Origin of the sequence: Pseudomonas fluorescens, from assembly GCF_003732425.1 — a bacterium.
GTDB lineage: Bacteria > Pseudomonadota > Gammaproteobacteria > Pseudomonadales > Pseudomonadaceae > Aquipseudomonas > Aquipseudomonas fluorescens_BE.
Genome location: NZ_MOBX01000003.1, coordinates 805,688 through 863,358, shown reverse-complemented (window position 1 = coordinate 863,358; position 57,671 = coordinate 805,688). Strand labels below are relative to the sequence as shown.

At 59.5% G+C, this 57,671-nt stretch carries 44 protein-coding genes and 2 riboswitches (2 of these 46 running past the window's edge); of the genes, 22 read left to right on the top strand and 22 right to left on the bottom strand.

The genetic code is table 11. The features are described from left to right. Positions 1 to 443: the 5' portion of a carbon-nitrogen hydrolase family protein gene (locus tag BK670_RS06705; RefSeq protein ID WP_123449127.1), read on the bottom strand. 319 nt of this gene lie to the left of the window's left edge; only the first 443 of its 762 coding nucleotides appear in the window; its start codon is at positions 441 to 443; the stop codon falls past the left edge of the window. A 615-nt stretch (positions 444 to 1,058) separates the two neighbouring features. On the opposite strand from BK670_RS06705, the gene BK670_RS06700 reads away from it, so the two are divergent. After that, positions 1,059 to 2,129, top strand: a complete 1,071-nt coding sequence (locus BK670_RS06700) for a 3-deoxy-7-phosphoheptulonate synthase (protein ID WP_123449126.1) — start codon at positions 1,059 to 1,061, stop codon at positions 2,127 to 2,129. A 49-nt stretch (positions 2,130 to 2,178) separates the two neighbouring features. On the opposite strand, the gene BK670_RS06695 is transcribed toward BK670_RS06700, so the two are convergent. Further along, on the bottom strand, positions 2,179 to 3,258 hold the full coding sequence (locus BK670_RS06695; RefSeq protein WP_123449125.1) for a hypothetical protein: 1,080 nt from the start codon (positions 3,256 to 3,258) through the stop codon (positions 2,179 to 2,181). A 333-nt stretch (positions 3,259 to 3,591) separates the two neighbouring features. Here BK670_RS06695 and BK670_RS06690 point away from each other — a divergent pair, with 333 nt between their 5' ends. From BK670_RS06690 to BK670_RS06645, 10 genes are all read left to right on the top strand, one after another. Further along, positions 3,592 to 4,461, top strand: coding sequence for an esterase/lipase family protein (locus tag BK670_RS06690; protein ID WP_123449124.1), 870 nt, complete (start codon positions 3,592 to 3,594; stop codon positions 4,459 to 4,461). A 96-nt stretch (positions 4,462 to 4,557) separates the two neighbouring features. Next, positions 4,558 to 4,839, top strand: coding sequence for a peptidylprolyl isomerase (locus BK670_RS06685; RefSeq protein WP_007912303.1), 282 nt, complete (start codon positions 4,558 to 4,560; stop codon positions 4,837 to 4,839). A 133-nt stretch (positions 4,840 to 4,972) separates the two neighbouring features. Further along, a complete protein-coding gene (locus BK670_RS06680; RefSeq protein ID WP_123449123.1) occupies positions 4,973 to 6,838 on the top strand; it encodes an extracellular solute-binding protein in 1,866 nt (621 codons plus the stop codon). Then, positions 6,838 to 7,899 carry a microcin C ABC transporter permease YejB gene (locus tag BK670_RS06675; RefSeq protein WP_123449122.1) on the top strand — a complete coding sequence of 354 codons (1,062 nt, stop codon included), beginning with the start codon at positions 6,838 to 6,840 and terminating at the stop codon, positions 7,897 to 7,899. The genes BK670_RS06680 and BK670_RS06675 overlap by 1 nt, the downstream gene beginning before the upstream one ends. Continuing rightward, a complete protein-coding gene (locus BK670_RS06670) occupies positions 7,899 to 8,921 on the top strand; it encodes an ABC transporter permease (protein WP_123449121.1) in 1,023 nt (340 codons plus the stop codon). The genes BK670_RS06675 and BK670_RS06670 overlap by 1 nt, the downstream gene beginning before the upstream one ends. A 9-nt stretch (positions 8,922 to 8,930) precedes the next feature. Next, complete coding sequence (locus tag BK670_RS06665; protein ID WP_123449120.1) at positions 8,931 to 10,505, top strand: ABC transporter ATP-binding protein; 1,575 nt, start codon at positions 8,931 to 8,933, stop codon at positions 10,503 to 10,505. A 167-nt stretch (positions 10,506 to 10,672) separates the two neighbouring features. Next, positions 10,673 to 12,079 (top strand): sigma-54 interaction domain-containing protein, encoded by a 1,407-nt coding sequence (locus BK670_RS06660; RefSeq protein WP_123449119.1) that lies wholly within the window; start codon positions 10,673 to 10,675, stop codon positions 12,077 to 12,079. 294 nt (positions 12,080 to 12,373) lie between these two features. Beyond that, positions 12,374 to 13,765 (top strand): GntP family permease, encoded by a 1,392-nt coding sequence (locus BK670_RS06655; RefSeq protein ID WP_123449118.1) that lies wholly within the window; start codon positions 12,374 to 12,376, stop codon positions 13,763 to 13,765. A 7-nt stretch (positions 13,766 to 13,772) separates the two neighbouring features. Continuing rightward, the gene (gene hbdH / locus BK670_RS06650) at positions 13,773 to 14,546 is read left to right on the top strand and encodes a 3-hydroxybutyrate dehydrogenase (RefSeq protein ID WP_123449117.1); all 774 of its coding nucleotides are present in this window, start codon (positions 13,773 to 13,775) and stop codon (positions 14,544 to 14,546) included. Between the two features lie 158 nt (positions 14,547 to 14,704). After that, on the top strand, positions 14,705 to 16,660 hold the full coding sequence (locus tag BK670_RS06645; RefSeq protein ID WP_123449116.1) for an acetoacetate--CoA ligase: 1,956 nt from the start codon (positions 14,705 to 14,707) through the stop codon (positions 16,658 to 16,660). Between the two features lie 48 nt (positions 16,661 to 16,708). Here BK670_RS06645 and BK670_RS06640 read toward each other — a convergent pair whose 3' ends face one another. Beyond that, positions 16,709 to 20,476 (bottom strand): hypothetical protein, encoded by a 3,768-nt coding sequence (locus BK670_RS06640; RefSeq protein ID WP_148047005.1) that lies wholly within the window; start codon positions 20,474 to 20,476, stop codon positions 16,709 to 16,711. A gap of 136 nt (positions 20,477 to 20,612) precedes the next feature. Next, positions 20,613 to 21,722 (bottom strand): PilT/PilU family type 4a pilus ATPase, encoded by a 1,110-nt coding sequence (locus tag BK670_RS06635; RefSeq protein WP_123449114.1) that lies wholly within the window; start codon positions 21,720 to 21,722, stop codon positions 20,613 to 20,615. A 113-nt stretch (positions 21,723 to 21,835) separates the two neighbouring features. On the opposite strand from BK670_RS06635, the gene BK670_RS06630 reads away from it, so the two are divergent. After that, complete coding sequence (locus BK670_RS06630) at positions 21,836 to 24,373, top strand: PAS domain-containing hybrid sensor histidine kinase/response regulator (RefSeq protein ID WP_123449113.1); 2,538 nt, start codon at positions 21,836 to 21,838, stop codon at positions 24,371 to 24,373. 51 nt (positions 24,374 to 24,424) lie between these two features. Further along, on the top strand, positions 24,425 to 24,700 hold the full coding sequence (locus BK670_RS06625) for a peptidylprolyl isomerase (protein ID WP_007912322.1): 276 nt from the start codon (positions 24,425 to 24,427) through the stop codon (positions 24,698 to 24,700). A 130-nt stretch (positions 24,701 to 24,830) separates the two neighbouring features. Here the strand turns inward: BK670_RS06625 and BK670_RS06620 are convergent, their stop codons facing one another. The 8 genes from BK670_RS06620 to BK670_RS06585 all read right to left on the bottom strand — a co-directional run bounded on the left by BK670_RS06620 (position 24,831) and on the right by BK670_RS06585 (position 31,486). After that, positions 24,831 to 25,766 carry a sugar kinase gene (locus BK670_RS06620; RefSeq protein ID WP_123449112.1) on the bottom strand — a complete coding sequence of 312 codons (936 nt, stop codon included), beginning with the start codon at positions 25,764 to 25,766 and terminating at the stop codon, positions 24,831 to 24,833. A 129-nt stretch (positions 25,767 to 25,895) separates the two neighbouring features. Next, positions 25,896 to 27,110, bottom strand: coding sequence for an amino acid deaminase (locus BK670_RS06615; protein ID WP_123449111.1), 1,215 nt, complete (start codon positions 27,108 to 27,110; stop codon positions 25,896 to 25,898). Positions 27,111 to 27,149: 39 nt separating this feature from the next. Next, positions 27,150 to 27,914, bottom strand: a complete 765-nt coding sequence (locus tag BK670_RS06610) for an IclR family transcriptional regulator (RefSeq protein ID WP_123449110.1) — start codon at positions 27,912 to 27,914, stop codon at positions 27,150 to 27,152. Between the two features lie 129 nt (positions 27,915 to 28,043). Further along, positions 28,044 to 28,433 carry a RidA family protein gene (locus BK670_RS06605; protein WP_007912330.1) on the bottom strand — a complete coding sequence of 130 codons (390 nt, stop codon included), beginning with the start codon at positions 28,431 to 28,433 and terminating at the stop codon, positions 28,044 to 28,046. A gap of 30 nt (positions 28,434 to 28,463) precedes the next feature. After that, a complete protein-coding gene (locus BK670_RS06600; protein ID WP_123449109.1) occupies positions 28,464 to 29,255 on the bottom strand; it encodes an amino acid ABC transporter ATP-binding protein in 792 nt (263 codons plus the stop codon). Continuing rightward, the gene (locus BK670_RS06595) at positions 29,252 to 29,914 is read right to left on the bottom strand and encodes an amino acid ABC transporter permease (protein ID WP_123449108.1); all 663 of its coding nucleotides are present in this window, start codon (positions 29,912 to 29,914) and stop codon (positions 29,252 to 29,254) included. Before BK670_RS06595 ends, BK670_RS06600 begins: the two co-directional genes overlap by 4 nt. 9 nt (positions 29,915 to 29,923) lie before the next feature. Beyond that, positions 29,924 to 30,586, bottom strand: coding sequence for an amino acid ABC transporter permease (locus tag BK670_RS06590; RefSeq protein WP_003225455.1), 663 nt, complete (start codon positions 30,584 to 30,586; stop codon positions 29,924 to 29,926). Positions 30,587 to 30,637: 51 nt separating this feature from the next. Then, entirely contained in the window at positions 30,638 to 31,486 is an 849-nt protein-coding gene (locus BK670_RS06585) for a transporter substrate-binding domain-containing protein (RefSeq protein ID WP_123449107.1), read from the bottom strand. 337 nt (positions 31,487 to 31,823) lie between these two features. Between BK670_RS06585 and BK670_RS06580 the strand changes: the two genes are divergently transcribed. Next, positions 31,824 to 32,255 (top strand): thioredoxin family protein, encoded by a 432-nt coding sequence (locus BK670_RS06580; protein WP_123449106.1) that lies wholly within the window; start codon positions 31,824 to 31,826, stop codon positions 32,253 to 32,255. Positions 32,256 to 32,421: 166 nt separating this feature from the next. On the opposite strand, the gene BK670_RS06575 is transcribed toward BK670_RS06580, so the two are convergent. After that, the gene (locus BK670_RS06575) at positions 32,422 to 33,981 is read right to left on the bottom strand and encodes a TerC family protein (protein ID WP_123449105.1); all 1,560 of its coding nucleotides are present in this window, start codon (positions 33,979 to 33,981) and stop codon (positions 32,422 to 32,424) included. A gap of 181 nt (positions 33,982 to 34,162) precedes the next feature. On the opposite strand from BK670_RS06575, the gene BK670_RS29585 reads away from it, so the two are divergent. Then, on the top strand, positions 34,163 to 34,381 hold the full coding sequence (locus tag BK670_RS29585; protein ID WP_185036730.1) for a hypothetical protein: 219 nt from the start codon (positions 34,163 to 34,165) through the stop codon (positions 34,379 to 34,381). Here BK670_RS29585 and BK670_RS06565 read toward each other — a convergent pair. The 5 genes from BK670_RS06565 to cobW all read right to left on the bottom strand — a co-directional run bounded on the left by BK670_RS06565 (position 34,361) and on the right by cobW (position 42,993). Beyond that, a complete protein-coding gene (locus BK670_RS06565) occupies positions 34,361 to 36,007 on the bottom strand; it encodes a phospholipase D-like domain-containing protein (RefSeq protein WP_123449104.1) in 1,647 nt (548 codons plus the stop codon). The two genes, BK670_RS29585 and BK670_RS06565, sit on opposite strands and share 21 nt — an antisense overlap. A gap of 173 nt (positions 36,008 to 36,180) precedes the next feature. Beyond that, entirely contained in the window at positions 36,181 to 36,864 is a 684-nt protein-coding gene (locus BK670_RS06560) for a vWA domain-containing protein (protein ID WP_185036738.1), read from the bottom strand. Further along, positions 36,846 to 37,847, bottom strand: a complete 1,002-nt coding sequence (locus BK670_RS06555) for a magnesium chelatase ATPase subunit I (protein ID WP_123449103.1) — start codon at positions 37,845 to 37,847, stop codon at positions 36,846 to 36,848. The genes BK670_RS06560 and BK670_RS06555 overlap by 19 nt, the downstream gene beginning before the upstream one ends. 223 nt (positions 37,848 to 38,070) lie before the next feature. After that, on the bottom strand, positions 38,071 to 41,919 hold the full coding sequence (gene cobN / locus BK670_RS06550) for a cobaltochelatase subunit CobN (RefSeq protein ID WP_123449102.1): 3,849 nt from the start codon (positions 41,917 to 41,919) through the stop codon (positions 38,071 to 38,073). 3 nt (positions 41,920 to 41,922) lie between these two features. Continuing rightward, positions 41,923 to 42,993: a cobalamin biosynthesis protein CobW gene (cobW, locus tag BK670_RS06545; RefSeq protein ID WP_103485159.1), complete on the bottom strand. Its 1,071-nt coding sequence runs from the start codon at positions 42,991 to 42,993 to the stop codon at positions 41,923 to 41,925. Positions 42,994 to 43,092: 99 nt separating this feature from the next. Next, positions 43,093 to 43,304, bottom strand: a riboswitch (cobalamin riboswitch). Positions 43,305 to 44,252: 948 nt separating this feature from the next. Next, positions 44,253 to 44,474, top strand: a riboswitch (cobalamin riboswitch). A 123-nt stretch (positions 44,475 to 44,597) separates the two neighbouring features. Here cobW and BK670_RS06540 point away from each other — a divergent pair. The 4 genes from BK670_RS06540 (at position 44,598) to cobM (ending at position 46,743) form a co-directional block, all read left to right on the top strand. Continuing rightward, positions 44,598 to 44,795, top strand: coding sequence for a CbtB domain-containing protein (locus BK670_RS06540; RefSeq protein ID WP_123449101.1), 198 nt, complete (start codon positions 44,598 to 44,600; stop codon positions 44,793 to 44,795). 11 nt (positions 44,796 to 44,806) lie between these two features. After that, the gene (locus BK670_RS06535) at positions 44,807 to 45,505 is read left to right on the top strand and encodes a CbtA family protein (RefSeq protein WP_123449100.1); all 699 of its coding nucleotides are present in this window, start codon (positions 44,807 to 44,809) and stop codon (positions 45,503 to 45,505) included. Then, positions 45,502 to 45,915: a cobalamin biosynthesis protein gene (locus tag BK670_RS06530; protein WP_123449099.1), complete on the top strand. Its 414-nt coding sequence runs from the start codon at positions 45,502 to 45,504 to the stop codon at positions 45,913 to 45,915. Before BK670_RS06535 ends, BK670_RS06530 begins: the two co-directional genes overlap by 4 nt. An 81-nt stretch (positions 45,916 to 45,996) precedes the next feature. Further along, positions 45,997 to 46,743: a precorrin-4 C(11)-methyltransferase gene (gene cobM / locus BK670_RS06525; protein WP_123449098.1), complete on the top strand. Its 747-nt coding sequence runs from the start codon at positions 45,997 to 45,999 to the stop codon at positions 46,741 to 46,743. A gap of 165 nt (positions 46,744 to 46,908) precedes the next feature. Here cobM and nfuA read toward each other — a convergent pair whose 3' ends face one another. The 3 genes from nfuA to BK670_RS06510 form a co-directional block, all read right to left on the bottom strand. Then, the gene (gene nfuA, locus BK670_RS06520; protein WP_123449097.1) at positions 46,909 to 47,493 is read right to left on the bottom strand and encodes a Fe-S biogenesis protein NfuA; all 585 of its coding nucleotides are present in this window, start codon (positions 47,491 to 47,493) and stop codon (positions 46,909 to 46,911) included. Between the two features lie 57 nt (positions 47,494 to 47,550). After that, positions 47,551 to 48,573 carry an acyltransferase family protein gene (locus BK670_RS06515; protein WP_123449096.1) on the bottom strand — a complete coding sequence of 341 codons (1,023 nt, stop codon included), beginning with the start codon at positions 48,571 to 48,573 and terminating at the stop codon, positions 47,551 to 47,553. Between the two features lie 179 nt (positions 48,574 to 48,752). Then, a complete protein-coding gene (locus tag BK670_RS06510; RefSeq protein ID WP_123449095.1) occupies positions 48,753 to 51,059 on the bottom strand; it encodes a fatty acid cis/trans isomerase in 2,307 nt (768 codons plus the stop codon). A 154-nt stretch (positions 51,060 to 51,213) separates the two neighbouring features. Between BK670_RS06510 and metH the strand changes: the two genes are divergently transcribed. Then, positions 51,214 to 54,924, top strand: coding sequence for a methionine synthase (gene metH / locus BK670_RS06505; protein WP_123449094.1), 3,711 nt, complete (start codon positions 51,214 to 51,216; stop codon positions 54,922 to 54,924). 178 nt (positions 54,925 to 55,102) lie between these two features. Beyond that, positions 55,103 to 55,321, top strand: a complete 219-nt coding sequence (locus tag BK670_RS06500; RefSeq protein ID WP_123449093.1) for a DUF2970 domain-containing protein — start codon at positions 55,103 to 55,105, stop codon at positions 55,319 to 55,321. 5 nt (positions 55,322 to 55,326) lie between these two features. Here the strand turns inward: BK670_RS06500 and BK670_RS06495 are convergent, their stop codons facing one another. Next, positions 55,327 to 56,400, bottom strand: a complete 1,074-nt coding sequence (locus BK670_RS06495; protein ID WP_123449092.1) for an ABC transporter substrate-binding protein — start codon at positions 56,398 to 56,400, stop codon at positions 55,327 to 55,329. A 525-nt stretch (positions 56,401 to 56,925) separates the two neighbouring features. On the opposite strand from BK670_RS06495, the gene BK670_RS06490 reads away from it, so the two are divergent. Then, on the top strand, positions 56,926 to 57,671 hold the 5' end (the start) of the coding sequence (locus tag BK670_RS06490; protein ID WP_123449091.1) for a nitrite/sulfite reductase. It continues 913 nt past the right edge of the window; the window shows 746 of its 1,659 coding nt (coding positions 1-746); it begins with the start codon at positions 56,926 to 56,928; the stop codon falls past the right edge of the window.

The window sequence follows — 57,671 nt, the reverse complement described above, 5'->3', positions numbered from 1 at the left end:
AAATCGGCGCACACCGCCAACGCAACCACTTCGCCGCCGATGGTCAGGGTCGGTCCGCCGAGGCCGGGTGTAAACACAAGGTCCTCACCCGAGTGCAAATGCTGCTTGCTGTACACGCCGAGCGAACCATCAGCGCCCAGGACAAGGGCGCCGATCAACACCGAGGCCCGGTCCTCCAGCCAGATCGGCATGCCGACAACCGCAGTCACGCCGAGCTCTCGGGCCAAATCCCTTAACGGTTGCAAGACTGCATCGTGCGGTTCGATCGCCAACGCTGCCGCCACCTCTCCTTCGTAGCCAGTCAGCGACAACTCGGGAAAAACCAGCAATTCGACGCCCTGCTCCGCGGCCTTCTCGATGAAGCGACCATGTCGGACGATATTTCCGCAAAGATCACCGGCAATGGAGAGACTCTGGGCAGCAGCAATGGTCAGTGTCGACACGGATCATCCTTGGTCATCAAGTGAAGCGCAGAGTGTCACCACTCTTGCGCAACGCAAGCAATAGTCTTTTTGTTGATTGCGCGATAGCATTTTCTGATTGCTGAGGCGTAGCGGCCTCTAGTAAGCTCGGCCCATTCATCGGAGACAGACCATGTTCAACGCCCTCTCACAGCTTCTTACCGCCAGCGCCCCGCGCTCGGTAGCGGCTGCCCGGGTGAATGATGTTTGCGCTCCGGTCAGCTTTTATTTTGGGTATTGGTTTAGCCACTGGCGCGCCTGATACCCAAACGGCGCCCATAACAACGGGTCGCCTACCAGAGAATTCTCAACCCCCGGTCGGCCTCCCGACCGGGGGTTTTGTTTTTTTAGCCCCAAAATTTTCAGCAACACACCAGACACTTTGAGGAGTCACGAAATGAACTACGCCACTTATTACCGTCACGACAGCTTCAGCGCCTGGCGATTTACCAGCCTCCGCTCGGGACAGCCTGCCGCCTCCGATCGGTCACCTACAGGTGGCAAGCACACCCTCATGGCCAGCACGGCCAACTGTCGAACACCCCAGTAGGGCCGAGCGAGCGGGAAGCACCCGCCGCCAGCCCAGGAAGACCGAATATGAACTCGTCCGTTTCTGCTTTGCCATTGCCCACCCTCGGTTGCGCCAACGAAGCGCTGACCCTGCGTCTGCCCAGCGCCTTGCAACTCAAACAGCAGTTGCCTTTGAACAATGCCTCGAGCCAGCAAGTTGCCGCCCATCGCCAAGCGGTTCGCGCGATCCTCAACGGTGATGATCAGCGTCTGCTGGTAATTGTCGGACCCTGCTCTATCCACGACCCCCAGTCTGCGCTTGAATATGCCGGCAAGCTGTCACGACTGGCTGAACAGGTCAGCGACGAAATGCTCCTGGTGATGCGAGCCTACGTCGAGAAGCCGCGCACCACCGTTGGCTGGAAAGGCCTCGCCTACGATCCGCACCTGGATGGCAGTGATGACATGGCCGCTGGCCTGACACTGTCTCGCGTGTTGATGCTGGAAATGATCCGCCTCGGTCTGCCGGTGGCGACTGAGCTGTTGCAACCCCTGGCGGCTGGCTACCTCGACGACTTGCTTAGTTGGGTTGCCATCGGCGCACGCACCACCGAATCCCAGATCCATCGCGAAATGGCCAGTGGCTTAAGCATGCCCGTAGGCTTCAAGAACGGAACCGACGGCGGTGCAGCCGTTGCTGTAGATGCCATGCGTTCGGCAGCCCATCCTCATCGGCATTTCGGAGTGGACAGCCAGGGTCATCCGGCCATCATTCAGACACCCGGCAACCCTGATACTCATCTGGTATTGCGTGGCGGCCATCAAGGTCCCAATCATGATCGCGAGAGCATCGCCAGCATTCACGCCGACCTGAATCGGCTGAAGGTCCCGAACCGGATCATGGTCGATTGCAGCCACGCTAATAGCGGTAAGGATCCGCTGCGTCAGCCTGGCGTTTTCAAAGATGTACTTGAGCAACGTTTGCGGGGCGATCGCTCTCTGATCGGCATGATGCTGGAGTCTCACCTGTTCGAAGGCTGTCAGCCACTGAGTGCGTCGCTGCGTTACGGTGTATCGATCACCGATGGCTGTCTAGGCTTTGATGCAACGCAGCAGTTGCTGCTTGATGCAGCTGAGCGCCTTGGCGCCCGCCACTGAAACTGACGGCGCCACCCTCCGGTAAAAACCGGAGGGTGGCCCGCTTCAGCTAGGCCTCCAGTCGCACATGCGTCACCGCAGACTCCTGACTGATATCGTCCAAGCGCTCAACCGTGTAGGCAACGCGCACAATCGACCCGTGATGCTCGCGCCAGAAGCGATGTGGCACGATAAAAATCAGCGGTTTGCCGGCGGTTTCCCGCGTGATTTCACGGTCATCGCGGTGATTGAACAACTCGCCGTCACACTTGAGATACACCAGTTCGCCTTCCTGCGTCCGGGCATTGCTGATCACAACGGTGACGCCATCAATGTAATCCTGGGCCAATAACACGCCATCTTCAGCTTCAAGCACATCCGGCGCGTCCAGTTGACCATGACTGACAGCGGCGATGAGAATTCTCGCGGGATCGGATTCGAGTACCGCGCCTCCCTCTCGCTCGACTCGATAGCGGACCGTTACCTCGCCTCCAAGTTGCGCTGCGATGTACTCACACGGGATCCAGAATGACAGGGTATCGGCGACAGCGAAGGCTTCGACCTTCAATCGATCACTGAATGATAGTGGTGAAGTGCTGCCAGACCACATCATCGAAATCTGGTCACCTGGGGCCATGCGGGCATAAGGCTGGAGTGTGATGAGTGCACCTTCCGTTACCCGCGCAGGATCCAGTGTCCCGCCGACTGCGTCCACGACATGTGGAGCCAGCAAGTGTGGCGGTGTATCGCCCACAGACAATTGCACCCGCGCAGACGATGCTGGCTCGGTCAGGCCGGCGCTGAAAAGTGTCCAGTAGACCTCAAGTGAACCGCCATCCAGTGCGGCGATATGCAGCCCCTTGATCACGAAAATGATGTCTTTGCCAACCTGGGCCTCACTGACATAGCGCACCATTTCGTGCTGATAGGCGAAGCCCTCTATATCGAGCCCCTCCCAGTGCAAAAGCAACTGATCACCAGACGCCATGCCTGGATAAGGGTTAATACGAGCGACGACTTTGCCCAGGGAAGGATCAAGCACCCGCCCTTCCAGTGATTCGAGCGTCGCTGCTGGCAACAACACTTTGGCGGCAAGAGGGCTGACGGTGGGGCGCATCCGGTAGCGAAACTCGATTTCATGCGTGTTCATTCTTGGCTCCATGCCTTGGACTAACGCAGCCTTCATTGACGACGTCGACAACCCACATTCAAAGCGATTGTTCATGCTTTTGATATCAGCCCAATACGCCGCATCCACGAGGTAAAAGCTACGAGCCCGGTAGGCAATCGACGCTAGATCAACTTCAACCAGCCGCCAGACCGCTAGATCTTCCGATTCGGACTTCGCAAGTATCCGAAAATTCGTACAGCCGATAGTCCAGATTCAACGGCAAATCGAAGCCCTCTCTTACTTCTTAAACGAGTTGTGTGTTTTAGAGTGGCCCACAGATTTCCCGACGAACTTCTGAGAAAAGGTAAGAACATGCAACGGAATGCTTCAACTCGTTATCCCATCCTTCTGGTTCACGGCCTGTTCGGATTTGAACGCATCGGCCATTTCGAGCTGTTCCACGACGTTAAAGACGCCCTGAAAACGGCCGGCAACCGTGTGTTTGTTCCACACCTCTCAGCGACCCACGACAATGAAGTCAGGGGTGAGCAACTGTTGAAGCAAATCGACAGTGTCCTGCGTGGCACACGTGCCAGGAAAGTCAATCTCATCGGTCACAGCCAGGGCGCTTTGGCTGCACGATACGCTGCGGCGCTTGCGCCAGATACCATCGCCTCGGTGACTTCGGTCAGCGGCCCGAACCATGGTTCGGAGCTGGCTGATTTCCTGCGCAAGGCGCTGGTGCCGGGCCGACTGCCGGAAATCGTCGCGCAAAACGTGGCGACACTGTTTGCCGATTTTCTTTCACTGCTCAGCGGCAACATCACGTTTCCGCAAAATGCACTGGCGGCGCTCAATGGACTGACAACCGAGGGGGTCGGCATTTTCAATGACAAGTTCCCCCAAGGCCTGCCCGACACCTGGGGCGGGCACGGCGCCGCCCAGGTCAATGGCGTGCACTATTACTCGTGGAGCGGGGTTCTGCCGACAAGCAACCTGCCGGGCCTCGACCCGGTACGAGGTGCTTGCCAGGCCCTGTCACAATATTTCATGACCGAAGGAGAACAGAATGACGGCTTCGTCGGGCGTTTCAGCTCCCATCTTGGGCAAGTGATCCGTTCCGATTATCCGCTGGATCACCTGAGCAGTCTGCGCCGCAGTGCCGGTACGGCCATCCGCGAATTCGATCCGATTGATCTTTACGTTGAACATGCCGCGCGACTACGAGCGGCGAATCTTTGACCGGCCCACAGCCGTGCAAACGGAACTTTGCCGAGAATTCGCCCACTGAATCCGGTAGGCTCCACACTTTACTGAAATAGATTGGAGAGTTTCCCCATGGCTAAAGCCACTGCCCGCCACATCCTGGTTTCCAGCGAAGACAAGTGCAACGAACTCAAGGCCCAGATCGAAGGCGGCGCTGATTTCGCCGAAGTCGCCAAGGCCAACTCCACCTGCCCGTCCAGCCGTCAGGGCGGCGACCTGGGGTCGTTCGGTCCCGGTCAGATGGTCAAGGAATTCGACACCGTCGTCTTCAGCGCGCCAATCAACGTCGTGCAAGGCCCGGTGAAAACCCAGTTCGGTTATCACCTGCTGGAAGTCACCAGCCGTCAGGACTGATCCATCGCCTGATTGCTCACCAACGGCCCGCCTTATGGCGGGCCGTTGTGTTTCAGTTACATATACGGCTGGCGACTGACGCGCCTCTCGCGTACAACTTGCGCTTATCGATTTCCCGGTTCCAAGGCTGACAATGCGACTGGTTTTCCCCACATTGATGCTCACCGCCCTCGCCCTGCTGACGGGTGCCGGCGCGAACGCTGCACCGCAACACGCGTTGACCGTTTATGGCGAACCCGCCAAGTACCCTGCCGGTTTCAGCCACTTCGACTACACCAACCTGCAAGCGCCCAAGGGCGGGACGATGCGCCGCTCGGCCATCGAGATCGGCCATTTCGACCATGTCCTTCCTTATATAGACAAAGGCATCGGCGTCACTCAGATCGATGGTTTGCTTTACTCACCGCTGGCCCAGCGCTCGCTGGATGAGCCTTACACCGTCTACGGTCTGGTCGCACAAAAGATGGAGCGCTCGGACGATGGCCTGTCACTGCGGTTCTTCATCAACCCCAAAGCACGCTTCGCCGATGGCCAAGCAATCACTGCCGAAGACGTGCGTTACACCTACGATTTATTGATGACCCAGGGCAGCTTGCGTTATCGCACCCAGTTCGCCGACGTCAAAGGCGTCGAAGTCGAAGCTCCACTGACCGTACGCTTCGACTTCAAAAGCAATGAAAACCGCACCCTGCCACTGGATATCGCGACTCTTCCGGTGTTTCCCGAACACTGGTGGAAGAGCCGCGATTTCGCCGGCGGTGGCGGTTACGAGCCGCCATTGGGCAGCGGTCCCTATCGCGTCGGCAAAGTCGATTCGGGGCGCAGTATCACGTTTGAACGCAACGCCGACTGGTGGGGCAAGGATTTGCCGGTCAGTCGCGGCTTGTACAATTTCGATCATTTCAGCATCGAATACTTCGGTGATACCGATGTCGCCCGCCAAGTGCTGCGCGGTGGCGCTTATGACTACAACCGAGAGTTTTCGGCCACTGGCTACTCGATCGGCTATGACAGTCCCGCGCTGAGCGATGGACGCCTGCAAAAAGCCCACTTGGCCACCGAGGCGCCACAGTCAGCCCAGGGTTTTGTGTTCAACCTGCAGAAACCCATGTTCGCCGATCGCCGCGTACGCCAGGCACTGGCGATGCTCTGGGACTTCGAGTGGAGCAACCGGCAGATGATGCGCGGTATGTATATCCGCCAGCAGAGCTACTTCTCCAACACGCAACTGGCAGCAAGCGAACTGCCCGATGCGCAGGAGCTGAAAATCCTCGAACCGTTGCGTGGCCAGGTTCCGGACGAGGTTTTCAGCAAAGTCTTCGAAGCCCCGAAAACCGACGGCAGTGGGCTGATCCGTGACAAGCAGTTGCAAGCCCTCGAACTACTTGAGCAGGCCGGCTGGAAACCCGATGGCGATCGACTGGTGAATGCCGAGGGTGAGCCGCTGAGTTTTACGTTCCTCGTCAGTCAAAACGGCATGGATCGCTTGCTGCTGCCCTACAAGCGCACGCTGAAACAGATCGGCATCGAACTCAATATCCGGCGCATCGACTCCTCGCAATACGTCAATCGCCTGATGAGCCGCGACTACGACATGATCGTCACCGGTTACCCCGTCACCACGGCCCCCGGTGGAGAGTTGCTCAACTATTTCGGGTCCGCCGCAGCCAACGATCCGGGGGCCAACAACTATATGGTGTTGAAAAACCCGGCGGTCGACACCTTGATCAACGGTCTGATCCGCGCTTCGACGCAACCCGACATGTTGCACTACGCCCACGCGCTCGATCGGGTGCTGCAATGGAACTACTACTGGATTCCCAACTACTACCCGCCCGGTTCCTCGACGGTCTGGTGGAATCGTTTTGGTATTCCGTCGGTGCAGGCGAGCAATGACGAAGCCATCGAGAGCTGGTGGGAGATCAGCAGCACACCACTGACCAACCAGCAAATGACCGCGGAAAAAATTTCCCGTGGCAGACCCGGAGGGCCGCACTGATGTGGGGTTACATACTGCGGCGCCTGCTGCTGATCATCCCGACACTGGTGATCATTTTGCTGGTCAATTTCGTCATCATCCAGGCCGCGCCTGGTGGCCCGGTAGAACAGGCCATTGCCCACCTGCAAGGGATCGGCGGCGCCGGTGTCGGCGGCGGTGCCAGCGAAACCATGGGCGGTACTTCCCGCGCCAGTCGCGGTCTCGACCCGCAATTGATCAAGGACATCGAAAAGCAGTACGGCTTCGATAAACCGGCCCATGAACGCCTGTGGCTGATGCTGAAGAACTATGCGCAACTGGATTTCGGCAAAAGCTTCTTCCGTGGCGCCACGGTCACCGACCTGATCCTGGAAAAAATGCCGGTGACCATTTCCCTCGGGCTGTGGGCGACACTGATCACCTATCTGGTGTCGATCCCGCTGGGCATCCGCAAAGCCGTGCATCACGGCAGTCATTTCGACATCTGGAGCAGTACGGCAATCATCATCGGCTACGCGATGCCGGCGTTTCTGTTTGCAATGTTCCTGATCGTGGTGTTTGCCGGCGGCACGTCGCTGAATTGGTTTCCGGTGCGTGGTCTGGTATCGGACAACTTTGAATCGCTGTCGACCCTAGGCAAGATTGCCGATTACTTCTGGCATTTGGTCCTGCCGGTGACTGCGCTGGTGATCGGTGGTTTCGCCACGCTGACCATCCTGACCAAAAACTCGTTTCTCAATGAAATCACCCGCCAGTATGTGGTGACCGCGCGCGCCAAAGGCCTGAGCGAACGTCGCGTGCTGTACGGCCATGTGTTCCGCAACGCGATGCTGCTGGTGGTGTCCGGCATCCCGCAGGCGTTCATCAGTGTGTTCTTCGCCGGTTCCTTGCTGATCGAAGTGATCTTCTCCCTCGACGGCCTCGGTCGCATGAGCTACGAAGCGGCTGTCTCGCGGGATTACCCGGTGGTGTTTGGTTCTCTGTTCATCTTCACCCTGTTTGGCCTGCTGATAAAACTGATCGGCGACCTGTGCTACACCCTCGTCGATCCGCGCATCGACTTCGCCGCGAGGAACGCCTGATGCTCAAGCTCTCGCCTTTAGGTCGTCGCCGTTTCGAGCGTTTCAAGAAAAACCGCCGTGGCTGGTGGTCGCTATGGCTGTTTATCGGGCTGTTTGTGCTCACCCTGGGCGGCGAGCTGATCGCCAACGACAAACCTTTGGTGGTCAGCTTTCAGGGCCAGTGGTACTTCCCGGTATTCAAGCGCTACACCGAACAGGAATTTGGCGGGCAACTGCCGTTCCAGGCGGATTACCGCAGTGATTATGTGCAAAACCTGATCCGCAAGGACGGCGGCTGGCTGCTGTTCCCGCCGATTCCGTTCAGCGACGACACGCCCAATTACGACCTCACCAAACCGGCGCCGAGTCCGCCCACGGCAGTCAACTGGCTGGGCACCGACGATCAGTCCAGGGATGTGCTGGCACGGGTGATTTTCGGCGCGCGGGTATCGATCCTGTTCGCGCTGATGCTGACCTTCGTCAGCGCCCTGATCGGCATCGCCGCAGGTGCCCTGCAAGGCTACTACGGTGGTTGGGTCGATCTGCTCGGGCAACGTCTGCTCGAGGTGTGGTCGGGATTACCCGTGCTGTACCTGCTGATCATCCTCTCCGGTTTTGTCGAGCCGAACTTCTGGTGGCTGCTGGGAATCATGGCGCTGTTTTCCTGGCTGGCACTGGTGGACGTGGTGCGCGCCGAGTTCTTGCGGGGGCGCAACCTGGAATACGTCAAAGCTGCGCGCGCGCTGGGTCTGAGCGATCGCAAGGTAATCTTTCGGCACATCCTGCCGAACGCCATGAATGCAACGCTCAGCTACTTGCCGTTCATTCTGACCGGGGCAATTTCCACCCTCACTGCGCTGGATTTCCTCGGCTTCGGCATGCCCGCCGGAAGTGCTTCGCTGGGCGAATTGATCGGTCAGGGCAAACAGAATCTGCAAGCACCGTGGCTCGGGTTGACGGCGTTTTTCACGTTGGCGCTGATCCTTTCTCTACTGGTGTTCATCGGCGAGGCATTACGTGATGCCTTCGACCCACGATCTTGAAGCGTGCCCATGACTGACAACCTGATTGAAATCCGTAACCTCAACGTCGCGTTCAATGGCCAGAACGTGGTGCGCGACCTGTGCCTGGACATTCGCCCCGGCGAGTGCCTGGCGCTGGTAGGCGAGTCGGGCTCGGGCAAATCGGTGACCGCCCATTCGATCCTGCAATTGCTGCCCGAAAGCGAGGCGCAAACCACAGGCAGCATTCGCTATCGCGGACAGGAGCTGATCGGCGCCGATCCCAAGGTCTTGCGCGAATTGCGTGGCAACCGCATCGCGATGATCTTCCAGGAGCCGATGACCTCGCTCAACCCGCTGCACACCATCGAAAAACAGATCGGCGAAACCTTGCTCCTGCACCGTGGCCTCGGCGGCAAAGCGGCGCAGGCGCGGATCCTCGAATTGCTCGGACTGGTGGGCATCCAGAAGCCCAAGGAACGCCTCAAGGCTTACCCGCATCAGCTCTCCGGCGGACAACGACAACGGGTAATGATCGCCATGGCGCTGGCCTGCGAACCGGAGCTGTTGATCGCTGACGAGCCGACCACAGCGCTCGATGTGACCGTGCAGCGCAAGATCCTGCTGCTGCTCAAATCCCTGCAACAACGCCTGGGCATGTCGCTGCTGCTGATCAGCCATGACCTCAATCTGGTGCGCAGCATTGCCCAGCGTGTGTGCGTGATGAAGGCCGGGGAAATCGTCGAACAGGCGCCCTGCGAAACCCTGTTTACCGAGCCGAAGCATCCCTACAGCTGCGTGCTGCTCAACGCCGAGCCCGAAGGCGAAGCCCTGCCCCGGGATGAGCGCGAAAACGTGCTGGAGGTCGATGATCTAAAGGTTGAGTTTGTCGTCGGTGGCGGGCTGTTTCAGCGCAAGCAATACCTGCGGGCGGTGGACGGCATCAGTCTGAGTATCCAGCGCGGCAAGACGTTGGGGATCGTCGGCGAGTCGGGCTCGGGCAAATCGACGCTGGGTCAGGCGATCCTGCGTCTGCTCGACTCCGAAGGCAGTATCCGCTTCCAGGGCGAAGCACTCGACGGTCTTAATCAGAAGCAAATGCGCCCGTGGCGCCGCCAGATGCAGGTGGTATTTCAGGATCCGTTCGGCAGCCTCAGCCCGCGCATGTCAGTCGCGCAGATCATCAGCGAAGGTCTGGAGGTGCACTGCGAGTCGACGGCTGACGAGTGCGATGAGCAAGTGATCCGCGTGCTGAAAGAGGTCGGCCTCGATCCGCAAAGCCGCCATCGCTATCCCCACGAATTCTCCGGTGGCCAACGCCAGCGCATCGCAATCGCGCGGGCGCTGATACTGAAACCGGCGCTGATTCTGCTCGACGAGCCGACGTCGGCGCTGGATCGCACGGTGCAGAAACAAGTGGTCGCCCTGCTCCGCCAGCTTCAGGAAAAACACGGTCTGACTTATCTGTTCATCAGCCATGACCTGGCGGTGGTACGCGCCCTGGCCCACGACATGATCGTGATCAAGGACGGCAAAGTGGTCGAGCGTGGCGCCAGTCATGATGTGTTTGAGGCGCCGCAGCATCCGTACACCAAAGAGCTGTTGGCGGCGGCGCATCCGGGGTAGGCATAATCTGTGTCCGGCCTGAAACCGAGTCGCGGCTTTCGCGAGCAGGCTCGCTCCCACAAGGTTCAGGTCGTTTACAACAGTTGTGACAACCCAATCTACTGTGGGAGCGCGCCTGCTCGCGAAAGGGCCAGCATCAGCAACACACAATCAGGATCAGCCGTCAGATGAACACCACCGAAAGCCTCAAGGACTACCAACGGGTTCGCACCCTGGCGATCCGTTCGCTGTTCGAGATCATTGAACAATCCAGCGAAGGCACGGTGATTGTTGATCGCGATGCCAACATCGTCTGGATGAACGAGCGTTACGCCCGACGTTTCGGTCTTGAATCGGCAGCAGGCGCAATCGGCAAGCCGTGTGAGAGCGTGATCCCCGGTAGTCTGTTGCGCGAGGTGGTGCGTACCGGGCGGCCCATTCTTCTCGATATGCAGGACACCCCTAAAGAGCCTCTGGTGGTGATGCGTCTGCCGATTCACGATGACGCCGGTACGGTAATCGGCGCGATCGGTTTTGCCCTGTTCGACGAGTTGCGCACCCTGTCGCCGATGCTCAAGCGTTACTTGAGCATGCAGGAAGAACTGGCCTCGACCCGCTCTCTGCTGCGCGCCCGGCAGACCAAATACAACTTCGCCCATTTCATCGGCACCAGCGCTGCCAGCCTTGAAGTCAAACGCCGCGCCCGGCGCAGTGCCAGTGCCGAGTCGCCGGTGTTGCTGCTCGGCGAAACCGGCACCGGTAAAGAGTTGCTGGCCCAGGCGATTCACAGTGCCTCGCCACGGGCGCACAAAGCATTCGTCAGCATCAACAGCGCGGCAATTCCCGAGGCATTGCTGGAGGCGGAATTCTTTGGCACCGCGCCGGGCGCATTCACCGGCGCCGACCGCAAGGGCCGCACCGGCAAGTTGCAGATCGCTCAGGGCGGCACGTTGTTTCTCGACGAAATCGGCGACATGCCGCTGCCCTTGCAGAGCAAACTGCTGCGCGTGTTGCAGGAAAAGGAGTTCGAACCGGTCGGCTCTAACGAGGTGATTCAGAGCGATGTCCGCGTGATTGCTGCCACCTCGACCGATTTGCAGGCAGCGATCAAACGCGGTGAGTTCCGCGCCGATTTGTACTATCGCCTGAATGTGTTGCCGATTCAGGTGCCGCCGCTACGTGAACGTCTCGATGATTTACCGGCGCTCAGTGAAGCGATTCTGGAAGAACTGCGCAGCCAACACGAACTGCACCGGGATGCGCTGGCGTTGCTCGGCCAGCATGCCTGGCCGGGGAACATTCGCGAACTGCGTAATGTGCTGGAACGGGCGGCGTTGCTCAGTGATGACTTGATGCTGACCGAGCAGGATATGCGTGCGGCGATTGGCACGTTGACGCCGGTTGAGCGTGTGGCGGTGCCGACGATGGAGGCGCTGGCGGATGAGACGTTCGCTCAGGCCCGGGAGCGGTTTGATCGGCAATTGATTCAGTCTGTGCTTGCGCAGTGTGCGGGGAAAGTGCCGGAGGCGGCTGCGCGACTGGGGCTGGGGCGGTCGACGCTGTACAAGAAAATGGTGGCGCTGGGGATTGCCTGAATCTCTAAATAGAGACAACGATCTCTTTCTGTAGATGGTTTTTTAAGATCAAAAGATCGCAGCCTTCGGCAGCTCCTACATGGAGATTTTCGTGTCCGCACTGTAGGAGCTGCCGAAGGCTGCGATCTTTTCGGCTTAACTCCGTCTCTAAAACGAGACAAAACACCTGAAAACTTTCCACCACATTCAATAATATCCTTATATTTCAATACCTTAGATACCTGGCACAGATCTCGCTATAGCCTCTCCCACACCGTTCCACCCACAAAAATAACAATTCTGGAGAGACACACCATGAGTGTGATCATTGCCTTGGCAGCCCTGGCGCTGCTGATGCTGGCCGCCTACCGTGGCTACAGCGTTATCCTCTTCGCCCCGATTGCCGCCCTCGGCGCTGTCCTGCTCACCGACCCTTCCGCCGTCGCCCCCGCCTTCACCGGGGTGTTCATGGAGAAAATGGTCGGCTTCATCAAACTGTATTTCCCTGTGTTCCTGCTCGGCGCCGTGTTCGGCAAGTTGATCGAACTGTCGGGTTTCTCCCGTTCGATTGTCGCTGCGGCCATTCGCCTGCTCGGCACTAAACAGGCAATGCTGGTGATCGTGCTGGTCTGCGCTCTGCTTACTTACGGCGGCGTGTCGCTGTTCGTCGTGGTCTTTGCGGTTTATCCGTTTGCTGCCGAGATGTTCCGCCAGAGCAATATCCCCAAGCGCCTCATCCCGGCGACCATCGCCCTCGGGGCTTTCTCGTTCACCATGGATGCCCTGCCCGGCACGCCGCAGATCCAGAACATCATCCCCAGCACCTTTTTCAACACCACCGCATGGGCGGCGCCGTGGCTGGGCGTGATCGGCACGATTTTCGTGTTCTGCACCGGCATGCTGTTTCTGCAGCGGCAACGCAACAAGGCCCAACGTGCTGGCGAAGGCTACGGCACTGAATTGCGCAACGAGCCGGAAACCGCTGAGGATCTGAAGCTGCCGAACCCATGGATTGCCCTGTCGCCGTTGCTGGCGGTGGGCATCATGAACCTGCTGTTCACCCAGTGGATTCCGCAGTGGTACGGCAAGACCCACAGCCTCGCGCTGCCGGGCATGGCGGCTCCGGTGACCACCGAGATCGCCAAACTGACGGCGATTTGGGCCGTACAGGCGGCATTGCTGGTGGGCATTCTGATGGTTCTGGCGTTCGGCTTTCAGGCCATTCGCAGCAAGCTTGCCGAAGGCAGCAAAAGCGCGGTAAGCGGTGCGTTGCTGGCGGCGATGAATACCGCTTCCGAGTACGGCTTTGGCGCGGTGATCGCGTCGCTGCCGGGCTTTTTGGTGCTGGCGGACTGGCTCAAGCAGATTCCCAATCCGCTGGTCAACGAAGCCATCACCGTGACCCTGCTTGCCGGTATCACCGGCTCCGCGTCGGGCGGCATGAGTATTGCGCTGGCGGCGATGTCCGAGCAGTTCATCAGTGCTGCCCACGCGGCGAATATTCCGCTGGAAGTGCTGCACCGCGTCGCCGCCATGGCCAGTGGCGGCATGGACACCCTGCCGCACAACGGCGCGGTCATCACCTTGCTCGCGGTGACGGGCCTGACCCACCGCGAAGCCTATAAAGATATTTTCTGTATTACGCTGATCAAGACCCTGGCGGTTTTCGTAGTGATCGGCACTTTCTACGCCACTGGCATTGTGTGAGGTATTCATGACGACTCTTTCCGGCAAGACCGCGCTGGTGACCGGTTCCACCAGCGGCATTGGCCTGGGCATCGCACTGAGCCTGGCCAAGGCTGGTGCGAATCTGATTCTCAACGGGTTCGGCGATGCGTCCCAAGTCATCGCCGAAGTCGCGCAGTTCGGCGGCAAGGTTGGCCATCATCCGGCCGATGTCAGTGATCCGGCGCAAATTGCCGACATGATCAATTACGCCGAGCGCGAGTTCGGCGGTGTCGACATTCTGGTCAACAACGCCGGCATCCAGCACGTCGCCGCCGTCGAGGAATTCCCCGTCGAGCGCTGGGATTCGATCATTGCCATCAACCTGTCTTCGGTGTTTCACAGCACGCGCCTGAGCTTGCCGGGAATGCGCGCCAAAGGCTGGGGGCGGATCATCAATATCGCCTCCGTGCATGGCCAGGTCGGTTCGACCGGCAAAGCGGCGTATGTCGCCGCCAAGCACGGTGTGATCGGCTTGACCAAAGTGGTCGGTCTGGAAACCGCGACCAGCAATGTCACTTGCAACGCGATCTGCCCGGGCTGGGTGTTGACCCCGCTGGTGCAGAAGCAGATCGATGATCGTGCCGCCAAAGGTGTCGATCCGCAGCAGGCGCAGCATGATCTGCTGGCCGAGAAGCAGCCGTCGCTGGAGTTCGTGACCCCGCAGCATTTGGGCGAACTGGTGCTGTTCTTGTGCAGCGAGGCCGGCAGCCAGGTGCGTGGCGCGGCGTGGAATATTGATGGTGGCTGGTTGGCCCAATAGCACAGCCATTCCCTCTCTGTGGGAGCGAGCCTGCTCGCGAAAGCGGTGGGTCAGCCAATGAAGCCGTTGAATGCACGGACGTCTTCGTGAGCAGGCTCGCTCCCACAGGTGCTATGTGTGCGCTCGACCTTGTGCATGAATAAAACAAGAGGCAAACAATGTCCGACATCCTCTGGCAACCCGACGCCAACCGTATCGCCCAATCGCGCATGGACACCTTTCGCCGTGCGGTCAATCAGCGCCATTCACTGCAACTCGACGATTACCCTGCCCTGCATCAGTGGAGCGTCGAGCAGCGTGCGGAGTTCTGGCAGGCGATCGTCGACTTCTTCGATATCCGCTTCCACACACAACCGGATGCGGTGCTGCGCGAAGGCCCGAACATGCCCGACGCCGAGTGGTTTCCCGGTGCCACGCTGAACTTCGCCGAACACCTGCTGCGGCGGCGTGACGATGCCGTGGCGGTGATCAGCGTGGCGGAGAACGGTCAACGCGAGCAGTTGACCTGGGCCGAACTCGCCGAGCACGTCGGCGGATTTCAGGCCAGTTTGCAGGCCGCCGGTGTTGGCCTCGGCGATCGCGTCGCCGCGTGCATGCCTAATACCTGGCAAACCCTGGTGGCAATGCTCGCCACCACCAGTCTCGGCGCAATCTGGTCGTGCTCCTCACCGGACTTCGGCACCCACGGGGTGATCGACCGCTTCGGCCAGATCGAACCCAAGGTGCTGCTCACCTGCGCCGGTTATCGCTATGCCGGCAAACACATCGACCAGACCGACAAAATCAACGGAATACTCGAACAACTACCAACGCTGAGGCAGTTGATCATCGTGCCTTACGCGCAGCCGCAGGCGCGAGTCGAGGCTTACAAAACTCACGCTGAAGTGTCTTTGTGGAAGGACTTTTATCAGGTCGGCGGCGAACCGGACTTTGTACCGGTGCCGTTCCATCATCCGCTGTATGTGCTGTATTCCAGCGGCACCACCGGCGTGCCGAAATGCATCGTCCACAGCACCGGCGGCGTGTTGGTGCAACACGTCAAGGAACACGGGCTGCACTGCGATCTCGGCCCGGGCGATCGACTTTTCTACTACACCACCTGCGGCTGGATGATGTGGAACTGGCTGGTTTCGGCGCTCGCGGTCGGCAGCGCCGTGGTGCTGTATGACGGCTCGCCGTTTCACCCGGACAACCAGCGTTTGCTCGACTTGATCGACGACGAGCGCATCAGCGTGTTCGGCACCAGCCCCAAGTTTCTCGCCACCCTGGAAAGCAGCGGAGCGAAACCCCGTGAAAGTCATGATCTGGGTAGCCTGAAGACGCTGCTGTGTACCGGTTCGGCGCTGTCGCCGCAAAGCTATGACTTCGTCTATCGCGACTTCAAAGCGCAGGTGTGCCTGGCATCGATGTCGGGTGGCACCGATATCGTTTCCTGCTTCGTCAACGCCAATCCGCTGTCCTCCGTGCGACGCGGCGAGATCATGGGCAAGAGCCTGGGCATGGCGGTTGAAGTCTGGAACGACGCCGGTCAGCCGGTGATTGGCGAAAAAGGCGAACTGGTCTGCACCCGGCATTTCCCGGCCATGCCGATCGGCCTGTGGAATGACCCGGACGGAGCAAAACTGCGGCAATCGTATTTCAGCCTGTTTCCCGGGGTATGGGCCCAGGGCGATTACGCCGAGCAACAACCTCACGGCGGGATGCTGATCCATGGCCGCTCCGACGCGGTGCTCAATCCGGGTGGTGTACGCATTGGCACGGCAGAGATTTATCGCCAGGTCGAGAAAGTCGCCGAAGTGCTGGACAGCGTTGCCATCGGTCAGCAGTGGCAGGATGACGTGCGGGTGGTGCTGTTTGTGAAGTTGCGCGAAGGGCTGGCACTGGATGAGGCATTGGAGCAGCGCATCCGTCAGGTGATCCGCGCCAATACCACCCCAAGGCATGTACCGGCGAAGATCGTGGCGGTGACGGACATTCCGCGCACCATCAGCGGCAAGATTGTCGAACTGGCCGTGCGCGAGGTGGTGCACGGAAGGCCGGTGAAAAACACCGACGCGTTGGCCAATCCCGAAGCGCTGGAGCAGTTTCGGGATCGGCCGGAACTGAGCTTTTGAACTCGACGCTGACGCTCTGCCGACAAGCGTTGGCGAAAGCGCGTGGCGTCAGAGAGGCTTGTTCAGCGTTATGACAACCGGTTGAACAATCGCGTTGCCACCACTGGTGTCGAGTGCACTGCGGATGATGGTCATGTTGCCTTCGAATGTAGTTTTGTCCGTAGCCATCTGACTCAGTAAGGAGGTGGCAATTGCCAAAGAGTCCGCATTCTCAAAGGCGTCTGACACTGCGTGATAATTTGCACTCGAATTCGCCACCGGCAAGTTGCCGGACGCAAGATTCAGCAGGGGTGCCACGTCCAGACGCTGTCCGCTGTCGCTTTTATGCTCGGTGTCAGTGGCGTAGCCAACGTCGACAGTCTGCGCACTGCCATGAAACAGTTCATGAATCAGGTCATCTGCCACCACATCATGGTTAAAGCCCAGATTGACGAAGTGTTTGTTGAGGTTTTGCGTATATATCTCGACAAACGCAATACCATTCGCGTCGCTGGAACTGGCGCTTTTCCAACGCTTGTAGTTGTTCACATCAAAAGAGGCGATTGTCTCGTTATGCTTCACTGCATCGAGAAGTGTGTTGCTCATCGAGAAGCCAGCAAAATCAAAGCGAATCAACCGCAGATAATTCACCAGTCGATCAGTGGCCACCTGTGACGTGTCACCGAACAATGCCTTCATCAGTTGATCGCCATCTCGCTTGAATTCACGTCGACTGATGACGTCGATGGCGTTGTCAATCTTCGCCCGGGCCCGGGGCAGACTTTTTTCGATGAAGTTGCGCGTATAGCTCGCCGGTAGTGTCTTGGGTGAGTACGGTAACTGCAGGGGTGTCTTATAGCTGAACCCTGTCAGTGGTTTACCCCAAAGATTGCCACGGCGGTTCAGGGCATACCATTTGTTGCCACTGCGTGCGGCCAGCACCGTAACCACGTTGCCAGCGTTGCCACGTGGCTTCCAGTGCCCCAATCCCAGATGTGCATTCTCTGAAGCACTGATCAGATCGTAGGATTGCCGACGGCCACTGAGTTTGTGCAACTGACTGTTCGCCTTGGCAACAATGTCATGGCTGCTCTTGCTGAAACGCAAAAAGCCCTTGTTCACCAGTTTTCCGCCCGCCTGTATGCCGGAAGGCACGCCATCCAGCGGATTGAAGAGGGACACGGCCGAGGTGAATGCCAACTTGGTAAAGCGCGCGGCTTTGGAAGACGTTGAAACAGCCTTGGCCGAAATGCTCAACACTTTCGAAGCGGCTCCCGCCACCGTTCCCACCAGACCGATGCCATCCATCAAACATCCGTAAATGCCATCCACTATCTTGTCATGTTCACCCGAGGCAATATCCTCGATGCATCTTTTGAAAGGCACCACCAAGTCGATGAAATAAGTCAGCAACCGTTCGCCCTCCTCCCTGGAGAGTTCCAGTGGAGTCGGTACGCGTACTATTTCTCTCAGCTCGTTTCTATTCAGGTAGGGTCGGTTTTTAACCAGGAAGCTGGCGACACGGTTGATATCCGGGTCGTTGAATTTTCTATAGAACCCTGATTTTCGCGTCACAGGCGTTTGCGGCCCATCCAGTACACCAAAATAATCGATGATGGCCTTACTGCTGGTAATCGAAGAGTCCTGCGCTACGGCATGGGTGTAGCGTTTGACATCGAGCGGGAGGCTTTGAGTCTCTGTGATGCTCACTTGAAACGTGATATTCGCGGAGGCACTCATTCTTGAACGTTGTTGCAGTTTTTTCTCTCGCTTGATTAAAGCAGCCAAGGCGTCATTTTTTCGGGTTTCGCCCCGCGATGTAAACAATTCATAGCAGACGTCAGCATTTTTATAAGACGCATACATCACAATGCCAAAACGTCCTGTGGCGGCATCTCTGCTTTGTTGTGTTTCCCGCGCAAGTTCCAGGTTCAGGGGGCCGCCCGTTCGATGCGATCTAAAATAAACGGCGGACTGACGTACCGTGAAAAAGTGAATATCGGCATTTAAAAACACATGCAGATCGGTCTCAGACATCTGCGCCAGAGCCAGTTTTACAGTGGACAACATGGCGCTATTCAAATCATTGAAATGCACGTCCAACTGACGATCCATTTCGACATCGCAGGAGCCAAGTTTCAGTAGGTTCGGATAACGCGTGTAAATGCTGACGCCGGACGGGTTGTAGTTGAGGGCGGGCCTGGGAACACCGTTAGTGACCAAGCGCACAGTGCGTCTGTCCCACTTGCCGGTGAGCAGATCACCTGATTGATACAAGTCGACCATGGACATGACCTGCTGCCCGCCTTTTTCGGACAGTGCTTTTTCGTCCAGGGTGTCGCAGCCCGGCGCGGCGATTTGCAAAGCCTTACGGGCAATCTTCGCTCTGTCGGGTAACGGCGTCGAAAATGCCTTGGCGATTTGCGCGAACGTTTCCGAGTGTTGTTCGAATGCATCAATCGCACGTCGGGTAGCGGCTTCCTCGTCTTGTTCGAGTTGCGCGGTTGTCACTATCTGATTGATCAGCGCCCAATCGACGATCGGGTCGATCATGGCCAGGTCGCGCTTGTGTTGCTGTGACTCACTGATCGGTTCCAGTTCGCCATAAGCCATGACCTGCGCATAGGTCATTACCCGCGTCGCCCCGGTTTTTACAGTCTCGACCAGAATGACGGCACGACAGAAATTGATCCAGCCAATCGAGCCGAGGGTAATCGACGATGGCATTTCCCTGACCAGGAATTCTGGTGCGTTGCGGGCCAGTAACAGGTGAGCCAGCAACGGTTCCAAGCCCGCTTCTACCCATTTTCGGGTTTGCAGAAAAGCGGTCAGTTCGTCACGAACGTCTGACGGGTGACGGTCAACATTGCCCGCCGCATACAGGTCAATTCCGGCAACGTGATTGCGCTGTATGTCATGACCAATCGACGAATCCAGATCAAGCAACATTGCCGTCATCAGCAATTGCGCGAGGATGTCAGCGGGCACCTCGTGCTCCATGTTCACACCGAACCAACCCAACTCTTTCAGATATTTTACGGCGAGCATCCGCGCGACCGGATGATTGACGAATTCGACAACAAGTTGGGCCGCGCTTTCATGCGAGACAGTGGCGCGACCGGTGACATTGTACAAAGCCGTCAGCAGCTTCCTCCCCTGCATCAACTTGGCAGTCGCATTACGAATGTCTGAAAACTGCTCCTCGGACAATGTGACTAACGCCTGATTCTCTGTTTGAAAATGTTCCCAGTAGTTTCCTGGCTCTTCCACTTGAGGATCAAACTTGAACAAGGCGATCAACTCGCGAAGCTTCGCTTTGGTATCGGGCAACCTTATGTCATGAAATCGAAACCATTGATCGAGTGTCATATCGTTATCAGGCCAAATGTAACCCCCGGCCACCTCAGCGACGTTTGAAATCAACGCCAATGTTGCCTGTGTCGGCTCGCTGAGTTGAAAGTGACCTGCCGCTACCAGATCCACCCAACCCCTTGCCGCACGGACTTCCATCTTGCCATCAGCCGTAACGCGTATGAGGCCGTCATGATCGTGCGCGTTTTCCCGGGCCAGCGCACCGATGACCGGGCCGGTACCAAGCAGTCCGTTGAGCAGAACCTGGCCGGGGTTATAGATCTCGTATAAAGACGATCCCGCCTGCAGTTCTATTTCATGCGCGTACCAATTGATCTGTTGATCATCAGTGTATTTATTTAACGCCACTTCCAATTCAGCCAAGACCGATTGCCGTTCAACCGCATCTGCTTCTGTTCTTTGCTTCCACTCGGAAAGAGCAGCCGCCGACGACCAGAATATCTTACCCTTGGTTTTATCATTCATTATTAGAACCTCATCAAGTTAGTTGGCTGATGACTTCAGCTCGATGACGTTCTACGTTTTTCGATATAAGCAATCCATTTAAAAAATATGAGTTGTTATTTCTTGCCGGAGGTTTACAAGAAAAAACAGCCAACGTTCAATCCATGAGCCCCCACCCCTCTGACAGTGAATCATTACTATCACTTGCCTCCCCCGCAAGTTTCATCCGCAACTTCAAATTATTAACCGAATCTGCATTCTTTAAAGCTTCCTGTGCACTTATCGCGCCCTCGGCGACCAATGTAAACAGCGCAGCATCAAAGGTTTGCATGCCCAGTTCAGTGGACTTTTCCATTATCGGTTTCAGTTCCTCGAACTGCCCGCGCCGAACCACGTCAGCGATGGTTGGCGTGCCCAATAACACCTCGACAGCCGCCCTTCGTTGCCCATCGAGCGTGCGCACCAAACGCTGTGAGATAAATGCTTTCAAGTTATTGCCCAGCGTATGCAACAACTGCGGCCGTCGCTCTTCCGGGAACATATTGATAATCCGGTCCAGTGCCTGATTGGCGTTGTGCGCGTGCAACGTCGAGAGCACCAGATGCCCGGTATCGGCGAATGCCAAGGCATGTTCCATGGTTTCGCGGTCGCGGATTTCGCCGATCAGCACCACATCCGGTGCCTGGCGCAGGGTGTTCTTCAGAGCGGCGTGGAAGCTGCGTGTATCAACCCCGACTTCCCGTTGATTGATGATCGAGCGCTGATGGCGATGGATGTACTCGATCGGGTCTTCGATGGTGATGATGTGCCCGGTGCTCTGGCGGTTGCGGTGGTCGATCAGTGCGGCCAGCGACGTCGATTTACCCGAGTCGGTGGCTCCGACAAAGAGGATCAACCCTTGCTTGAGCATGACGGTGTCGAGCAGTACTGCGGGCAATTTCAGATCGGCAAAACGCGGGATGTCGAGTTTGACATTGCGAATGACGATCGATACATCGTTGCGCTGCTTGAAGATATTGACGCGAAAACGCCCGATGCCCGCTCGCGATATCGCCAGGTTCATTTCCAGATCCCGGTCGAACTCCCGCCGTTGCTCGGCGTCCATCAGGGAGGTGGCGATGGCGGCAGTTTCACCGTTCTTGAACGGGCGTTCGCTCAAGGCTGTGAGCACGCCGTCGACACGCGCACTGGGCGCTGCTCCGGTGGAGAGAAACAGATCCGAACCGTTTTTATTGGACAAAATTGACAACAGCGCATCGATTTCCATGGCAAAAAGCACCCGCGAAGCATTCAATGAACAGACGGTGGCCTGCGCCTGGCGCAGACCCGCTGCAACAATGATAGACGTCGCCTCAACGAACCACGCTCAGGATTGATGTAATGAATGCTGTACCGAACACCGACGACGCGCAGGCACTCATCGCCCTTACCGACTGGAGCCGCAGCCCGCTGGGCGCTGCCGGCAACTGGCCGCAGAGCCTGCGCACCGCGGTGGACATCGTGATTCACTCGCCGATGCCGATGCTGTTGTTGTGGGGCCCGCAACTCACGCAGATCTACAACAACGGTTTTGCTCTGCTCGCCGGGCACAAGCATCCGCACGCTTTCGGACAGCCTGCGCACCAGATCTGGCCGGAACTTCGCGACTTTACCGACCCGATTTACAGCGCCGTCCTACAAGGCCAGGTTCGCACCTACAGCGAAAGACGCTTCACCCTGCAACGGGACGGCAAAGAGTCCGACTTCTGGCTGGACCTGACTTACAGTCCGATCCGCGATGAGACCGCGCAGGTCGCCGGGATCCTCGTCACCGCCATCGAAACCAACGAACGCCGCCGCATCGCTCTGGAACTGCAGCGACGCTCCGAGGAAAGCCTCAAGGCTCAACGGGAAACCGAGGAGCGCCTGCAATTGGCCCTGGCCGCGACCGATGCCGTCGGCACCTGGGATTGGGACATCGGCGAAGACCGTTTTATCGCCGATGCGCATTTCGCCCAATTGCATGGCGTCGATCCCAGCCTCGCCGGACGCTTGCCGATCAGCGATTACTTGCAAGGTGTGCACCCGGAAGACCGCGCGATGATTGCGCGCAGCATCAAACACTGCATCACCCACGGCACCGAATACGCTGAGGAATATCGCTTGCAGCAAGGCGATGGCGAGGTGCGCTGGGTATTCGCCCGCGGGCGTTGCTACAAGGATCATCATGGCCGCCCCATGCGATTCCTCGGGGCGGCGCTGGACCTGACCGAACGCAAACACACCGAACAGGCATTGCGCCAGAGCCAGACCGAACTGCAGCTGATCATCAACGCCATGCCGATCCTGATCAGTTATGTCGACTGTGAAGAGCGCTTTCGCCTGAACAATGCGGCCTATCTGGACTGGTACGGCCTCACGCCACAGGAACTCTACGGGCGCACGATTCGCGAAGTCATCGGTGAAGAAGCCTATTTCCTGCGCCTGCCTTACATTGCCGAGGCGCTGGCTGGCAGACCGTGTTCGTTCAGTCTGTACACCCCACACCGCGATGGCAGTAATCGCCATGCGCTGATGAATTACTTGCCGCGTTACGCCGCCGACGGTGCGATCAGTGGTTTCTATATCTTTGTGATCGATGAGACCGAGCGCAAGAAAACCGAAGAAGCACTGCGTAATCTCAACGAAACCCTGGAAGAACGGGTCAGCGCCCGCACTGAACAACTGGCCCAGGCCAACCAGCGTTTGCAGAACGAGATGTTCGAACGCGAGCGCGCCGAAGATGCGCTGCGCCATGCGCAGAAGATGGAGGCAGTCGGTCAGCTCACCGGCGGTATCGCCCACGACTTCAACAACATGCTCACCGGGATCATCGGCAGCCTCGATTTGATGCAGCGCTACATCGCCAACGGCCGGGCCGACGAGATTGGCCGTTTTACCGAAGCCGCCGTGTCATCGGCCAACCGTGCGGCGGCGCTGACCCATCGTTTGCTGGCGTTTTCACGACGCCAATCGCTGGATCGCAAAACCCTCGATGTCAATGAACTGGTGCATTCGCTGGAAGACCTGATCCGCCGCACCAAGGGCGATCCAATCGAACTTACCCTGCGTCTGGCCGAAAATGTCTGGCCGGTCAGCACCGACGTCAGCCAACTGGAAAACGCCCTGCTCAACCTGGTTATCAATGCCCGCGACGCGATGCCCGATGGCGGCGAGCTGCTGATCGAGACGGCCAACATCTATCTCGACGGCAGCGACATCACCACGCTCGAACCGGTCAAGGCCGGCGATTACCTGATGCTGGCGGTCAGCGACAACGGCACCGGCATGACGCCCTCGGTGCGTTCCAAGGCTTTTGATCCGTTCTTCACCACCAAGCCGATCGGCCAGGGCACCGGGCTGGGGCTGTCGATGATTTATGGTTTTGCCCAGCAGTCGGGTGGCCATGTCAGCCTCGACAGCCTGCCGGGCCAGGGCACGTGTGTGCGCTTGTACTTGCCGCGCTTGTTCGGCGTCGAACCGGAACGGCCGGCCATTGTGGCCGTTGAACAACCGTCGGCGACGGCGACCGGTGAAACCGTGATGGTGGTCGAGGATGACCCGGCGGTGCGCATGCTGGTGCTCGATCTGCTCCGGGAGTTGGGTTATCAGGCGCACGAAGCCGAAGATGCCAAGACCGCCCTGCCCCTGCTGGAATCCGGTCTACGGGTCGATCTGCTGGTCACCGACGTCGGCCTGCCGGGCATGAATGGCCGGCAACTGGCGGAAATTGCTCGTCAGCATCGGCCGGGTCTCAAGGTGCTGTTCATGACCGGTTACGCGCAGAAAGCCGCCGAGCGTCAGGGTTTTCTTGAGGACGGCATGGACATGGTCGCCAAACCCTTTGCCATTGAGCTGCTGGCCAGCAAGATCCGCACGATGATCAGCCAAACCCCGTGACTTGAGGCATAATCCGCGCCCCGCCGTCACCCCGTTATCAGGTACCGCACGATGAAAGCCCAAGCCCGCCACATTCTGGTGAAAACCGCCGAAGAGGCCGAACAGCTCAAACAACGCATCGCCAAGGGTGAAGCGTTTGACGTGCTGGCGAAGAAATTTTCGACCTGCCCGTCCGGCAAGCGCGGCGGCGATCTGGGTGAAGTGCGGCCGGGGCAGATGGTCGGGGCGATTGATGCGGTGATTTTCAAAAAACCGCTGCGCACCGTGCATGGGCCGATCAAGAGCAAGTTCGGCTATCACCTGGTGCAGGTGTTTTACCGCGATTAATACTTTTCTCACAGGAGCTGTGTAGGAGCTGTCGAGTGAAACGAGGCTGCGATCTTTTGATCTTGATCTTGATCTTGAAAAACAAGATCAAAAGATCGCAGCCTTCGGCAGCTCCTACAGGGATTGCATTTCAGGTTCTGGGAATCAGTGCTCCTGGCACCTGAATCACCTTGCTGGCCAGCAGGTGCCCGGCCTCGGCAGCCTCCGCCGGACTACCACCCGATAGTCGACTGGCCAGATACGCCGCACTGAACGAATCCCCCGCCGCCGTGGTGTCCACCACCGTTTCAACCGTCTGCGCCGGCACCTCGAATGATTCGCCATCACAGCGAATCAAACAGGCTTCAGCGCCACGCTTGAGCACCACTTCCGGCGTGCCGAATGGCGCGTAAGCGGCAAACACCGCGTCGCAATCGGCGAAACCGAACAGCGCCTGTTCGTCATCCACCGTCAACAACGCCAGATCAACGTAAGGTAATACGCTGCGATACGCCGCGCGCGCGTCTTCTACCGAGGCCCACAGACGTGGCCGGTAATTGTTGTCGAAGACGATGCGCGCATCACGCTGGCGCGCTTCGATCAGCGTCTGGATCAGCTTTTCCCGGCCCAGTGCACCGAGCACGGCCAGGGTGATGCCGCTGAAATACAACACATCGTAATCCGGCAACGCCGCCAGAATCGGCGCGGCGGCCGGGGTGGTGAAACAGTCGCGAACCGCCGCTTCATTGCGCCAGTAGAGAAAACGCCGCTCGCCGCTGGCATCCGTCTGAATGCAATACAGGCCCGGCAAGCGCCCCGGCAGACGCTGCACCAGATCCAGGCCAATGCCTTCGCTGGTCCATATCCGGCACATGGCGTCGCTGAAGCTGTCATCGCCCAGTGCGGTGACGTAATCGACCTGCGCCTTGTCGCCCATGGCGCGGGACAGATACACCGCGGTGTTCAGGGTGTCGCCGCCGAAGCTTTGTTGCAGGCTGCCGTCGGCGCGTTGCTGCAGTTCGATCATGCATTCGCCAATCAGGGCGATGCGCGGAGTATTCGGGCCGAGGGGGCTGAGGGTGTTCATCTTGTGCTGTCTCTGTTGATCGATGGTGTCTGGACTGGCGCTTTCGCGAGCAGGCTCGCTCCCACACTTGGAATGCATTCCCTGTAGGAGCGAGCCTGCTCGCGAATCGCCGCGACTCGGTTTCAAGTCTTAGAAACAAGTCTCCATGCTCTCAATCACCGATAACTGCTCATCCACCAGCAACCCCACACGCCACTTGTCGAACGTCAGGCACGGGTGCGACGTGCCAAAGGAAATAATGTCCCCGACCCGCAACTCAACGCCCGGCGCCACGCTCATGAACGCATGTTGATCCATCACCGCCGTAACCTTGCACGCACTGACGTCATCGCCCACCGCCGGCACCACACCGGCCTTATAGCGCAGCAACGGCACCGGCAACCCGGCATCGAACGCAACATCACGCTTGCCCAGTGCGATCACCGCAAAACCCGGCTCCGGCAGCGACTGCACGTGCGCCCAGACTTCCAGCGCCGGGCGCAGACCTTCGTGCAGATCACTGCGGCGGTCGAGCACGCAGCACTGCGCTTCCTTGTAAATACCATGGTCATGGGCGACGTAACTGCCGGGACGCAACACGCTGAGGAAACGCCCGGCGGCGTTCTGCGCTTCGAACGATTCGGCAATCAAGTCGTACCATGCCGAACCCGAGGCAGTGATGATCGGCTTGGCAATGGCAAACGCGCCGCTGTCCTGCAACTGCACCGCCAGACGCACCAGCGATGCGGCGAATTCACGAATCCCGCTGACCGCATGATCGCCGTGAATCACCCCTTCGTAACCCTCGATGCCGGTCAGGGCCAGCGCCGGTTGTGCGCTGATCGCCTTGGCCAGCTCGATGACTTCCTGCTCGCTGCGGCAGCCGCAACGGCCGCCGACCACGCCGTATTCGATCATCACGTTCAGCTTCACCCCGCGCGAGGCGAAGTACGCGCCGAGATCGGCAACGTTATCCGGGTGATCGACCATGCAATAGAAATCGAACGACGGATCGGCGAGCAGATCGGCGATCAATGCCATGTTCGGGGTGCCGACCAATTGGTTGGCCATCAGCACCCGACGCACGCCATGCGCATAAGCCGCACGGGTCTGGGTCGCGCTGGCGAGGGTGATGCCCCACGCGCCGGCGTCGAGCTGACGCTGGAACAGGGCCGGGGTCATGCTGGTTTTACCGTGGGGCGCCAATTCGGCACCGCTGTCGCTGACAAACTTTTGCATCCAGCGAATGTTGTGCTCCAGCGCTTCGCGATGCAGCACCAGCGCCGGCAGGCTGACGTCACGCGCCAAGTGCGCGCCGATGGCAGCGTCGCCCTTTTCCCCAGCAGTATTGATGGCAGTCGTCATGGTCGAACTCCTCACATTCGCGGCCGCAGGCAGCCGCGGTTATTCGTTGATCCGCCGGGCGAGGCTGTTGGCGCTCTCGATCAGCACCCGGCGATAGTCGTCGTAATTGTTTTTCGCATCAGCCCGTGGCGCGACGATGCACAAGGTGCAAATGGCCACGCCTTGCGCGTCTTTGACCGGCGCGGCGAAGCAATGGGTAAAGGTGTCGGCAACACTGTCGAAGGAGAAGAAGCCGTCAATGCCGGCCTGACGGATCTCCGCCAGAAAGCGTTCCAGCGGCAGACGTTCGCCGTCGGGCAGGATGTAGTCGTCTTCGTCGATCAGGTCGATGATCTGTTGATCGCTCAAATGCGCGAGCAGCAGGCGCCCGGAAGCGGTCCACGGGATCGGCGCGTTTTCGCCGATGTCGGAGGAAATCCGGAAATGCCGCTCGCCCTCCTTCATCAGTGCCACGGTGTATTTGCGCCCGTTGAGCAGGCACATCTGCGCGGTTTCGCGGGTCTGGCTGACGATCTCCTGCAAGGCGTGATCGGCCTCGCGGCTGAGGTCGAAGTGACGCAAATGCGCCTGACCGAGAAAGTACAACTGCCGGCCCAGGTAGACATGACCGTCCTTGCCCACCGGCTCCAGAATCCGGCGTTCGAGTAATGAAGCGACCAGTTCGTAAACCGTGGATTTCGGGCTGCCGATGCCGTTGGCGATGTCGTTGGGGCGCAGCGGCTGGCCGATTTCCTTGAGGAAATCGAGAATATCGAACGCCCGGTCCAGACCGCGGGCCCGGCGTTTGATGGTGTCTTCGGTCATGTCATTACTCACTCAATATTCCCTGTAGGAGCTGCCGCAGGCTGCGATCTTTTGATCTTGCCTTTCTGGCGCATCCAAAAATGCCAAAAGATCGCAGCCTTCGGCAGCGCCTACAAGAGCCGCGGTGTATCAGGCCTTCTTCTTGTACGCGATGCAGTCGATCTCGACCTTGCAGTCGACCATCATGCTCGCTTGTACACAGGCCCGCGCCGGTGCGTGTTCAGGCTTGAAGTACTCGCCGAAGACCTTGTTGAAACTGCTGAAATCCCGCGGATCATCCAGCCACACCCCGGCCCGCACCACATCCTCCAGGCCATAACCGGCCTCTTCGAGAATCGCGATCAGGTTCTTCATGGTCTGGTGGGTCTGCTCGACAATGCCGCCCACGATGATCTCGCCATCCACCGCCGGCACCTGGCCAGACACATGCAGCCAGCCATCCGCTTCAACGGCGCGAGCGAATGGACGTGGCTGGCCGCCAGCGGCGGTGCTGCCGGTGCCGTAACGCGTAATGCTCATGGGTGTTTCTCCTGATGTGAAAACGTAAGATTAAAACCGCGTGTTTTTCAGAAACTCAGCCAGACGCGGCGATTGCGGGCGTTCGAACAGTTCCTTGGGAGGCCCCTGCTCTTCGATCCGCCCCTGATTCATGAAAACGATCTTGTCCGAGACCTCAAAGGCAAATCGCATCTCGTGGGTCACCAGCAACATGGTCATGCCGTCCTCGGCCAGGCCCTTGATCACGTTGAGCACTTCGCCAACCAGCTCCGGATCGAGCGCCGAAGTGACCTCATCGAAAAGCATCAGGCTCGGGTTCATCGCAATCGCCCGGGCAATCGCCACGCGCTGTTGCTGACCGCCGGACAGTTGACCGGGAAAATGATTGCGCCGCTCCAGCAAGCCGACGCGCTCCAGCCATTTCTCGGCGAGCGCCACGGCTTCGTCCTTGTGCATTTTCTTCACCTTGAGCAAACCCAGAGTGACGTTCTGCAACGCGGTCAGGTGCGGGAACAGGTTGAACTGCTGGAATGCCATGCCGGTCATCGCGCGATGGCGGGCGATGACTTTTTCCGCGTGGCGCACGCGTTTGCCGTTGACCTCGTCATAGCCGATGGATTCACCGTCGAGCAGGATCTGCCCGCCCTGGAATTCTTCGAGCATGTTCACGCAACGCAGCAGCGTGGTTTTACCCGAGCCGCTGGAGCCGATCAGCGTCACCACGTTGCCGCGCTGCATGCTCAGATCGACACCCTTGAGGACTTCGACTGCGCCGTACTGTTTGTGCAGGCCACGGATGTCCAGCAACGCTTGATGCTGTGAGGAAACTTGAGCTTGAGTCATGGCAAGGCCACCCGTTTTTCAATGTGCCGGCCGAGTAATTCGATGCCGTAGTTGATGACGAAGAACAGAAAACCGGCGAACAGGTAGAACTCCAGGGTCATGAAGTTCCGGGCGATGATCTGTTGCGTGCTGAGCAGCAATTCGGCGACGCCGATCACCGAGAGCAAGGTCGACGCCTTGACGATTTCGGTCGACGAGTTGACCCAGGTCGGCAGGATCTGCCGCAGTGCCTGCGGCAACAATACGTAGCCAAGGGATTGATAAAACGTCAGGCCAATGGCTTGGCCCGCCTCCATCTGCCCACGCGGCAAGGCTTGCAGCGCTCCCCGCACGATTTCGGCAACGTGCGAGCCGCAAAACAGCGTCAGGCCCAGTGCGCCGGCCTGAAATGCGCTGATCTGCCAGCCGAGCGCCGGCGCCATATAAAAGCAGGCCAGCACCAGCACAAACACCGGGGTGCCGCGTATCAAGTCGACGTAAAAACGGAACGGCGCGCGCATCCAGAACTTGCCGTAGGTCAGCACCAGCCCGGCGACAACCCCGAGCACAGTGCCGAGCAGAATCGCCAGCGCCGACACTTGCACGCTGGTCAGAAAACCCTGCCACAGCGGCTCACGCGCGACCCACAATTCATGTAACCAACTGGGAGATTCGTACATCGCAGCCTCCTATCGGCGGATCGCCAGACGCTGCTCGAGGTAACGCAGCAACATGGCAATGAGGTAACAGGCCGCGACATACAACGCCGTGGTCACCAGCCAGGTTTCGATCACCCGGTAGCTCTCGACGTTGATCTTGCGCGCGTAATAGGTCAGCTCCGGCACCGCAATTGCGGCGGCCAGGGAGGTGTCCTTAAACAGCGAAATGAAGTTGTTCGACAGCGCCGGCAAGACATTGCGCAGCATCACCGGCACGGTCACGTAAGCCTTGACCTGCCACTCGCCGAGACCGATGGCCAGCCCGGCTTCGCGCTGCCCTTTGGGGATGCTCAGCAAACCGCCACGGAACACTTCGGTCAGGTACGCCCCGGCATACAACGAGAGCGTGATGATGAACGACGGAATCTTGTCCAGACGAATGCCCAGGCTTGGCAACGCAAAATAGATCAACAGAATCAACACCAGAATCGGCGTGTTACGCACCACCGTGACGTACACCGAAGCCAGCACCCGCAAGGCGCGATGCTTCGAGAGCAAGGCAAACGCCATCAGCAGGCCGATCACGCAGCCGATGGCGATCGACACCAAGGCCAGTTCAAGGCCCAGACCGAGCCCCGCCAGCAAGGTGTCGAAATCGCGCCACACGGCGGCAAAGTTCAACTGATAGTTCATGGTCAGCAGTACCTTGAGCGGGGCGACGGCAATCGCCCCACTCTCACGGGATCATTTGAATTCGACAGGGAAACCGATCGCTGGCGACGGCAGATCGACACCGAACCATTGTTTGAACGATGCCGCGTAGGTCGGGAATTCAACGCCGGTCATGGCTTCATGCAGTGCGGTGTTGACGAAGTTCAGCCAGTCCTGATCGCCGCGTTTCACCGCACACGCGTAGGTTTGCGGGCTCCAGGCGTAGCTTGGGCTGCGATAGCGGCCAGGGTTCTGCACCATCAGGTATTTGACCGAAGACTGGTCGGTGGCGGCGGCATCGGCGCGGCCGGAGTTTACGGCCTGGTACATCAGGTCGACGCTGTCGTATTGATCGACCTTGGCTTTGGGCAGGGCCTGATGCACCAGCTCTTCGGCGTAGACGTTTTGCAGCACCGCCACGGTGACGCTGTCGCCGGCGGCTTGCAGGTCTTCGATTTCCTTGTACTTGCTGTTGTTCGGCAACAGCAGACCGACGCCTTCGCGGTAGTACGGCAGGGTGAACGCCACTTGCTGTGCACGGCTGGCGGTGACGGTGATGAACTGGCAGCTCATGTCGACCTTGTCGGTGAGCAGATTGGGAATCCGCGCATCGGACGACTGCACGACGAACTCAACTTTGCTTGGGTCGTTGAACAGACCTTTGGCCACCATCCTGGCGATGTCGATATCAAACCCCTGCAACTTGCCGTCCGCGCCCTGAAAGTGCCACGGCGCATTGGTGCTGCCGGTGCCCACGATCAACTTGCCACGGGCCAGAACACTGTCGAGTTTGCTATCGGCTGCCTGGGCCATACCCATGACAGCGGACGAAGCCGCAAGAACAAAAACACACGCTTTGAACAACGAAGGACGGCGATGCATGGCAAGCACTCCAGGATGGTGTTTATTCCGCTATACCGGAACACGGTTTGTTACTACGGAATAGACAGCAGAAAGTGTGCCACAGGATGGTTGGGGAATCTGTAGTGGAATTAAAAGTTTTCGAAATCAAAGAGATGCAGAAAAAGATAATGACGCTGTTACCGGAGGCGCCATGAAGACTCGCTACCGTTGGCTACACATGCCGGGTATTCGCGCCACATTGCGAGGCGCATGACACAAAACAATGCGCGTGACACCTGTCAACTCCGACAGTAGGCGTACGGTGCTTGCTGGATTACCGTCAAGCGATCCAGCCACACCTGAAAAGGAGATTCTGATGAGCGCGAATATCCCTCTCGCCACTTTGCCGCCTACCTATCGCAAAGCCCTGAAAACCTGGCGACCGGTGATCCTTTATTTCGCCAACGAACATTGCCCCGCATGCGAGTGGGCCGGTCCGGTTTTTCGCCAGACTGCCGAGCCGTACCGGCATCGCGCGAATATCTACATGCTCGATACCAGCGAAAGTGCGCGTCATCCGCTGGTGACCGGGACACCAACCGTGCTGTTCTACAAGAACGGCAGACTGGTAAAAAAACTTAAAGGCATCGGCACGGAGGAAACCCTCGCACGGGATTTCGCCGAGCACATCGGCAAGACCAAAGCGCCCACTGCGCCCCGTAAACGAACGCATGATCTGCCTTGGCTGCGTCGAACATTGCGTACTCTGCGCACTGTTCCTCGGGCACGCCTGCGGAGTCTGTGTTGAACATGCGGACTGAACCGTCTGCAGTGACATCTATATAGGCTGACAGACTGCCATCGCTGGCAACCCAGCTCACACAGGTTCGGTATCGATCACACGTTCTGAGTCCGATACCAAACCCTGTGGGAGCTGGCCTGCCAGCGATGGAGCCTTTTGGCCGACAGTGCTTTTAAGCGGCAGCGCGCACCAACAACACCCGCGTCACCCGCCGCTCTTCCACCGCTTTGACCGTCATATGCCAGCCTGCATGCTCCAGGCGATCACCGATGACCGGCAATCGATCCAGCAGGCTCATCACTAACCCGGCCATGGTCTGATAGTCCTCGGTCGGCTGCGCACCAAAGCCAGTGCGCTCCCGCACACGCATCAGGTTCAGCGCGCCGCTGACCACAAACCCACCCTGTTCCTCGACCACGTCCGGGCCTCCGATTTCGCTGGCATCGGGCAACTCGCCGGCGATCGATTCGAGGATGTCGGTCATGGTCAACACCCCGACGAAATCGCCGAACTCATTGACCACAAAAGCAATGTGAGTCGATGCGGCACGCATCTGTTCCAGCGCGTTCAGGATTGAATAGCTGTCGAGTAGATTGATGGTCTTGCGTGCCAGATGCTCCAGATTCGGCTCGGTGCCAGCCAGGTATTCCTTGAGCAGCTCCTTCTTGTGCACAAAGCCCAGCGGCTCATCCACCGCGCCGTTGCGAATCAACGGCAGACGCGAATAAGACGAGTGCATCAATCGGGTCCGAACGGCCTCGCGGTCATCGGCCAGATCAAGGGTGTCGACATCGGCGCGCACGGTCATCAGCCCGCGTATCGGGCGCTCGGCCAGTTGCAGCACGCCGCTGATCATCACCCGTTCGCGACGATCGAACAGCTCGGCACTCGGCGCGTCACCGTCGTCAAGCAGGTCGGAAATGTCCTCGCCAACCTCCTCCACTGCCAGTTTGCGCCCGCCCAGCAAGCGCATGACCGCGTGTGCCGTACGCTCGCGTATCGGCCGCAAACCCTGCATCGAACGCTTGCGGCGAGCCCGGGCGATCTGGTTGAACACCTCGATCAGAATCGAGAAACCAATGGCGGCGTACAGATAACCTTTCGGAATGTGGAAGCCCAGACCTTCGGCGGTCAGGGCAAAACCGATCATCATCAGGAAGCCCAGACACAGCATGATCACCGTCGGGTGCGCGTTGACGAAGCGCGTCAGCGGCTTGCTGGCGACAATCATCAAGCCAATCGAGATGATCACCGCGATCATCATCACTGCCAGTTCATCGACCATGCCCACGGCCGTGATCACCGCATCGAGCGAGAACACCGCGTCGAGCACGACGATCTGCGCGACGATCGGCCAGAACAAGGCATAGGCGGTGTTGCTCGTACGTTCGCCGATGTGGCCTTCCAGGCGTTCGTGCAATTCCATGGTGGCCTTGAACAACAGGAACACACCACCGAACAGCATGATCAGGTCACGGCCGGAGAAGCTCTTGCCGAACACCTCGAACAACGGCTGCGTGAGGGTGACCAGCCAGGAAATACTCGCCAGCAGGCCAAGGCGCATGATCAGCGCCAGCGACAGACCGATAATCCGCGCACGGTCACGCTGATGCGGTGGCAGTTTGTCCGCCAGAATTGCGATGAACACCAGGTTGTCGATACCCAGCACCAGTTCCAGCACGATCAATGTCAACAAGCCCAGCCAGGCTGTGGGATCCGCTAACCATTCCATAAAACGTCTCTATCTCTCTCGATGAATTCAGGCTGCCGGACACGGCAAAGCGCAACGCGAAGGCTCAAGGGCCGCGTTAGCAACGATAGTCGGAAGTCGGAAAACCGGATGTTGCGAGTGCGTCAAGACCGCGCCGTGGCGCGAGGGGAAGGTGCGACTGGGAGGCTCCGAGAGGGTGTTCATGCAAATCCTGAATGAAAAATGGCCTTGGAGCGTACAGGCTTTGGGAACATTTCCTACAGCAGCAAATCATTTCAAAATCTGTAACAGCTCTCCAGACACCCGTGTAGGAGCTGCCGCAGGCTGCGATCTTTTGATGTTGTTTTTAACAATCAAAATCAAAAGATCGCAGCCTGCGGCAGCTCCTACAGGGGCAATGTCAGCGGCCAGCGAAGCGTAGACGGGACAGCTGACGCAAATCCCCTTCGATGTAATAGTCATTCGTCCAACGGTCATCCACCGCCAACGGACTGACCTGCTTCAACGCCAGTTTCTTCGCAAAATACCGAAAGCGGTAATGCTCATAAAACCGCAGCAGCTCCAGCCCGTAACGATCCGCCAGATCGGTGTCGCCGCGAATGATCAGGTAGTTTTCGTCGTTGCCATTACTGGCCGAAGCACTGAGGTTGTGGCTACCGCTGATGATCGTTGGCGTGTCTGTGGTGAAGTCGGTGACCACCGCTTTGGTGTGCACCAGCAGGTTGCCCTTCTGGCCCTTCATGTTCTCGCGCAACCAACCTTCCAGCCCGGTGTTGAGCAGCGCAGTGGCGGCGAATTCGGCGCTGCGATCGGCGTGAAATCCGGTAATGCGGCTGGCGGTGTTTTGCAGGCCATAACGCAAAATGTCGTCGTGGGGCTGCCCCAGCAAAGCATTCAGAATGGCGTCCGGCAGGGAGAACGCGGTGACGAACAGCACGTCCTTTTTCGCCGCGCTGATGATCCGTACAAACGCCTGCAGATCCGCACCGCCGGTACGCGGTGAGAAACCGGCGAACAAAGGTTGCTGCGGCTTCATCGGATTATGTTCGGTCACCCAGTCACGGGTTGCGCCGACATCATCCGGCTGCGTCCAGACCTGCTCGAACGTTTGCAGATAACTGGCAACAATCGGCTCATCGTCCAGCACATGCACCACGTTGGCCTGCCGATAAACCCCGTTGGCGGTGAAGTTGGTGCTGCCACACAAAACCGCTTCAGGCTGATGAGCGCCGATGGCATCGATTCGGCTCAAAACCATGAATTTGTTGTGAAAGATGTTGTGGGTCACGCGCCCGCGTTTGTTCGCAGGAGGCAGCGCCGTCAGACTGGCTTCGTTGCGGGTGGTGTCTTCGTCATCCGGTCGCGCGTGATACAGCACCCGCACTTTCACCCCTCGCGCGAATGCGGCGTTCACCGCATCGATGATCGCCTGCAACTGGTATTCGTAGATGGCAATGTCCAGCGCCCATTGGCCGTCAAGCGCGCGCTCGATAAAGCCGATCAGCCGCCCGAGCAAGCCGTTTTCCAGCCATTGCCGAGCCGCATCAGGCCAGGCTTCGATGGGCATGTTTTTGTTGGCGCTGATCTGCGCGTCGAGGTCGGGAAACTTGCGCTGGAATGCCTGACTGGCGGCGACGGCGCGATTGAATATCACGCTTTGATTGCTCGGGTGACCGTCATCGGAGGTGATCGTCAGCTCCAGCGACTCGCCCAACTGCACGGCATCCGCAGTGCCGTAGGCCAGATGCACGCGATAGTGAAGGGTCATTCCCGGATTGACCGCGTAATCGGCCCAGCGAAATTTTTGCAGCGGCGCGGTATCGCTCGGTGTAGCGTGGAACTGGGGGAAGGTATGCGCCTTGCCAGGGAACGTCAGGCTGTTGAACAGGAACAACCAGGGTTTGCTGCCCTGCTGCTTTTCGATGGCAAAGCCGAGCAGGTCTTTGCGTCGAGGCTCGGCCAGATCCATGGCCAGCAGCACGCCGTTGGTGCCGGCGTAGGCTTTGACGCGGAAGTCGTCTTGAGGGTTTTTGACCAGTACGCGCATCGCTCACTCCTTGTGATTGGGCTGGGGGCAGCATAGTGCAGTGAGGCGGGTTCTGGTTGTTCGGCTCCAGACCGGGTCGATGCAATCGCGAGCAGGCTCGCTCCCACAGGGGAACGCATTCCAAGGTGGGAGCGAGCCTGCTCGCGAAGACGGCCGATCAATCGCCGAAACCGTCAGATCGAAATCAGCTCATCGATATGTCGATACTCGGCATCCAGCGCCGTCGCCAGATCCTTGGCCCGACCCAACCGAATCGGCCCACGTTCGATATCGATCAACAACCCCGGACACTCCAGCGCCGGCAACCCCGACCACTGTTTCAAACGCCCATCAGTCACCAGCAGCAAGCGTTGCTGCTCGGCAGGAAAGCGCTTGCGCCGCACCGCCAGCCACTGCCCGGCCTGCACCAGCGCCGCCAGCAACGGTGTGCCGCCGCCTGCACCCAGGGCCTCCAGCCAGACACCCAAGCCGCTGGACGCCTTCAATCCCTGCACCTGCCATTTCGGTGCCGAACCACTGGCCGTCAGCAAGGCCAGTCGTGCCCGTTGGTGGTAAGCGTCGTCGAACAGTTGCGCGAGCAGACCTTTGGCATCGCTCAAAGCCTGATGGCGCCGCGTCGACGCCGAAGCATCGACGATCACCAGCCACAGTTCATGCGGTGAACGCGTGCGCAATTGAAACAGCAGATCTTCACGCGTCCGAGGCCGCCCGTTGAGTAACGTGCCCGGCCAGTTCACCGTACCGCTGCGGGCGGTATGGCGTTTGCCTTGGCGCCCGTTGTCCAGCCGACCGGCGCGGGGTCTGGCATTCGCCCCCGCGTCGGATCGGGGGCGAATGCCTAAGGCTTTTTTGGCCAGCTCGGCACTTCGCGACGGGCACCGGTGGCGAGCGCAGGCGCCGGCATGTCGCCCCACTGCCCTTGCCCTTCGTTCGGTGAAGCCTGAGCGTCGGCCGGCGCTTGTGTCGGTTGCGGCGGACTCGATGGCGCTTGCTCACGGCGCCGATGGCGCAGGGCAAACTCGGCCACGGCGTCGATATCCTCTGCGCCAATCACCTCAGCTCCGCGCCAGGCTGCATGGGCACGTGCGGCGCGCAACCAGACCAGGTCGGCACGCAGACCATCAACCCCGGCGGCGAAACAACGCTCGGTGATCTGCGCCAATGCGGCATCGTCCAGCGCAATATTGGCCAAGGCGCCGCGAGCGTGTTCGCAACGCGCGCGCAAGGCTTGCTGCTCGGCTTGCCACTGTGCGCAAAACGCTTGCGGGTCACTGTCGAAATCCAGGCGCCGACGAATGATCTGCCCGCGCTCGGTCGGTGCCGTGTGGCCGCTGAGGGCGACGTTCAAGCCAAAGCGGTCGAGCAGCTGAGGACGCAACTCACCCTCTTCCGGGTTCATCGTGCCGATCAACACGAACTTTGCCGAATGCCGATGGGAAATGCCGTCGCGCTCGATCAGGTTGGTGCCGCTGGCAGCCACGTCAAGCAGCAGGTCCACCAAGTGATCGGGCAGCAGGTTGACCTCATCGACATAGAGTACGCCGCCGTCGGCCTTGGCCAGCACGCCCGGCGAGAACTGCGCGCGCCCGTCACTCAGCGCAGCGTCGAGGTCGAGGGTGCCGACCAGACGCTCTTCGGTGGCGCCCAGCGGCAAGGTGACGAATTGACCGCTGGCGAGCAGATCGGCCAGGCCACGGGCCAGGGTGGATTTGGCCATGCCGCGCGGGCCCTCGATCAACACGCCGCCGATTTTCGGGTCGATGGCGGTGAGGCACAGGGCGAGTTTCAGGTCATCGGCGCCGACCACGGCGGAGAGGGGGAAATGCGGGGTGTCGGTCATTTGGGTTTTCTCTGTCGTGGTCTTGGGTGTTCTTGGTGTGGTGGTGTGTCAGTCGGGGTGGCCCTCACCCTGGCCCTCGCCCGGAGGGAGAGGGAACTGACCGAGGTGTTCTTTCGAGGTACGCCGACCTGAATTATCGAGTTGAACTCAGGCCTCAAAGCCAACACAAATCGGCCCCCTCTCCCTCCGGGAGAGGGCTGGGGTGAGGGTAGCTTTTGAACGGCTACATATCTTCCTCAATATCCAGCAGCAGATTCTCCAGCGCCTCTTTATAAGCCCCCGGTTCCTGCCACATCCCGCGCTGCTGTGCCTCAAGCATTCGCTCGGTCATGTCCCGCAGCGCATGCGGATTATGCTCGCGAACAAATTCCCGGGTGGCAGGATCAAGCAAATAGGCATCCGCGAGCAATGCGTACTGATGATCGTCGATCAACTGCGTCGTCGCATCGAAGGCAAACAGGTTATCAACCGTCGCGGCCATTTCGAACGCGCCTTTATAGCCGTGGCGCTTGACCCCGTCGATCCATTTCGGATTGACCGCTCGCGAGCGAATCACCCGGTTCAGCTCTTCTTTCAGGGTGCGAATCTTCGGCAGATCCGGTTGGCTGTGATCGCCGTGATAACTCGCCGCCGCTTCGCCGCGCAGGCTTTCCACCGCTGCGAGCATGCCGCCCTGGAACTGGTAGTAATCATTGGAATCGAGCAGGTCGTGCTCGCGGTTGTCCTGATTCTGCAGCACCGCTTGCACCTGACTCAGGCGCTGCACGAACTGCTCGCGCGCAGCGGTGCCTTCGTCGGCACCGCCGTAGGCGTAAGCACCCCAATTCAGATAAACCTCAGCGAGATCTTCGCGGCTCTGCCACAAGCGACCGTCGATCGCGCCCTGCACGCCTGCGCCGTACGCGCCGGGTTTGGCACCGAAGATCCGCCATCCGGCCTGACGTCGCGCGCTGTCCTCATCAAGGCCCGATTGCAACAGCGCCTCGCGCTCGGCTCGTACTTTGGCCGCCAACGGGTTGAGATCGTCCGGCTCGTCGAGTGCCGCTACTGCCTGCACCGCCGCATCGAACAGGCGAATCAGATTGGCAAATGCATCGCGGAAAAAACCGGAGACTCGCAGCGTGACATCGACGCGCGGACGATCGAGCAAGCTCAGCGGCAGAATCTCGAAATCATCGACGCGCTGACTGCCCGTGGCCCACACCGGACGAACGCCCATCAACGCCATGGCCTGCGCAATGTCATCGCCGCCAGTGCGCATGGTCGCGGTGCCCCACACGGATAATCCGAGCTGGCGCAGGTGATCGCCGTGGTCTTGCAGGTGACGCTCAAGAATCAATGTGGCGGACTGGAAACCGATGCGCCATGCGGTGGTGGTCGGCAGGTTGCGCACGTCCACCGAGTAGAAATTACGGCCAGTGGGCAGGACGTCGAGGCGACCTCGGCTGGGTGCACCGCTCGGGCCGGCGGGGACGAAGCGACCGCTGAGGGCGTCGAGCAGGCCGCGCATTTCCGCTGGGCCGCAAGCGTCCAGGCGTGGGGCCACGACTTCGCGCAGAGACTGGATGATCACATTTACATCAGACCACCCCGGGTCCTGTGGGAGCGAGCCTGCTCGCGAAAGCGGTGTGCCAGGTAAATTGATGTCGGCTGACACTCCGTCTTCGCGAGCAGGCTCGCTCCCACAAGGGATTTGTAGGGATTCGGAGATCAACGCTGCGGCAAACAGCTCGAGGCGCTCGCGGGTGTCGCCAGCGGTGCGCCAGACTTCATCGCTTTGCGCTTGCAGTGCTTCGGGGCGCGGGCCAGTCCAGGGATCGGCCAGCGCGCAATCGAGCGGATCGAAACCCAGTTCGAACGCTTTGGCCAATGCGCGCAACAGACTCGACTGCGCGCCTTTGCCATCGCCACGTGGAATCCGTAGCAGCGCGAGCAACGTGTCGATACGCAAACGTCCCGTCGGCGACTCGCCGAAAATGTGCAAGCCATCGCGAATCTGCGATTCCTTCAGATCACACAAATAGGTATCGAGGCGCGGCAGCCAGATCGCCGCATCGGCGTCGCTGTCCAGCGCGGCATCGAGTTGCAGTTCGCGGTCGATCTGCGTCTCGCGCACCAGTTGCAGAATGTCGCGCTGCAACTCACGGGCGCGGCGCGGATCGAGCAGCTGCGCTTCGTAATACTCGTCGGCCAGCAGCTCCAGATTGCGCAACGGGCCGTAGGTTTCGGCGCGAGTCAGCGGCGGCATCAAGTGGTCGATGATCACCGCTTGCGTGCGCCGTTTGGCCTGCGCGCCCTCGCCCGGGTCATTGACGATAAACGGATAAATGTTCGGCAGCGGACCGAGCAACGCGTCCGGCCAGCAGTTCTCCGAAAGACCGACGCCTTTGCCCGGCAGCCATTCAAGGTTGCCGTGCTTGCCAACGTGGATCACGCCGTGGGCGCCATAGGTGTTGCGCAACCAGAAATAGAACGCCAGGTAAGCGTGCGGCGGCACCAGATCCGGGTCGTGGTAGACCGCGCTCGGATCGACCTGATAACCGCGCGCCGGTTGAATACCGACGAAGGTCAGGCCAAAGCGCAGACCGGCAATCATCATCCGGCCGTCGCGGCACATCGGATCGTTTTGCGGAGCGCCCCAGCGTTCGATCACAGCGCTGCGATTAGCTTCCGGCAGCGCGTTGAACATCGTCAGGTAAGCGTCCATTGCCAGACTTTGCTGGCACGGGCGCAGATCAATCGTGTCGAGATCGTTGCTGACGCCACCGAGCAATTGCTGGATCAACTCGGTGCCGCTACTCGGCAGCTCAGCCGTGAGCGGATAACCCTCAGCCTGCAACGCTCGCAGGATATTCAGCGCCGCTGCCGGCGTGTCGAGACCGACACCGTTGCCGATGCGGCCATCGCGGGTCGGGTAGTTGGCAAGGATGAGCGCAATGCGTTTTTCGCCATTCGGCACTCGCGCCAGATCGATCCAGCGCCGCGCCAGTTCGGCGACAAAATCCATGCGCTCAGGTTGTGCGCGGTAGCAGACCACATCGGATTGGCTGCGCTCGCTGCGCCAGGCCAGATCCTTGAAGCTGATCGGCCGGCTGATGATGCGCCCGTCGAGTTCCGGCAAGGCAATGTGCATGGCCAGATCGCGCGGGCCGAGGCCTTGCTCGCTGTCGCGCCAGCCGGGTTCATTGTCCTGCGCGCAGATCGCCTGAATCACCGGGATATTGCGGCGAAACGGCCGCAAGTGCGGTGCCTCAGGGCTGGACTGGGCAAACCCGGTGGTGTTGAGAATCACCCCCGCCTCGACTTCATCCAGCCAATCCTCGACCACCGCCAGGCAGCCGGGTTCTTTCAAACTGGCCACGGCGATCGGCAGCGGATTCAGCCCCGCCGCCTGCAAGCGCTGACAGAACACATCGATAAACGCGGTGTTCGCCGCTTGCAAATGCGAGCGGTAAAACAGCACCGCCGCCACCGGGTTTTCCGGCAGCCATTCGGTTTGCCAGTCACTCAGTGCGGCGGAGGTTTTGTTCGGATGGTAAATCGCCGTGCGCGGCAGCGTCTGCGGTTCTTCCCAAGCGTAATCGCGAGCCAGCCAACGGTTGGCCAGACAGCGGAAGAAATCCAGCGCATTGCCCAGACCGCCCTGACGCAAGAACTGCCAGAGGCGATCACGATCCACGGCGTTAACGGTGCTCAGGTCGCTGAGTTCCGGATCGGGACGGTCATCGCCCGGCACCAGAATCACCTGCACACCGCGCTCGGATAACTCGACCAAGCGCTCGACGCCGTAGCGCCAATAAGCGATACCGCCGTGCAGCGAAATCAAAATGACCCTGGCGTGGCGCAGCACTTCGTCGACGTACAGATCGACCGATGCGTGATTCTGCACCTGCATCGGGTTGGCCAGACGCAGGCTCGGGTAATCTTCGGGCAATTGCTGCGCGGCTTCGGCAAGCAGCGCGAGGCTGGAGTCGCCGCTGCACAGGATCACCAGCTCGGCGGGGGTTTGGCCAAGGTCGGCAATGTTGTCATCCGAGACGAAACCGCCGGGCTGGGTCCTGAGCAGGTGCATGGCTTAAACGCTGAGCGCGGCGCGCAGTTGCGCTTCGAGTTGGGCGGCGTCGAGTTCCTGGCCGATCAGCACCAGACGCGTCACGCGTGCTTCATCGGCGCCCCACTGACGGTCGAAATGCTTGTCGAAACGCGTACCCACGCCCTGGATCAGCAGACGCATTGGCTTGTTCGGAATCGCCGCGAAGCCTTTGACACGGAGGATGCCGTGCTTGACCACCAGTTGCGTCAGCGCGTCGAGCAGCAGGCTTTCATCGGCTTGCGGCAGTTCGATGGAGATCGAATCGAAAGCGTCGTGATCGTGGTCGTCGTGATCGTCATCACCGTCGTGGTGATGATCGTGATGGCTGTGACGGCTGTCGATGTGTTCCTCGGAACCGGCGCCGAGGCCGATCAGCACGTCCAGCGGCAAGCGGCCATTGCTGGCTTCGATGATTTTCACCGCTGGCGGCAGCTCTTCGGCGACTTCGGCGCGGACCCGCGCGAGATCTTCCGCGCTGGTCTGGTCGGCCTTGTTGAGGATCACCAGGTCGGCGCTGGCCAGTTGGTCGGCGAACAGCTCGTGCAGCGGCGACTCGTGATCGAGGTTCGGGTCGAGTTTACGCTGGGCGTCGACCTGGTCCGGGAACGCAGCGAAGGTGCCAGCAGCGACGGCCGGGCTGTCGACCACGGTGATCACTGCGTCAACGGTGCAGGCGCTGCGGATTTCCGGCCACTGGAAGGCTTGCACCAGCGGTTTTGGCAGGGCCAGGCCCGAGGTTTCAATGAGGATGTGGTCGAGGTCGCCGCGACGCGCGACCAGTTCACGCATCACCGGGAAGAACTCTTCCTGAACGGTGCAGCACAGGCAGCCGTTGGCCAGCTCGTAAACGCGGCCGGTGGCTTCTTCTTCGGTGCAACCGATGGTGCATTGCTTGAGGATTTCACCGTCAATGCCCAACTCGCCGAACTCGTTGACGATCACCGCGATGCGACGGCCCTGCGCGTTGTCGAGCATGTGCCGCAGCAGCGTGGTTTTGCCCGAACCGAGGAAGCCGGTGACGATGGTGACGGGGAGTTTGGCCAGTGTTTTCATCGGTATGCCCTTTGGCAAGCGGCGGGCATACGGGACGAGAACCGGCCACGCGCGTGCGCGCCGGAAGCGTTCGCCACCGGATCACCCCGCCCGGTTGTAGTGAGAATCTGTGACGAGGCAGGTCTCCTGGCTGACGGTGTTCAGGCGCGGGGCCTGGCGTTTGCTGCGCCTTCCCGCTGGCTCGTCAGTTGAGCTGGCAGTGGCGTGGCAGCGAACATCACCGTTCACAGTTGCGGGGGCAGCCGCGGCATTGACCGCGTTCCCTTCTTAGCTTCGGCAACGGCCGAAGAACCTCGAATGCGCAAGGCTACGCATCGGGTGGTTACGGGTCAATGGGGTTGGGTTTTGGTTACGTGAGCATATCCGTTGCTTCGGTTGCCGCCGCTGGCGGTTTCGCTCTTACAGCGAGTCCCTTTTTCAAACGCCAAAAAGGAACCAAAAGGCTTTGCCCCTGGCGTACGGCACTTCGCTGAGGCTCAGTGTTCCCTCGCTACGGTGTCCATCCGGGGGCATCGCCTACGGTTTGCTTCGCTGCACCTCCTCTCGATGTATGCGGCTACGCCGCACGGCGCTGCGCGCCTAACCCCCGGATGAACACCTTCGCTCGGCCTGCCGATGGGGCAAAAGATCAAAAGCCAAAGCCAAAGCCAAAGCAAGATCACAAGCCAGATCAAAAGCCAGATCAAAAGCCAGATCAAAAGCCCCTCACCCTAGCCCTTCCGAAACGTTGGACCGACCGTAGGGAGCGGGGACTGATCGAGGTGTTTGGGGGAGATACGCCGACGTGCGACACCGCTTTGAACTCAAATGTTGAAAAGCCCAAAAATCGGCGCCCTCTCCCTCGGGAGAGGGTTGAGGTAAGGGGATAATCCAACACCGAACCAAAGCCGAACACCCGCTCTTCACCACTCAATAGGCCGAGTGTCAGCTCGCCTGCTTTTGATCTTGATCCGCGGGCGACGTCGGAAGGCTGAGTGGAGGGATTGATCCGGGCGTGGGAGCGCAGCGACCGTTTGGCGAAGCCAAACACAGCGAGAGTAGGTGCAGCGAAGCAAACCGGAGACGCTGCGCCCGGATCGATCCCGGAGCGAAGGAACCCCGAGCCCCAGCGAGCGGGCCGCACGTAGGAGCAAGCCCTTTTGGTTACTTTTGGGGCGTTTGCCAAAAGTGACCCGCCGTAAGGGCGGAACCGTAATCAGCCACACCCGCAGCAACGGACCCACCCCAAAAAATTGACTAAAAACCCAACCCCATGCTCTCCTACAGACCTTGTTACGGGTGCCCTTCACAGGGTGAAACGGGAAACCGGTGAATCATGTGCTTTACTCAAGCCCATGTCAGTCCGGTGCTGCCCCCGCAACGGTAAGCGAGCGAAGCGTCAGATCCACTGTGCCAGCACGGCATGGGAAGGTGACGCTTGCAGGTCGGCCTGACGCCAACCCCTCGTGAGCCCGGAGACCGGCCCGCAACACACAGCCCGCATTTGTGCGGCGCTGAACATAACAAACCCGCGGTGGGCGGGCGCTGTTCGAACCTCTGCGAGCCCGACCCGCAGGGGTTTTCATGCGCTCTATTCACCCACTGACACTCCAGAGGGAAGCGCCATGTCGATCATCAGCAGCACCGGCAACAACACGGACAAAATCGCCAGCACCACCACCCTGAGCCAACGCCTGACCGCCGCTATCTTCGCGTCGATCCTCGGCGCCAGCCTGGTGTATTTCGCCGGTTTCTCACACATCGAAGCGGTACACAACGCCGCCCACGATACCCGCCACAGCGCCGCGTTCCCGTGCCACTGAGGCTTGCCGACATGATCAAGCGTATTGCGCAAACCGCAGGCTTCACCGGTCTGCTGGCCGCCCTGCTCCTCACCCTGCTGCAAAGCTTCTGGGTTTCCCCGTTGATTCTGCAGGCTGAAACCTTCGAGAAGTCCGAGCCGGTGGCGGTTCACGAACACGCCGCTGGCGTGGCTGCGCACACCCACGATGCCGAAGCCTGGGAGCCGGAAAACGGCTGGCAGCGTGTGGTTTCGACCACGGGTGGCAATCTGGTAGTGGCCGTCGGTTTCGCCCTGATGCTCGCGGGCCTGTACACCCTGCGCGCTCCGACCAAGACCTCGCAGGGCCTGCTCTGGGGCCTGGCCGGTTATGCGACTTTCGTGCTTGCACCGACCTTGGGCCTGCCGCCTGAACTGCCCGGCACCGCTGCGGCCGATCTGGCTTCGCGGCAGACGTGGTGGATCGGTACGGCCGCCTCTACCGCTGTCGGCCTGGCCCTTATCGTGTTCGGCCGTCACTGGCTGATGAAAATCCTCGGTGTGGCCATCCTCGCCGTGCCCCATGTGATCGGCGCACCGCAACCGGAAGTGCATTCGATGCTCGCGCCGGAGGCATTGGAAGCTCAGTTCAAAATCGCTTCGCAGTTGACCAACGTGGCTTTCTGGTTGGCCCTGGGCCTGATCAGTGCCTGGTTGTTCCGCCGCAAAAGCGATGGTCAATACCACGTATGACCGATGACCGCGCAGTGCCGACCTTTGTGGTCGGTCTGGGCTGCCAACGCGGCTGCCCGGCCAGCACGCTGCGCGCGTTACTCGATCAAGCGTTGCAGGCGCATCGCATTGAGCTTGAGGCGGTGAAGGCATTGGCCAGCATCGACTTGAAGCGTGACGAGCCGGGCCTGCAAGAACTTGCTGCACAACTGGCCCTGCCCTTGCTGTACTTCAGCAGTGACGAGTTGGCCAGCTACCAACAGCGGCTCAGTCACCATTCACAAATCGCTTACGAACGCACCGGTTGCTATGGCGTCGCCGAAAGTGCGGCACTGGCCCTCGCCGAACAACTGATTCAAGCCCCGGCAAAACTGCTGATTTCCCGGCAGAAATACGCTCAGGCCACGTTGGCATTGGCCGGCGCGGCGTAAAATCCCGATAATCCCCGCCATTGATCATGAGCGTTGTTCATCTGCAACGCGGTCATGCCCTCTTTTACTCAGGATTTAACGATGACCGTCTACTTCATTGGCGCCGGCCCCGGCGACCCGGAACTGATCACCGTCAAAGGCCAGCGGCTGATCCGCAGCTGCCCGGTGATTATCTACGCAGGTTCGCTGGTGCCGGCGACGGTGCTCGACGGCCATCAAGCTGAAACGGTGGTGAACAGCGCCGAACTGCACCTGGAACAGATCATCGAACTGATCAAGACCGCGCATGCCAAGGGTCAGGATGTGGCGCGGGTACATTCCGGCGATCCGAGTCTGTATGGCGCGATTGGAGAGCAGATTCGTTATCTGCGTGAGTTGAATATTCCGTTTGAGATCATTCCGGGCGTGACTGCCACCGCAGCCTGTGCGGCGTTGCTGGGTGCGGAACTGACGTTGCCGGACGTGTCGCAAAGCGTGATTCTGACCCGCTACGCCGATAAAACCGCCATGCCGGCGGGCGAAGAGCTGGGCAGCCTGGCGCAGCATGGCGCGACCATGGCGATTCATCTGGGGGTCAATCATCTGGACAAGATTCTGGCGGAGCTGCTGCCGCATTACGGTGCGGATTGCCCGATTGCGGTGATTCACCGGGCGACGTGGCCAGATCAGGATTGGGTGGTGGGGACGCTGGCGGATATTGCCGGGAAGGTTGCGGCCAAAGGGTTTCGGCGTACGGCGTTGATTCTGGTGGGCCGGGTGCTGGGCAGTGAAGTGTTCAGCGAGTCATCGTTGTATCGCGCGGGGCATGCTCACCTCTACAGACCCTGAAGCAATTGTGGCGAGGGCGCTTGCTCCCGCTGGATCGCGTAGCGATCCCAAACCCGGACAACCCATTCATCACGGGAAAATGCATTGTCCGGGTTGTGACTGCTTCGCAGTCAAGCGGGAGCAAGCTCCCTCGCCACAACGCCGTTTTACCTCGCAGCGAACACCTTAGTAGTAGGCGTTTTCTTTCTGCGTGTGGTCGGTCACGTCGCGAACGCCTTTCAGCTCAGGAATACGCTCGAGCAAGGTGCGCTCGATGCCTTCCTTCAAGGTTACGTCCGCCTGGCCGCAGCCCTGGCAACCGCCACCGAACTGCAGAACGGCAATGCCGTCTTCAACCACATCGATCAGGCTGACCTGACCGCCGTGGCTGGCCAGCCCCGGGTTGATTTCGGTTTGCAGGTAGTAGTTGATGCGCTCGTTGACCGGGCTGTCGGCGTTGACCATCGGTACTTTGGCGTTTGGCGCCTTGATGGTCAGCTGGCCGCCCATGCGGTCGGTGGCGTAGTCGACAACGGCGTCATCGAGAAACGCTTCGCTGAACGATTCGATATAAGCGGTGAAGCTTTTCAGCCCCAGCGCGGTGTCCTCAGGTTTTTCTTCGCCCGGCTTGCAGTAGGCAATGCAGGTTTCGGCGTACTGGGTGCCAGGCTGGGTGATGAAGACGCGGATGCCGATGCCCGGGGTGTTCTGCTTGGAGAGCAGATCAGCCAGGTAATCGTGGGCGGCGTCGGTAATGGTAATAGCGGTCATGGAAACTCCTCGCAGGCTTGGGCGCAGTTTACGCCAATCGTTGCGCCGGACAAAGTCCTAGTATTTTTGTCGGGAAAGATTCTCGTCAGGCGTGTCGTCGATTCGTGCCTTGAGCCAGCGATAGCTGCGTTTTTCCACCCATTCGTAGCTAAACCAGGAGCCGACGCCGATGGCCAGCACGCACAGCATAAACATCACATACGGATTGATAGCGTAGCGTCGGGCCAGATAACCGCCGGCGGACAGCACCAGCACGTGCATCAGGTACACCGAATACGAGCAATCGCCGAGCAGCTTGAGCACACGACTGCGCTCGACATAACGCTCAAGGGAGATACACGCCATGACCAACACCGCGCTCGGAACGCCCCAGTTGAGCAGCCTCGGCGCCGGAGCCAAGTGATAGATCGTCAGCAGTGCCGCGACGATGGCAGCCAGCGGCAGCCAAAAACCGGGGCCGATCCAGCCCCGCCGATAGAGCATGCCAATGCCGATCCCCAGCAGAAACTCATAAACAATGTCCGAGCGATAGAACTCGCTGATCCAGCCAAACCCGGTCCAGGCCTGACACACCGAAAACAGCAACGCGGCGACTACCAGCAGACGCACCTGCAAGCGAAACAGCAGCGCCCAGGCAAACAGCACGTAAAACAGGATTTCGTAATTCAGCGTCCAGCCGACATTCAGCGTCGGATAGAGGCCGTAACCGCCGGGGTTCTCGGTAGGAATGAACAGCAACGACAGCAGCAGATGCCCCCAATCCACGGTTTGATCCGGCAGCAATGGTTGGGCGAACACCACCAGCAGCGCCATCAACAGCGTGTACAGCCAATACGCCGGGACGATGCGAAACAGCCGATACAACAGAAAACGCGCGGGCGGCAGCGGTTTGTTTTCGGTCGAGAGGAAAATCACCAGACCGCTGATGACAAAGAACACATCGACACCCACCGCGCCTTTGTCGATAAACAGTTGCCCGATCGGCCCGCGCGCCTGGAAGTCGAAGAAAATCTGCATGAAGTGGTGACAAACCACCGTCCACGCCGCAAGCGCACGCAGGGCTTGCACTGAAATCAACATCACCTGCTCCCGTCCTCACCCTCAAATCCACCTCAATCCCTGTAGGAGCTGCGGCACGCTGCGATCTTTTGATCTTGATTCTGAAAGATCAAAAGATCGCAGCCTCGTTTCACTCGACAGCTCCTACAGGGTATTTGCGGTGTTGCTAATGGATGGGACAGCAGCCTCGCCTCAAACGATCAAAGATTCTGGTAGCGGTTCATGTCCAGCACGCCCTCTTCCACCGGGTCGGTTTCGTGCAGGTACTGGCTCAGATCGTGGAAATAGAACCAGAATTGCGGATGACTGCGGCGAATCCCCCAACGTTCGACGATTTTCTCGAAACGGTTGGCATCCTTGGCGTTTTCCATTGCATCAACAAACTCCGGCACTTGATCGGCAGGAATGTTGAACATGAAGTTCGGATAGCTGCTGAGCACGCCCGGAGAAATGGTCAGCGTGTCGAGCCCAGGCTGATAACGCAGCGACTCGCCGAGCAGGAACGCCACGTTGCTGTGCGCGCGGTTGCGCAACAGGCTGTAGACCTCGCGTTTGCCGTTGGCGGTTTCAATGCGCAGCATCGTCGCTTCCGGCAGCTGGTCAATCACCTTCAAACCGGCCGCCGGGCGCGAGGTCAGGCGACTCAGCGCCTGCTCGGCATTTTGCAGCGCCGGGTCGATATTCGGCCGCGAGCAGTAAGCGCCGTCGCAGCGATTGATCGGATCAGGGTGCGCATTGAGATCACCGTAACGCGCCAGTAATTGCATGGCGAAGTCGTATTTCGGGTCTTTCTCGTCGAGTTTCAGCGCCGTCGGCTTATCGTCGTCAATCGCCTCGTAATCGAGCCACATCTTGAACTGGCCGCTGTTCTGGTACCAATCGTCGAGGTAACCCTCGCGGGAATCGGCGGGCATCAGGCGCAGGAAGTTCTGCTCGGCACCGTTGCGGATCAGGTCGAAATACAGACGGGTTTGCGCCTGATGCGAGACATTGCCGAACACATCGAAGTTGACTGCCAACTGGTAATAGGTACGTTCGAGCAGCGGATAGTCGAACAGCCACATTGTCTGTGGCACCTCGCCGATCAGGCCTTTAGTCACCGAAGCACTGTCGAAGTGGCGGAAAATGCTCAGCAACGCGTTGTCGTTGCCGGCCCACAGAGTCGACCAGCTCGGCGCAGGCACATCGGCGTAGCTGTCGCGGCGCAGTGCCTCGTACTCGTTACGTTTGTTGCGGTAGTTGTGCCACAGGCTCAACACGCTGCCGACATCGTCGTTCTGCCCCGGCATGGCCAACAGCGGCGTAGCCTGGCCGCGATAGGTCGGGTCGGTGATGTAGAGGTCGTGTTCCGGTGCCTGAAACAACGCCCAGAAGTTGTCGCGGATAACGTCGGTCGCGATTTGCCCGCGGCACACCGGGCCGCGAATAAAGGTGCGCACGAAGTATTCGGCGTTATCGAGCATGAACTGGTAACGCGCCTGCGCCGGAATCGCCTCAAACGTGGCGAATGGATTGGCGCGGCTCTGCGGACCGTAACCGGGCAAAGCGTTGGCCTGCCAGTTGCCGCTGTAGAACAGGCTTTTCACCCGCGCCATCTTCGCCGCGCTCAGCGGGTAGGTGATGTGGGTCTTGTGTACGATCACCCCTTGCACCGGCCACAAGCGGTAATACACCTGAGTGCCCGGATCGTCGTTCGGTCGGCGGGTGGCAATCAGGTCGATTGGCTGCCCGGTCGGTGTGCGTGAACGCACCCACTGGAAATAATGCCCCGGCTCGCCGTCCTTGAAATAGATATGCGCGAGGAACCAGTGCTCATACAGCCAGCGCCCGACCAGACTTTGCCGCGCGCCGGGAGTATTGAGCAGGTTTTCCCACTGGACGATCTGCAACGCCTCTTTGGCGCTTGGCGCCAGGCCTTGTTCGTCAATCGGCGCCCCCGAGGCCAGCCAGCGCTGCAAGGTCTGATACTGCTGATCGGTCAGCCCGGTGACTGCCAGTGGCATGCCTTCTTTAGGATGCGCGCCGGCGTAACCTTCGAACTCGGCGGGCATCGCACACATATTCTCGCGGTTCAGGCCCAGCACGATGTCTTCCGGCAATTTGGCGTTGGGCTGCAACGGGGTTCTATGACCCAGTTCCAGCATCCGTGCCATCAACGCTGCCTGGCTGCCCTGTGCATCAAGTACCGAATAAAAGTCCTTCTGCTGCCAGGCGCGCTTGCCGAAAGCGTCGTAAAAAAGTCGCGTAGTCGGCGCCGCTTTAGTGCGCTCGCCGTCATACACAGGCATTTTGCTCGCGCCACGGGCCGCACCCTCACCACTGCCGAGATTGAGCTGGCACGCGGAGTCGTAGCAAGCGTGGCAGGCCACGCACTTCTCGGTGAAGATTGGCTGAATGTCGCGGACGTACGAAATCGAAGAAGAAATGGCAGGTGCAGTCGCTGGCTCTTGCGCCACGGCGCCCCAGCTGAGAAACAGCAACACAAAACCAATGACGCGGTAAGACATGCTGCTGATCCCGATTTTAAAAAAACGCCGCGATTCTACCTTATGACTTGCGTACCAACATGAGCGATATTCATGCAAAAGCTCCGCATGCTCTAAAACCGCACAGGTTTGCTATGATCCCGCTCCTTCGTAATGGTCTTTCCGAGTAGTCCAAATGTCCGATCGCAGCGTCCGCCTTCAAGCTCTCAAGCAAGCCCTCAAAGAGCGCATCCTGATACTCGACGGCGGTATGGGCACGATGATCCAGAGCTACAAGCTCGAAGAGCAGGATTATCGCGGCAAACGCTTCGCGGACTGGCCGAGTGACGTCAAGGGCAACAACGACCTGCTGGTCATCACCCGTCCGGACGTGATCGGCGGCATCGAGAAAGCCTACCTGGATGCCGGCGCCGACATTCTGGAAACCAACACCTTCAACGCCACGCGCATTTCCATGGCCGACTACGGCATGGAAGAACTGGCCTACGAGCTAAACGTAGAAGGCGCACGACTGGCCCGCAAGATTGCCGACGCCAAGACTGCCGAGAACCCGGCCAAGCCGCGTTTCGTCGCCGGCGTGCTAGGCCCGACCAGCCGCACCTGCTCGCTGTCGCCGGACGTCAACAACCCGGGCTACCGCAACGTCACCTTTGATGAGCTGGTGGAAAACTACACCGAAGCCACCAAAGGCCTGATCGAGGGCGGCGCTGACCTGATCCTGATCGAAACCATTTTCGACACCCTCAATGCCAAAGCGGCGATCTTCGCCGTGCAAGGCGTGTTCGAAGAGCTGCACCTCGAACTGCCGATCATGATTTCCGGGACCATCACCGATGCCTCCGGCCGTACCTTGTCCGGCCAGACCACCGAAGCGTTCTGGAACTCGGTGGCGCACGCCAAGCCGATTTCGGTCGGTTTGAACTGCGCACTCGGCGCCAGTGAACTGCGTCCGTACCTGGAAGAGCTGTCGAACAAGGCCAGCACCCATGTATCCGCGCACCCGAACGCCGGCCTGCCGAACGAATTCGGCGAGTACGACGAGCTGCCGTCGCAAACCGCCAAGGTTATCGAAGAATTCGCCCAGAGCGGTTTCCTTAACATCGTCGGCGGTTGCTGCGGCACCACGCCGGGCCACATCGAGGCCATCGCCAAAGCCGTCGCCGGTTACGCGCCGCGTGAAATTCCGGACATCCCCAAGGCTTGCCGCCTCTCGGGTCTGGAGCCGTTCACCATTGATCGCAGCTCGTTGTTCGTCAACGTCGGCGAGCGCACCAACATCACCGGTTCCGCCAAGTTCGCCCGCCTGATCCGTGAAGACAACTACACCGAAGCGCTGGAAGTCGCCCTGCAGCAGGTCGAGGCCGGCGCGCAGGTGATCGACATCAACATGGACGAAGGCATGCTTGATTCGAAGAAGGCCATGGTGACCTTCCTCAATCTGATCGCCGGTGAACCGGACATCTCCCGCGTGCCGATCATGATCGACTCGTCGAAATGGGAAGTGATCGAAGCCGGCCTCAAGTGCATTCAGGGCAAGGGCATCGTCAACTCGATCAGCATGAAAGAAGGCGTCGAGCAGTTCATCCACCACGCCAAACTGTGCAAGCGCTACGGCGCTGCGGTGGTGGTGATGGCATTCGACGAAGCAGGCCAGGCTGACACTGAAGCGCGCAAAAAAGAGATCTGCAAACGCTCCTACGACATTCTGGTCAACGAAGTCGGCTTCCCGCCGGAAGACATCATCTTCGACCCGAACATCTTCGCCGTGGCCACCGGCATTGAAGAACACAACAACTACGCGGTGGACTTCATCAACGCCTGTGCCTACATCCGCGACGAGCTGCCGTATGCACTGAGCTCCGGCGGCGTGTCCAACGTGTCGTTCTCGTTCCGTGGCAACAATCCGGTACGTGAGGCGATTCACTCGGTGTTCCTGCTGTACGCAATCCGCGCCGGGCTGACCATGGGCATCGTCAACGCCGGGCAGCTGGAGATTTACGACCAGATCCCTGTGGAGCTGCGCGACGCCGTAGAAGACGTGATCCTCAACCGCACGCCGGAAGGCACCGACGCCCTCCTCGCCATCGCCGACAAGTACAAGGGCGACGGCAGCGTCAAGGAAGCCGAGACCGAAGAGTGGCGCAACTGGGACGTCAACAAGCGTCTGGAGCATGCGCTGGTCAAAGGCATCACCACGCACATCGTTGAAGACACCGAAGAATCGCGCCAGTCGTTCGCGCGCCCGATCGAAGTGATCGAAGGCCCGTTGATGTCCGGCATGAACATCGTCGGTGACCTGTTTGGCGCCGGCAAAATGTTCCTGCCGCAGGTGGTGAAATCCGCCCGCGTGATGAAGCAGGCCGTGGCGCACTTGATCCCGTTTATCGAACTGGAAAAAGGCGACAAGCCGGAGGCCAAGGGCAAGATCCTCATGGCCACAGTGAAGGGTGACGTGCACGACATCGGCAAAAACATTGTCGGCGTGGTGCTCGGTTGCAACGGCTATGACATCGTCGATCTCGGCGTGATGGTGCCGGCGGAAAAGATTCTGCAGGTGGCCAAAGAAGAGAAGTGCGACATCATCGGCCTCTCCGGCCTGATCACCCCGTCGCTGGACGAAATGGTCCACGTGGCGCGCGAGATGCAGCGTCAGGACTTCCATCTGCCGCTGATGATCGGTGGCGCCACCACGTCCAAAGCGCACACGGCGGTGAAGATCGAGCCGAAGTACAGCAACGATGCCGTGGTCTACGTGACCGACGCCTCCCGTGCGGTGGGCGTGGCGACGCAATTGCTGTCAAAAGAATTGAAGGCCGGTTTCGTCGAGAAGACGCGTCTGGAGTACATCGATGTGCGCGAACGCACCTCGAACCGCAGCGCCCGCACCGAGCGCCTGAGCTACGCCGCCGCGATTGCCAAGAAGCCACAGTTCGACTGGGCCAATTACCAGCCGGTGAAACCGACCTTCACCGGCAGCAAGGTGCTGGACAACATCGACCTCAAGGTCTTGGCCGAATACATCGACTGGACACCGTTCTTTATCTCCTGGGACTTGGCCGGCAAGTTCCCGCGCATTCTCGAAGACGAAGTGGTCGGTGAAGCCGCCACCGCGTTGTACAAGGACGCGCAGGAGATGCTCGCCAAACTGATCGACGAGAAGCTGATCAGCGCCCGTGCGGTGTTCGGTTTCTGGCCGGCCAATCAGGTGCATGACGACGACATCGAACTGTACGGCGATGACGGCAAGCCATTGGCCAAGCTGCATCACCTGCGCCAGCAGATCATCAAGACCGACGGCAAACCAAACTTCTCGCTGGCCGACTTCGTCGCACCGAAGGACAGCGAAGTGACCGACTACGTCGGTGGTTTCATCACCACCGCCGGCATCGGTGCCGAAGAAGTAGCCAAGGCTTATCAGGACGCTGGCGACGATTACAACTCGATCATGGTCAAGGCTCTGGCCGACCGTTTGGCCGAGGCCTGCGCCGAATGGCTGCACCAGCGGGTGCGTAAAGAGCACTGGGGTTATGCCAAGGACGAAGTGCTCGACAACGACGCGCTGATCAAAGAGCAATACAGCGGCATCCGCCCTGCTCCGGGTTACCCGGCATGCCCGGATCACACCGAGAAAGCGGCGCTGTTCGCCCTGCTCGACCCGGAGGCCGAAGAAATGCGCGCCGGCCGCAGCGGCGTGTTCCTCACCGAGCACTACGCGATGTTCCCGGCGGCAGCGGTCAGTGGCTGGTACTTCGCCCACCCGCAGGCGCAGTACTTCGCCGTGGGCAAGGTCGACAAGGATCAGGTGCAGAGCTACACCTCGCGTAAAGGCCAGGAGCTGAGCGTGACCGAGCGCTGGTTGGCGCCAAACCTCGGCTACGACAACTAATCACGCCCTAACGCCCCCCCTGTGGGAGCGAGCCTGCTCGCGAAAGCGGTCGATCATTCAACATTGATGTTGCCCGACCCGACGCTTTCGCGAGCAAGCTCGCTCCCACATTTGTTTTTGCGGTGCCCTTGAAACAGTTGGCTATGCTTGTCTGACACACACGGCAGACGAGGGATTTATGGACGATCCAGTCGACAACAAACCGCCGACCTTCTGGCAGATGCTGCACAGCGTGATGGCGGCGGCGTTCGGGGTGCAGAGCGGCAAGAACCGGGCAAGGGACTTCACCCATGGCAAACCCAGCCATTTCGTGGTGCTGGGCATTCTGTTCACCGCCATCTTCGCGTTGACGCTGTTTGCCATCGTCAAACTGGTGCTGCATTTCGCCGGGGTCTGACGCAGTCAGCGCATCAGGGTCTGCAAGCTGAACGGGTAGCGATACGAGCTCGGTTGCCCCTTGGCCGAGAGCTTGCGAAAATTCACGCCGTAGTTCGCCGACGTGCCCATGGCCAGCAGTTGCCGGGCTTGCGGTTTGTCGATCAATTGCAACAAGGGAATCTGCCGGTCGCGGCCCCCGTAGTGATTCAACTCAACGCCCTGTTCGTAATCATGCAACTCGACCAACGCCCAGCCGCCCAAGGTGAAGTGCCCCCCAACCAACGCGCTCAAGCGCCCGTCAATCAAGGCCTGCAAGGCTGCCGGTGAGGTATTGACCGCACTGAACAAGGCATCTTTGCCGGGGACTTTGCCGGTCTCGGCGTACGCGCGCATTGCGCCGAAAGCCATTTCATCATTGGCCGACCACACCAGCGACACCTTAGGGTAACGGGCGAACAGCTGTTTGGCCTGCTCATAGGCGCGCTCTTGGCTCCAGCCGCTGTAGACCAATTGCCGCAGACGGATCTGTGGGTGTTCGGCCAGCGCCCGCTGCATGCCGCGCTCGCGCAACTGTGCCGATGGGGTGAGCTTCAGCCCGGAGAACGCCAACACTTCAATCGGCTCGGCAGCGGGCGTCGACGGTTGCAGGCGAATCAGCTCCTTCATCATCAGGTAACCGCCCTCCTCGTCATTCGGCACCAGGCTGCCGATGCGGTCGCTCCGCTCGCCGACCAGCGCTTGCTGGTCCGGTGTCAGCGCCACGTTGACCATAAACAGCTTCACGCCACTGTTCTCGGCCAGACGCAAGATTTGCGGGGCGACGTATTGTTCGTTGACGAACACCAGGTATTTGGGACGATTCGGCCCCTGCAACGCGACGCGCGCCTGAGCCAGGGTCAGTTCGGGCTGGCGTTGGGAGTAGAGAATCTGCAGATCGATCCCCAGATCATGAGCGGCCGCCTGCATGAATTGCGAATAGCTGACCCAGAACGTCTCCTGCGTCAAGCCCGGATTTAAAAACAGCACAGACTCTGCCCGCGCGCCGGTCTGGACCAGCGCGCCGAACAATAGAAGACTGATATGGAAAAACTTGAACATGAAGCATCCGGGCCCAAGGAAAAATGGCCGAGCATTATAGCCTTCGATTTACCGGCTATTGACGCCTGATCCCGTTTTTTGTCCGACAATCTGTCGGAAGCGGGCCCGGATGGGTCGTTTACTGATGGCTGACCCAGAATACCGCCGTCCCTACTACGAGAATGATCAGGAACAAAATGGCCCACGCATCGACACTGCTGTCGCTTTTTCTTGCCTTGGTCGGATTGCTCATTGCATCGCCTCTTGTCGGTTTTATCGGTGATTGCAGAAAGACTCGACCACAGTTAAGACGATGATTGTCCGCACGACAAATGTGGGTTAGTTGCCAGCCATTCTCGTTAGGCGATTTGGTTCTTTACATATACTCAAACATCACTTTTGCGCATAACTCCAAACGGGTATATTGCCCCGGCTCCGTTAGGGAGTGCGCGGCCGTGCGCGCAGAATTGCAGAGGCACAATCGGACTCCAGCAAGCGAAAACGCAGTGCTACTCCGAATGGCCCAAGCCTGAGAACAGGACTTATATGTACGTATACGACGAGTACGATCAGCGGATCATCGAGGACCGCGTCAAGCAGTTCCGTGATCAGACCCGACGCTATCTGGCAGGTGAGCTGAGCGAAGAAGAATTCCGCCCCCTGCGCCTGCAAAATGGCCTGTACATCCAGCGTTTCGCGCCGATGTTGCGTGTGGCGGTGCCTTACGGCCAACTGACTTCGCGTCAGATGCGCATGATGGCCAAGATTGCCCGCGACTACGACAAGGGCTATGCCCACATCAGTACGCGGCAGAACGTGCAGTTCAACTGGCCGGCGGTGGAAGACATCCCGGACATTCTGGCTGAACTGGCCACCGTGCAGATGCACGCGATCCAGACCAGCGGCAACTGCCTGCGCAACGTCACCACCGACCAGTTCGCCGGTGTCGCTGCCGACGAAGTGATCGACCCGCGCCCATGGTGCGAGATCGTCCGTCAGTGGACCACGTTCCACCCGGAATTCGCCTACCTGCCACGTAAGTTCAAGATCGCCGTCAACGGTTCGACCGCTGACCGTGCCGCCATTGAAGTCCATGACATCGGCCTTGAGCCGGTGCACAACGCCGCGGGCGAATTGGGTTTCCGTGTGCTGGTCGGTGGTGGCCTCGGTCGTACCCCGGTAGTCGGCGCGTTCATCAACGAGTTCCTGCCGTGGCAGGACCTGTTGAGCTACCTCGACGCCATCCTGCGGGTCTACAACCGCTACGGCCGTCGCGACAACAAATACAAGGC

What these genes read in the sequence shown, in the direction of transcription:
- metH (WP_123449094.1), top strand. Translation starts at nt 51,214, where the DNA reads ATGTCCGATCGCAGCGTCCGCCTTCAAGCTCTCAAGCAAGCCCTCAAA.
- BK670_RS06565 (WP_123449104.1), bottom strand. Translation starts at nt 36,007, where the DNA reads ATGCGCGTACTGGTCAAAAACCCTCAAGACGACTTCCGCGTCAAAGCC.
- BK670_RS06640 (WP_148047005.1), bottom strand. Translation starts at nt 20,476, where the DNA reads ATGAATGATAAAACCAAGGGTAAGATATTCTGGTCGTCGGCGGCTGCT.
- BK670_RS06700 (WP_123449126.1), top strand. Translation starts at nt 1,059, where the DNA reads ATGAACTCGTCCGTTTCTGCTTTGCCATTGCCCACCCTCGGTTGCGCC.
- hbdH (WP_123449117.1), top strand. Translation starts at nt 13,773, where the DNA reads ATGACGACTCTTTCCGGCAAGACCGCGCTGGTGACCGGTTCCACCAGC.
- BK670_RS29585 (WP_185036730.1), top strand. Translation starts at nt 34,163, where the DNA reads ATGCAAATCCTGAATGAAAAATGGCCTTGGAGCGTACAGGCTTTGGGA.
- BK670_RS06665 (WP_123449120.1), top strand. Translation starts at nt 8,931, where the DNA reads ATGACTGACAACCTGATTGAAATCCGTAACCTCAACGTCGCGTTCAAT.
- BK670_RS06590 (WP_003225455.1), bottom strand. Translation starts at nt 30,586, where the DNA reads ATGAACTATCAGTTGAACTTTGCCGCCGTGTGGCGCGATTTCGACACC.
- BK670_RS06620 (WP_123449112.1), bottom strand. Translation starts at nt 25,766, where the DNA reads ATGAACACCCTCAGCCCCCTCGGCCCGAATACTCCGCGCATCGCCCTG.
- BK670_RS06655 (WP_123449118.1), top strand. Translation starts at nt 12,374, where the DNA reads ATGAGTGTGATCATTGCCTTGGCAGCCCTGGCGCTGCTGATGCTGGCC.
- nfuA (WP_123449097.1), bottom strand. Translation starts at nt 47,493, where the DNA reads ATGACCGCTATTACCATTACCGACGCCGCCCACGATTACCTGGCTGAT.
- BK670_RS06510 (WP_123449095.1), bottom strand. Translation starts at nt 51,059, where the DNA reads ATGTCTTACCGCGTCATTGGTTTTGTGTTGCTGTTTCTCAGCTGGGGC.
- cobW (WP_103485159.1), bottom strand. Translation starts at nt 42,993, where the DNA reads ATGAAAACACTGGCCAAACTCCCCGTCACCATCGTCACCGGCTTCCTC.
- BK670_RS06610 (WP_123449110.1), bottom strand. Translation starts at nt 27,914, where the DNA reads ATGACCGAAGACACCATCAAACGCCGGGCCCGCGGTCTGGACCGGGCG.
- BK670_RS06540 (WP_123449101.1), top strand. Translation starts at nt 44,598, where the DNA reads ATGTCGATCATCAGCAGCACCGGCAACAACACGGACAAAATCGCCAGC.
- BK670_RS06690 (WP_123449124.1), top strand. Translation starts at nt 3,592, where the DNA reads ATGCAACGGAATGCTTCAACTCGTTATCCCATCCTTCTGGTTCACGGC.
- BK670_RS06500 (WP_123449093.1), top strand. Translation starts at nt 55,103, where the DNA reads ATGGACGATCCAGTCGACAACAAACCGCCGACCTTCTGGCAGATGCTG.
- BK670_RS06575 (WP_123449105.1), bottom strand. Translation starts at nt 33,981, where the DNA reads ATGGAATGGTTAGCGGATCCCACAGCCTGGCTGGGCTTGTTGACATTG.
- BK670_RS06680 (WP_123449123.1), top strand. Translation starts at nt 4,973, where the DNA reads ATGCGACTGGTTTTCCCCACATTGATGCTCACCGCCCTCGCCCTGCTG.
- BK670_RS06515 (WP_123449096.1), bottom strand. Translation starts at nt 48,573, where the DNA reads ATGTTGATTTCAGTGCAAGCCCTGCGTGCGCTTGCGGCGTGGACGGTG.
- BK670_RS06530 (WP_123449099.1), top strand. Translation starts at nt 45,502, where the DNA reads ATGACCGATGACCGCGCAGTGCCGACCTTTGTGGTCGGTCTGGGCTGC.
- BK670_RS06580 (WP_123449106.1), top strand. Translation starts at nt 31,824, where the DNA reads ATGAGCGCGAATATCCCTCTCGCCACTTTGCCGCCTACCTATCGCAAA.
- BK670_RS06600 (WP_123449109.1), bottom strand. Translation starts at nt 29,255, where the DNA reads ATGACTCAAGCTCAAGTTTCCTCACAGCATCAAGCGTTGCTGGACATC.
- BK670_RS06615 (WP_123449111.1), bottom strand. Translation starts at nt 27,110, where the DNA reads ATGACGACTGCCATCAATACTGCTGGGGAAAAGGGCGACGCTGCCATC.
- BK670_RS06645 (WP_123449116.1), top strand. Translation starts at nt 14,705, where the DNA reads ATGTCCGACATCCTCTGGCAACCCGACGCCAACCGTATCGCCCAATCG.
- cobN (WP_123449102.1), bottom strand. Translation starts at nt 41,919, where the DNA reads ATGCACCTGCTCAGGACCCAGCCCGGCGGTTTCGTCTCGGATGACAAC.
- cobM (WP_123449098.1), top strand. Translation starts at nt 45,997, where the DNA reads ATGACCGTCTACTTCATTGGCGCCGGCCCCGGCGACCCGGAACTGATC.
- BK670_RS06695 (WP_123449125.1), bottom strand. Translation starts at nt 3,258, where the DNA reads ATGAACACGCATGAAATCGAGTTTCGCTACCGGATGCGCCCCACCGTC.
- BK670_RS06625 (WP_007912322.1), top strand. Translation starts at nt 24,425, where the DNA reads ATGAAAGCCCAAGCCCGCCACATTCTGGTGAAAACCGCCGAAGAGGCC.
- BK670_RS06535 (WP_123449100.1), top strand. Translation starts at nt 44,807, where the DNA reads ATGATCAAGCGTATTGCGCAAACCGCAGGCTTCACCGGTCTGCTGGCC.
- BK670_RS06670 (WP_123449121.1), top strand. Translation starts at nt 7,899, where the DNA reads ATGCTCAAGCTCTCGCCTTTAGGTCGTCGCCGTTTCGAGCGTTTCAAG.
- BK670_RS06685 (WP_007912303.1), top strand. Translation starts at nt 4,558, where the DNA reads ATGGCTAAAGCCACTGCCCGCCACATCCTGGTTTCCAGCGAAGACAAG.
- BK670_RS06675 (WP_123449122.1), top strand. Translation starts at nt 6,838, where the DNA reads ATGTGGGGTTACATACTGCGGCGCCTGCTGCTGATCATCCCGACACTG.
- BK670_RS06635 (WP_123449114.1), bottom strand. Translation starts at nt 21,722, where the DNA reads ATGGAAATCGATGCGCTGTTGTCAATTTTGTCCAATAAAAACGGTTCG.
- BK670_RS06605 (WP_007912330.1), bottom strand. Translation starts at nt 28,433, where the DNA reads ATGAGCATTACGCGTTACGGCACCGGCAGCACCGCCGCTGGCGGCCAG.
- BK670_RS06630 (WP_123449113.1), top strand. Translation starts at nt 21,836, where the DNA reads ATGAATGCTGTACCGAACACCGACGACGCGCAGGCACTCATCGCCCTT.
- BK670_RS06595 (WP_123449108.1), bottom strand. Translation starts at nt 29,914, where the DNA reads ATGTACGAATCTCCCAGTTGGTTACATGAATTGTGGGTCGCGCGTGAG.
- BK670_RS06555 (WP_123449103.1), bottom strand. Translation starts at nt 37,847, where the DNA reads ATGACCGACACCCCGCATTTCCCCCTCTCCGCCGTGGTCGGCGCCGAT.
- BK670_RS06495 (WP_123449092.1), bottom strand. Translation starts at nt 56,400, where the DNA reads ATGTTCAAGTTTTTCCATATCAGTCTTCTATTGTTCGGCGCGCTGGTC.
- BK670_RS06585 (WP_123449107.1), bottom strand. Translation starts at nt 31,486, where the DNA reads ATGCATCGCCGTCCTTCGTTGTTCAAAGCGTGTGTTTTTGTTCTTGCG.
- BK670_RS06660 (WP_123449119.1), top strand. Translation starts at nt 10,673, where the DNA reads ATGAACACCACCGAAAGCCTCAAGGACTACCAACGGGTTCGCACCCTG.